The sequence below is a fragment of the Dactylosporangium sp. NPDC049742 genome, from assembly GCF_040674675.1.
Classification (GTDB): Bacteria; Actinomycetota; Actinomycetes; order Mycobacteriales; family Micromonosporaceae; genus Dactylosporangium; species Dactylosporangium maewongense.
The window spans coordinates 57,672-111,323 of record NZ_JBFANF010000031.1; the positions used below are offsets into that span (position 1 = coordinate 57,672).

Here is a 53,652-nt window from a genome sequence, read left to right on the forward strand (position 1 = left end):
AGCACCCCCGTCCACAGGCTGTGCATCCCGCCGTCGGGGTCGCAGACCGACATCGGGTGGAAGGTGTCGCCGTGGTACCCGCCGCGCCAGGTCAGCAGCCGGCGCTTCGCGGGGCGGCCCAGCGAGCGCTGGTACTGCAGGCACATCTTCACCGCGACCTCGACCGACACCGACCCCGAGTCGCTGAAGAACACGTGCCGCAGCGGCTCCGGCGTCAGCTCGACGAGGCGCGCCGCGAGCGAGACCGCCGGCTCGTGCGTGAACCCGCCGAACATCACGTGGCTCATCCGGCCGAGCTGCCCCAGCGCGGCCGCGTCGAGGACCGGGTGCCGGTACCCGTGGATCGCCGACCACCACGACGCCATCCCGTCGACCAGCTCGTCGTGGCCCTCGAACGGCTCCGCCAGGCGGATCCGCACCCCCTCCGCCGAGGCCGCGACGAGCGGGGCGCTCCGCCCGGGCATCGGCCCGTACGGGTGCCAGACGTGCGCCCGGTCCAACGCCAGCAGCTCCTCGACACGCATGCAGCGACCCTATCGACGCCGGCCGGAGGACTGGTGCCGGGTTGGTATCCTGCCGCTCCATCATGGACAGCGACAGCGCGGCGGTCCTGGCGACCGCATCGAAGGTCGAGAACGTGGACGACCTCGCCGAGCTCTTACGGCACCTGCGCCGGCGGCAGGCCCGGCGGCGGGGCGAGCCACCGCTGACCTACCGCGAGCTCGCGGGCCGCACCGGCTGGTCCCACGGCAGCATCGGCGGCTACCTGACCGGCAAGATCGTCCCGCCGGCGGACCGCTTCGACGAGCTCGTCCAGCTGCTCGACGCGGCGCCGGAGGAGCTCGGCGCGCTCGCCGACGCCCGCGACCGCGTCGAGGAGCACGCCCGATCCGACGCCCGCGACCGCGTGGAGGAGCACGCCCGGGCCGACGAGTCGGGCCCGGCGGAGCAGGCCGCCGACCCGTCCGTGCCGCACCAGCTGCCGGCCGCGCCGGACGCCTTCACCGGGCGGGCCGCGGCGATCGCGCGGCTCGACGCGGCCGTCAACGGCGCTACCGAGGGCGGCACCGTCGTCGTCATCGGCACCGCGGGGGTCGGCAAGACCGCGCTCGCGGTGCACTGGGCGCACCGGGTCATCGAACGGTTCCCGGACGGCCAGCTGTACGTGAACCTGCGGGGGTTCGGCGCTGCCCCGGAGGTGACCGCGGACGAGGCGCTCCGGGCGTTCCTCACCGCCCTCGGCGTGGCGCCCGACCAGGTCCCGGCGGAGCTGGACGCGAGGATCGGGCTCTTCCGCAGCCTCCTGACCGGCCGCCGGGTCCTCGTCGTGCTCGACAACGCCGCCCACGCGGAGCAGGTCCGGCCGCTGCTGCCCGGCGGCGGCTCCGGCAGCCTCGCCCTGGTCACCAGCCGCAACCAGCTCGCCGGGCTGGTCGCCACCGACAGCGCCGTGCCCGTCACCCTCGACCTGCTCACCGCCGGGGAGACCCGGCGGCTGTTCGCCACCCGGATCGGCGCCGCCCGCGTCGAGGCCGAGCCCGCCGCCGTCGACGCGATCGCCGGCACCTGCGCCCGGCTGCCCCTCGCGCTGGTGATCGTGGCCGCCCGCGCCGCCGCGCACCCGGACCTGCCGCTCGGCGTCCTCGCGCACGAGCTGCGGACCGAGCGGGTGCTGCACGACGCCGGCGTGCGGCCGGTGTTCGACTGGTCGTACCAGCGGCTGAGCGCCCCCGCCGCCACGCTCTTCCGGCGGCTGTCCCTCGCCCCCGGCCCCGACGTGGGCCGGGACGCCGCGGCCGCGCTGCTCGGCGAGGTCCACGGGGAGCCGGCCGGCGCGTGGCGGGCCCTCGCCGAGCTCACCCACGCGAGCCTGCTCACCGAGCACGCGCCCGGCCGGTTCGTCGCGCACGACCTGCTCCGCGCGTACGCCGCCGAACTGTCCGGCACCCTCGACGGCCCGGCCGACCGCGACGCCGCCACGGTGCGGCTCCTGGAGCACTCCCTGCACACCGCGCACACCGCGGCGCTGCTGCTCGACCCGCACCGCACGCCGCTGCCGGGCCTGCCCGCCGCCGCCACGCCCGGCACGGAGGCGCAGGCGCTCGCCTGGTTCGCCGTGGAGCACCACACGCTCCTCGCCGCCGTCCGGGAGGCCGCCGCCACCGGCCACGACGGCCACGCGTGGCGGCTCGCGTGGACGCTCGTGGACCACCTCGACCGGCGCGGCCACTGGCCGGACCTGCTCGCCGCGCAGCGGGTCGCCCTGGCGTCCGCGCGGCGGGCCGGCGACGTCGCGGGCGAGGCGGTCAGCGCCCACCAGCTCGGGCGGGCCTGCATCCGGATGGGCGACTACGACGCCGCCGCCACCCACCTGGAGCTGGCCCTCGACCGGTACGGGCACGTCGGCGACGACGCCGGAAGGGCCCGCGTCCACGGCAACCTCGGCTTCATCGCCGACCGGCAGGCCCGCCCCCGCGACGCGATCGGGCACCTGCTGCGCTCCCTCGACCTCCTGCGCGCCACCGGCGACCAGGCGGGGCAGGGCTCGGCGCTGGCGAACCTCGGCTGGTTGTACGCCGCGTCAGGCGAGCACCGGGAGGCCCTCGACCACTGCCACCAGGCCCTCGAGCTGCAGCAGCGGATCGGGGACCGGACCGGCGAGGCCTACAGCTGGGACAGCATCGGCTTCATCCACCACCAGCTCGGCGAGCACGAGCCGGCCGTCGAGTGCTACCGGCAGGCCCTGGAGCTGTGGCGGGAGATCGGCGACCGCTACGGCGAGTCGGAGACCCATACCCACCTGGGCGACCTGCACCGGGCGGCGGGCGCCGACGCGGAGGCCCGCGCCTGCTGGCTCGCCGCCCTCACCATCCTCGAGGACCTCGGCCACCCCGACGCCGACCAGCTCCGCGCCCGGGTGGCCTAGCGCCCGGCTCAGCGATGGGTCAGGTCGGCGCAGCTGGACTCGCCCGGCAGCAGCGGGCGGAACGTCACCTGCCAGTTCGAGCCGGCCGACGACCACGGCGTCCGGGAGTTGGCCTTCCCGGCGGCGGCCAGGATCTGGGCGCCCTGCCCGTCGGTGGCGCTCACACAGTGCACCCCCGGCCGGTCCGCGACCGGCTCGCCGGGCAGCGCCGGACCCGGCCACGCCACCGGCGCCTGCGGCTGCAGGCCCTCGTCACCGCCCGCCTCGGTCCACTGGACGGCGACGGCCGCGACGCCCGCCGCCGGATACGCCGCCGACTCCGACACCGCGCCCTTGCCCAGCGTCGACGGCAGGTCGGTGAGCGCCTCCACGAGGCGCTTGAGCCGGTCCCGGGCGGCGCGCTGCGAGCCGGACAGCTCGTCCTCGCCGATGCCGAGCGCCGGGACGTCACTGACCTGCTCGCCGGCGGCGGTGCGGACCATGATGTGCGTGGTGGGCGCGTCGGCGACGTTGGGCATGCCGAAGTCGGCCTGCTTGCCCACGCCCGCGTCGACCGCCCGGTCGACCAGCTTCGCCACGTCGGCGGTGCTGATCCGCTGCAGCTGCACATTCGGCAGGGCGGGGCCCGGATAGATCTCGATCACGGGCCCGTTGGTGACGACCCGGCCGTCGCCATACACGCTCAGCGTCGGCACCTCCGTGACGGTCATCGCGACCGGGACCATGCCGCCGGAGACGTCGACGCGCAGGACGAGGTCGTCTGCGCCGTACGAGCCCGCCGACGTGCCGCCGGCCGGTTCGGCGCCGCAGCCGGCGGCGGCCATGAACAGGGAAAGCACCAGGGTGGCGGCGAGCACGCGCAGCTGTCTCATACCGGCTCTGACGCACCGCCCCACCCTCCGGTTCCGCCCCCGGGTGAGGTTGCCGCCGTCGGAGGTGGGCAGAGCGCCACCATGCCACCAGCGAAAACCATCACGCCAGCCACGGCGAAAACCAGCACGCCGGCAGCGACGAAGAAGAAAGGCAGCCAGCCCTGGCTGCACCAACAGAGCACCGAGATCCAGCGGTTCGGCACCGTCCGGCAGTTCCCGGTCGCGCTGTCCGCGGAGACCCGGATGTACTCCTGCGAGCGGCTCAACCAGATCCTCGCCGACACCCAGATCCTGTTCGCGCTCTACAAGAAGCACCACTGGCTGATGCGCGGCCCGACCTTCTACCAGCTGCACCTGCTGCTCGACAAGCACGCCGGCGAGCAGCTGGAGCTCGTCGACGCGGTCGCCGAGCGGGTGCAGACCCTGGGCGGCATCGCGGTCGGCGACCCGCGGCACGTCGCGGAGCTCACCCGGGTGCCGCGGCCGCCGGACGGGGCCGAGGAGGTGCCGGCGATGCTGTCGCGCCTGCTCGAGGCGCACGAGATGATCCTGACCGAGGCGCACGACGCGGCGGCGAAGACGGGCGCGATGGGCGACGACGGCACCAACGACATGCTGGTCTCCGAGGTGATCCGCACCGGCGAGCTGCAGGCGTGGTTCCTGGCCGAGCACCTCGTCGACACCCCGCTCGTACGGACGGAGGAAGCCACCAGGACCAGGCGTTGATGGAAGGAGATACCGTGTCGGCGTGACGAGGCAATCCGACTCGCAGTTGGGCGTCGACCTGGGGACCACCCACACGGTTGCGGCGCTGACCTCTGCCGACGGTCGCAGCCAGCCCCTGCTCTTCGACGCGAGCTTCCTGCTGCCGTCGTCGGTGTTCGCGGAGGTCGACGGGCACCTGCTCACCGGCAAGGACGCCGAGCGCAGCGCCCGCCTGGACCCGAGCCGCTTCGAGCCCAACCCGAAGCGCCGCATCGACGACGGCAGCGTGCTGCTCGGCCCTCGCGACTATCCGGTGTCGGACCTGCTCGCGGCCGTCCTGCGGCGCACCGCCGACGAGGCGTCGCGGGTGCTCGGCATCATGCCGGTGCGCACCGTGCTCACCTATCCGGCCAACTGGGCGACCCACCGCCGGTCCGTCCTGGCCGACGCCGCCGCGCGCGCCGGCATGCCCGCCCCGATCCTCGTGCCCGAGCCGATCGCGGCCGCCGCCTACTTCACCACCGTCATGGGGCGGCAGATCGCTCCCGGCGGCGTCCTGGTGGTGTACGACTTCGGCGGCGGCACGTTCGACACCTCCGTCCTGCGCCGGCGGCCCGACGGCGGCTGGGACGTCCTCGCCAGCGACGGCCTGCCCGACGTCGGCGGCGTCGACCTCGACGCGGCCCTGCTCGCCGACGTCGGGCAGAGCCTCGCGATGGGCAACGCCGAGCAGTGGCGGCAGCTCACCGACCCCACCGACGACATCTCCCGCCGGCGCAGCTTCCTGCTCCGCGAGGACGTGCGCACCGCCAAGGAGCAGCTGTCGCGCACCTCGTCGGCGGGCGTGCACGTGCCGCTGTTCGAGGTCGACCTGCACGTCACGCGGGCCGAGTTCGAGCAGGTGTCGCGGCCCTACCTGCAGCGCACCGTCGACCTGACCGCCAACACGCTCCAGCGCGCCGGCGTGCGCACCGACCAGATCGCCGGGCTGTTCCTGGTCGGCGGGTCGAGCCGCATCCCGATGGTCAGCACGCTGCTGCACCAGCGGCTCGGCGTCGCCCCCACGATCATCGAGCAGCCGGAGCTGGTGGTGGCCCTGGGCAGCGCGATCGCCGCGATGCCGAGCCGCCCCGGGCCGGTCGCGGGGCCCGTCTCGGGCCCGCAGACCGGGCCGCGCCTGCCGGGCATGGGTGCGCCGATGGGCGCCGTGCCCGTCTCCGGACCCGCGGGTGGCGGACCCGCCACGCAGGTGTCCGCGCCCGTGACGGGCCCGATGTCGCCGGCCGCGTCGCCCTCGTCGCCGCCCACCTGGATCGGCGGCCTCCCGCCGGCGTCCGGCGCCCCGGTCTCCGCCCCGCCGAACGCCTTCCCGCAGAGCGGCCCGCCGTCCAGCGGCCCACCCGCGAGCGCCCCGCCCCTGAACGCCCCGGGCGGCCACCCGGGCTTCGCGCCGCCCGGCGGCCCGCAGGGCTTCGCCGCGCCCGGTGGTGCCATGGCCGGGGCCGCGTTCGGCAGCCAGGCGCCGGCGACCGCCCAGTTCGGTCACGGTGGCAGCCCGGCGACGCCCGGCGGCCCGCCCGGGGTGCCGCCCTTCGGCCCGCCCCCGCCGCGCCCGGCGAGCGGCGCCCGGCCCGGGCTCGTCATCGGCATCGCGGTCGCGCTCGTGCTGCTGCTCGGCATCGGCGGCGTCGTCACGTACCGGGCCGTGAGCAACGACAAGCCCGTCGACAACCCCACCGTCAGCACCGGCAACGGCAACCGCGGCACCGGCGGCGGCGCCACCGAGGCCGGCCCGGCCAGCACCAAGGACGCCAAGCCGGGCGCGAAGCAGCAGACCGTCGACATCAACAAGGCCGTCTGGTACGGCCAGGTCAAGCTCACCTTCGGCAAGATGACCTACGAGGCCGACGCCGACGAGGACCCGCTGGTCGCCGAGGTCCAGATGGAGAACCTCGGCGACGACACCGTGCAGTCCTACGGCGTGCGGATGGCGTTCCAGATCGACGGCCAGGAGTACTCGGGCCGGTTCAAGGAGACGTCGCAGGTCTCCGGCGGCCAGAAGAGCAACTTCCACGTGTCCTTCGCCGTGTACGACCCGCTGAAGGCCAGCATCGGCACCGGCACGCTGCTCATCGGCGACGGCAAGGAGGCCCAGGCCAAGATCCCGCTCGGCGGCGGCGAGGTCGTCGCCTACGAGCCGGTCAACGTGCTGCAGAACAAGTCCGTCACGATCCACGATCTGCAGGTCACGTTCACCACCTGCGATGTGCGCGGCGGCTTCCTGGACTACAACGGCCAGGCGCTGAAGGACAACCGGGTCTTCACCTGCAAGCTCGACATCCGCTACGACGGCAAGAGCAGCAAGTACGTGGGCGCGGAGCACTTCCGGCTCGGCCTGCCCGACGGCACCGAGGTCGCCCCGAAGAGCGCGCCGAACGAGGCGATGTCGTCCGGCTCGGAGAACCTGGCGCCCGCCCGCAACCTCGGCTTCCAGTTCAAGTACGTGCCCGGCACGTACAAGCTGCGCGTGGTCGACATCGCGGGTGACGCCCGGAAGCCGACCGACGTGGCCGAGCTGGACGTGACCGTCAAGTAGGCGGGTCCGCCCGCGGAGGTCAGGACCCGTCGCGCAGGTCGGCGAGGCGGGTCCGGGCGAACCTGACGGCGGAGAAGTCGGCCGTCGTGCCGGGCCCGCGGGGCGACTGGACCAGCAGCCCGGCCTCGACCGGCGCGCCGGGCGCGAGGGGCAGCGCGAACACGCGGGCCAGCTGCCAGGTGACGCCGTCGCCGGAGGTGTGCAGCGCGAAGACCGAACCCATCCGGCTGATCCGCAGGTGGATGCCGGACCCTTCATACGGCCAGCCGTTGGCGTCGTCGGAGGCGCCGGCGCGGGTCACGACGGTGACGACGCGCGGGATGCCTTCGGGGTCGAGCTCGGCGCAGATCTTGCACCAGTTCTCGTCGTCGATCCAGGCGAGCAGCACCGCGGAGTCGAACGTGTCCCGCAGGACCGGCTCGACGTGCGCGCTGAGCTGGAAGTCGCCGTCGACCCGGGCGGTGAACCGCTCGGCGTCGGGCCGGCTCGACCCGCCGGCCGGGTCCAGGAACAGGTCGGCGCCGGGCCCGCCCGAGACCCGCAGCCCACCGGCCACGGGCACCGGCGCCGGCGCGGTGCGGGGCCCGGAGGCACGGAAGCGCAGCGGCACACCGTCGAACACGAGGTCGTCCACCTCCACCACGCTACGCGAGACCCGGGACCTCGCGGACCTTAGTTCGGGCTCCGATCAAAGGGTTGGATCGAGTCTATTTCCTGAGCGGTTCTGTTGATTTCTGTGTGACATCGTTAACATGCGAAATCAGCATCCACCGATACCTGCCGCCAGCGGTGTCGGACTCCGTCCGCCAAGGAGAACGCTCATGTCCGCATCACGTCACCGGCGGAGGCTGCTCACCACAGTCCTCGCCGCGGTGCTCGGCCTCGGGACGGCGGTGTCCGCCGCGCCGCCCGCGGGGGCCGCGCCGGCCCAGCCGTCGCCCCTCACCACCCCGTGGACGAGCCAGGCGCTCGCCGGCCAGCCGCTGCCGGAGTACCCGCGGCCGCAGATGACCCGTCCGGACTGGCTCAACCTCAACGGTGAGTGGCAGCTGCGCCAGTCGACCACCAACGACAACCCCGTCTTCGGCCAGACGCTGCCGGAGCGGGTCAACGTCCCGTTCCCCGTGGAGTCGGCGCTCTCCGGGATCAAGCGGCCCGCGAACGACAACCGGCTGTACCTGTTCTACCGCCGCACGTTCACGGTGCCGGCCGGGTGGGCCGGGCGGCGCGTCCAGCTGCACTTCGGCGCGGTCGACTGGCAGACCACGGTGTGGGTCAACGGCGTGCAGGTCGGCGGGCACACCGGCGGCTACGACCGCTTCGAGTTCGACATCACGCCGCAGCTCAACGGGGGCACCAACGAGCTGATCGTGCGGGCCTACGACCCGTCGGACACGCCCGGGCTCAACATCGCCCGCGGCAAGCAGGTGCGCGACCCGGGCGGCATCATGTACACGCCGTCGTCGGGCATCTGGCAGACGGTGTGGATGGAGCCGACGCCGACCGCGTCGATCTTCAGCGCCGACCTGTACCCCAACATCTCCAACAACACGTTGCGGATCCGGGTCTTCACCAGGGGCGACGTCAGCGGGCACTCGGTGTTGGCCGAGGCGATGGACGGCACGACCGTGGTCGGCACGGCGACGGGCGGCTTCACGGACTTCACCGTCCCGGTCCCCAACGCGCGGCGGTGGTCGCCGGACGACCCCTTCCTGTACAACCTCCGGATCTCGCTGCGCAACGGCGCCGGCGCGACCGTGGACCAGACGATGCACTACTTCGGCATGCGTGAGGTCGGCAAGGCCGTGGTCAACGGCAAGCTCGTGCCCACGCTGAACGGGCAGTTCGTGCTCCAGAGCGGCGTGCTCGACCAGGGCTTCTGGCCCGACGGGCTCTACACGGCCCCGACCGACGCGGCGCTCGCCGGCGACCTGCAGAAGATCAAGGACCTCGGCTTCAACATGGTCCGCAAGCACATCAAGGTGGAGCCGCAGCGCTGGTTCTACCACGCGGACCGGCTCGGGCTGCTGGTGTGGCAGGACATGCCGAGCATGGGCGAGGCGCCCGGCACCGCGGCGCAGCACGCGCAGTGGGAGACCGAGGTCGGGCAGATCGTCGACGAGCACCGGTCGTCGCCGGCGGTGATCGTGTACGTGCCGTTCAACGAGGGCTGGGGCGAGTGGAACCTCGCCGACACGACCCGCGTGGTGAACAACGTCAAGAACCAGGACCCGACCCGGCTCGTCAACGCGCACAGCGGCTACAACTGCTGCAACTCGAAGGGCGACCCCGGCAACGGCGACATCCAGGACTGGCACTGGTACGTCGGGCCCAACTCCCCGACGCCGACCAGCACCCGCACGGCGGTCCTCGGCGAGTACGGCGGCCTCGGCGTGCGCTCCCCGGGGCACGAGTACAGCCCGAACGGCGGCTTCTTCGCCTACGAGACGCACCCGAACGGGACGTCGGCCACCGACCGGTACATCGCCGTCCAGGCCCAGGCGCTCAACCTGGTCTACTCGCGCGGGCTGGCCGGGATGGTCTACACCCAGCCGTTCGACGTCGAGGGCGAGTTCAACGGCTTCTGGACCTACGACCGGCAGGTGCTCAAGTACGACGGGGCCCGCATCCGCGCCGCGAACCAGCAGATGATCGCGGCCTCGAAGCGGCTCAACACCGCCGGCCCGCCGCCCGGGGCGCCGGTCACCGGCCCCGGCGGCAAGTGCGTCGACATCGCGGCCGACGACACCGGCGGCAACGGCTCCGCGGCGCAGCTGTGGGACTGCCAGCTCAGCGCCGTCGACCAGCACTGGTCCTGGAACGGGAGTGCGCTGCAGACACTCGGCCGCTGCCTGGATGCGACGGGCAACGGCACCGCCAACGGCACCCTGATCCAGCTGTGGGACTGCAACGGCGGCGGCGCGCAGCAGTGGGTGCCGCAGCCCAACGGCTCGCTGCGCAACCCGCAGTCCGGCCGGTGCCTGGACTCCCCCAGCGGCTCCACGGCCAACGGGGCCCGGCTCCAGCTCTGGGACTGCAACGGCAGCGGTGCGCAGGTGTTCCGCATGGGTGGCGGCTCCCCCGGCGCCACCTTCGTCAACGGCCCGGGCGGCCAGTGCGTCGACGTTGCCGCCGACGACACGGGCGGCAACAGCGCCGCCGTGCAGCTGTGGGGCTGCCAGCCCTACGCCGTGGACCAGCACTGGGCGTGGGACGGCACCGCGCTGCGCACGCTCAACCGGTGCATGGACGCGACCGGCAACGGCACCGCCAACGGCACCCTGATCCAGCTGTGGGACTGCAACGGCGGCGGGGCCCAGCAGTGGGTGCCGCAGCCCAACGGCTCGCTGCGCAACCCGCAGTCGGGCCGCTGCCTGGACTCCCCGAACGGCTCCACGAACAACGGGGCCCGGCTCCAGCTCTGGGACTGCAACGGCAGCGCCGCACAGGTGTTCCTGAAGCAGTAACGACCGTGGATTGGCGGGGGGTGGCGGTTCGCCGCCCCCCGCCATCGCGATTTGTCAAGAGTTGACAAAACTCGATATCGGCGCGAATCTCCGTAGTGAACGTCCCGCCCCCTTGAGAAGCGCCGCCCCGCCAGGTGTGCGCACGCCATCCCCAGCGTCGACGGCTGGTGCTGGCACGCGCGCTGACAACGATGTCGGAAGCGGCGAGACAACCCTCACCGAAACGGCAGGTTGCCGCATGACACTCCCCCGCCCCCGTTCCACCCGCAGACGCGCCTGGTTCGCGGCGGCCGCCCTCGCCGCGAGCCTGATCAGCGCCACCGTGTTCACCGAGCCGGCGGCCGCCGCCCCCGGCGACTGGTCGACCAGCTTCGAGGCCGGCGAACCGCAGCCGACCTGGACCAACAGCGTCGAGAACAGCAACGGCGTCGGCGGCTACTGCTGCGCGCTGACCGGCATGGAGAGCATCCCGGGCACCGGAACGGCGCACACCGGGACGACCGCGCTGCTGTACTCGGGCAACGACCTGAGCGCGACGACGTCCTTCTCGTACAACCGGGTCTTCGACGTCGACATCCCGGTCGGCGCCGCCAGCACGCTGTCCTACTGGGTGTACCCCCAGTCCGGCGGGCACCTCGACGTCGCGGTCGACCTGATGTTCACCGACGGCACCAACCTGCGCGACTCCGGCGCGGTGGACCAGCACGGCGTGCGGGTCCACCCGACGTTCCAGGGCAACGGCTCGGTCCTCAACTTCGACACGTGGAACTACGTCACGTCGAACATCGGCGCGGTCCGGGCCGGCAAGACGATCGACCGGATCATGGTCGCCTACGACCAGCCGCTCAACACGGGGCTGTTCCGCGGCTGGTTCGACGACATCCAGATCAGCGCCGACGGCGGCACCGCGGCCCGGCTGTCGGACTACGTCGACACCCGGCGCGGCTCCAACTCCAGCTTCAGCTACTCGCGCGGCAACACGTTCCCCGGCGCGACGGTCCCGAACGGCTTCAACTTCTGGACCCCGGTGACCAACGGCAACAACGACAGCTGGCTGTACGAGTACAAGGCCACGACCGTGCAGGGCTTCGCGATCAGCCACGAGCCGAGCCCGTGGATCGGTGACTACGCGCAGCTGCAGGTCATGCCGATGACCGGCGCGGTGAAGTCGACGCCGGACTCGCGCAAGTCGACCTTCACCCACGCCAACGAGGTGGCGAAGGCGCACTACTACAAGACGCGGCTCGACACGTACGGGATCACCGCGGAGATCGCGCCGACCGACCACGCCGGCGTCATGCGCTTCACGTTCCCGTCGGCGGCGGAGTCGGTGATCCTGTTCGACACCGTCGACAGCGCCAGCGGCTCGCTCACCGTCAACAACGCCAACCGGACGATCCAGGGCTCGATCAACCACCGCGGCCAGACGCTGTACATCTCGGCGACCACGGACAAGGCGATCGCCGCCTCGGGCACCATCACCGGCCAGGGCGCGACCAGCTGGGTCCGCTTCGCCACCGCCGCCAACGAGCAGGTGACCCTGAAGATCGGCACCTCGTTCATGAGCGTCGCGCAGGCCACCGCCAACCTCAACCAGGAGGTCGGCGCGAAGAGCTTCGACACCGTGCGCGAGGACGCCGCGACCCTGTGGGACTCGACCCTCGGCAAGGTCCGGATCGAGGGCGCGACCAGCGACAACCAGGTCACGTTCTACTCGAACATGTACCGCTCGTTCATGTACCCGAACAACCGCTCCGAGATGGTCGGCGGGGTCCGCAAGTACCACAGCCCCTACGACAACACGATCCACGACGGCCAGATGTACGTGAACAACGGCTTCTGGGACACGTCCCGCGCGGTCTGGCCGCTGTACACGCTGCTCACGCCGACACGGACCGGCGAGATGCTCGACGGCATCGTCAACGCGTACAAGAACTTCGGCTGGACGCCGCGCTGGACCGGGCCGGGCTCGATCGACATCATGGTCGGCACCAACCAGGACCTGGCGTTCGCCGACGCGTACATGAAGGGCGTCCGCAACTTCGACTACCAGGCGGCGTACGCGTCGATGGTGAAGAACGCGAGCACCTACTCCGGCGCCGGCAACAAGGGCCGCAAGGCCATCCAGACGTCGGTGTTCAAGGGGTACGTGGCGACCGACGTCCTCGGCGAGTCGGCGGCGTGGACCCTGGAGGACGCGACCAACAACTTCGGCATCGCACAGATGGGGCAGGCGCTCGGCTACACCGAGGACGCCGCCTACTTCCGCAACCAGGCCCTCGACTACACCAACCTGTTCTCGCAGTCCGTCGGGTTCTTCCGCGGCAAGCAGAGCAACGGCGCGTGGCGCACCACCGACGCGAACTTCAAGCCCAACGAGTGGGGCTGCGAGTTCACCGAGGGCGCGCCGTGGCACTACGCGACCGCGGCACCGCAGGACCCCAACGGCATGGCCAACCTCTACGGCGGCAAGGCCCAGCTGTCGGCGAAGATCGACGCCGTGCTCGCCGCGTCCCGGGACTTCCTGCCCGGCTGCTACGGCGGGACGATCCACGAGATGTCCGAGGCGTACGACACGAACATGGGCCAGTACGCGCACTCCAACGAGCCCATCCACCACATGCTCTACATGTACAACTACGCCGGCACCCCGGCGAAGACGCAGAACCAGGTCCGGCGGGTGCTCACCACCCTCTACAACTCCGGTGCGGGCACCGGCAACGGGTACCTCGGCGACGAGGACAACGGTGAGATGTCGGCGTGGTACGTGTTCTCCGCGATGGGCTTCTACCCGGCGCGGATGGGCTCGACCGACTACACGATCGGCGCGCCGCTGCACCCGAAGACGACGATGACGCTGGAGAACGGCCGGACGTTCACGGTCAACGCCCCCGGCGTCAGCGACACCAACCGCTACATCCAGAGCGCCACCCTCAACGGCGTCAACTACACGAAGAACTACCTGACGCACGCGGACCTCACCGCGGGCGGCACGCTGAACTTCGTGATGGGCCCGAACCCGTCGTCGTGGGGCACCGGCGCCTCGGACATCCCCGGTTCGCTCACCACCGGCACAGCCGCCCCCGTCCAGCTCAAGGACAAGGCGACCGGCAGCACCGTCACCGCCACCGCGGAGAACGGCACCGCCGAGGGCCGCGCGATGCTGGTCGACGACACGTCGATGACCAAGTGGCTGGCCTTCGCGACCACCGCCACGATCACCTGCCAGCTCACCGCGTCGGCGACGGTCAAGCAGTACACGCTGACCTCCGCCGACGACGTGCCCGGCCGCGACCCTCGCAGTTGGACGCTGCAGGGCTCGAACGACGGCGTCACCTGGACGACGGTCGACACCCGCACCAACATCGACTTCGTCGACCGCAGGCAGACCAGAGCGTTCGTGATCTCCAACGGCACGTCGTTCTCGCGCTACCGGCTGCAGATCACGGCCAACCACGGGGCCGCGGAGACCCAGCTGGCGGAGCTCGAACTGCTCGGCTGAGCGACGCCGGAACCACGGGCGGCCACCGGTGCTCCGGTGGCCGCCCTTTCGCGTGTACGCCTCTGCTACGCGCTCAGGACCGTGGCGCGAGCCTCGAGCGCTTCGAGCGCCTCGGCGTCGTGCCGCACCGCGAACCGCTCGTCACGGCCCCCGCCGGCGATCAGGACGTCGACGCCGACCGGGTTGGCGACGAACGTCAGCCGCAGCGGGCCGCCCGCGTCCGGGCCCTCGCACTCGAACCACTGCAGGAACGGGTCGGTCTGCCTGACCCCGGGCACCGTCCCCTGCCGCACCTCGCAGCGCGGAAACGTCCACCCCCGCCGCCGCAGCGTGTCGAGCACCAGCCACTGCCCGCCCGTCGGGTGCACCGTCACGGGCGTCACGCCGACGTCGACTGGCTTCCCCGCGACGGTCACCGTGGTCCGCAGCCGCACCGACACGGCCGGCAGGTGCTCGCCCGCGAAGTGCGTGAACGGCGTCTCCCACGGCAGCGGCTGCTCGAACGGGATCGCCCGGCTCCGCCCGGCGGCCAGCGTGAACCCCGCCGACACGTCGCACCGCAGGACGTCGACCTCGACGCCGCTGACCACCGTCATCAGCGTCACGGCCACCCCGTCCACGGCGAGGTCCTCCCGGGCGCCGCCGAGATGCACCTGCCCGGCGGCCATCGTCCCCGGCCGCACCCCGCGCTCGTCGAGCGTCGCCGATCCGAACATTCCGACGCTCCTCGCCCTCACACCAGGAACCGACACTAACACGTGGCGCTGTACGGTTTCCCGCTTTCGCAGCACACCTGACATTGCCGCCCGGATCAGGCGCAGATGTTCATCGACTCCCTCTCTCACCTACTTCTCGACCCTCAGCGCCACCGGAAGGTGATCACCCCTGGCAGTCCGTGACCAGCCAGGTCAGGCCGGCCGAGGTCCGCATCGCCACGGTGCCGCTGGAGTACGAGTACCACCGGATGGCGGTGAGCACGCCGGCCGCGCACTTCAGCTCCACGCCGAGCAGGAAAGGTCTTGCCGTTGACGTAACGGAAACTGAACCGCCGGCCGCCGACGTCGCAGATGTACCGGTCGACGCTCGCGCCCGGCCTCGGCCAGCAGGTAGGTTGCCGACCTTGCCGTAGGTGTAGTTGCGCACCAGGCCGACGAGGTGACGCCGTGGTGGCATGCAGGGGCGTAAGCAATCAGTCGGGAACCGACACTCCGCAAAGTTCGCAGAACAAGCAATCCCCCCAACGCAGCCCAAGACTGACAAAACCCGTCGGGGCGCGCCGGTCTTGAGGGGGCGAGGGTGGAGCGAAGCTCCCCCTGTGGGGAGCGAGCTCCGCTCGCGCGGGGATGCGGAGACCGCCAATGCGAAACGCCCCCGGCGTGAGCAGGGGGCGTCGCGGTTGTAGCGGGGACAGGATTTGAACCTGCGACCTCTGGGTTATGAGCCCAGCGAGCTACCGAGCTGCTCCACCCCGCGTCGGCTTGTCCAGGTTAGCGCACGGCTGTCGCGTCTTCCAAATCGCTTACGGGTGACCGTGTCCGGCGTCACGAGGGGCCGCCGCACCGGAGTGCGACGGCCCCTCGATGCTCGACGTCGCTCAGCCCGACGGGGCCGGCGAGACCGACGGGCTCGCGCCGGCCGAGACGCTCGGTGACGCCCCCACCGACGGGGTCGCCGCCGGGGTCGCGGCCTTCACCGCGGCCTCGTAGCGGCCGATCGCGTCCTGCAGCGCCTTGAGCGCCCGGCCGTACCCCTCGAAGTCGCCGGCGACCTGGGCCGCCTTGAGGTCGGCGATCGCCTTGTTCATGTCGTTGATCGCCGCCTGTACCTGCGGAGACCCGGACTGGTTGCCCGTCGCCGGCACGGTCGGCTCGCCGCCGTTCTCGCCGCTGCCGGGGACGGGCGCCTGACCGGTCGCCTGTTTCACCAGCTCGGCGAGGCCGTCGGCCAGGTTGTTGGCGTAGGCCTTGTAGTTCGGGCCGTACGCGACCAGGACCCGCTGGAGCGTCGGGTACGTCTTGTCGCTCTTCGTCCGCGTGTAGATCGGCTCGACGTACAGCATGCCGTCGGCGACCGGCAGGGTGAGCAGGTTGCCGTACATGACCTCGGAGTTCTGGGAGCTGAACTGGGTCAGCTCCCGCCGCGCGTCGCCGATGCCGGTCATCGTGCTGTGCATCTGCGCCGGACCCTGGATGTTCGTGTCCGGCGGCAGCTCCAGGATCTCGAACACCGGCTTGCCGTCGACGTACGACGCCGACATCAGCGCGGCCAGGTTGCCGCGGCTGCGCGGGGCGAGCGCCGTCGTGAGCTGGAACCGGGATTTGTCCTGGTTGGGCAGCTTGGCCACGATGTAGTACGGCGGCTGGTCCGCGGTCGGGTTCGCCGGGTTCTTCGGCACCTCCCAGAAGTCCTGGCCGGAGAAGAACCCGTTCGGCGTGGTGACGTGGAAGCGGCTGAGCAGGTCACGCTGGACCTTGAACTGGTCCTCCGGGTAGCGCAGGTGGTCCTGCAGCGACTGCGAGATCGCCGAACGCGGCTTGACCAGCTTGTTGCCGAAGGCCTTGTTCCACGCCTTCAGGATCGGGTCGCTCTCGTCGAACGCATACAGGGTGACCTCACCGCTGTACGCGTCGACGGTCGCCTTCACCGAGTTGCGCAGGTACGAGACGTCCTGGCGCGGCTCGGGGAACATCCGGCTGTTGGTCGACGAGTCCTGGATCGCGGTGTTCCAGTCGATGCGCTGCGAGTACGGGTACGTCGCCGAGGTGGTGTACCCGTCGACGATCCACTGGATCCTGCCGTCGACGACCGCCGGGTACGGGTCGCTGTCCAGCGTCAGGAACGGCGCGATCTTGCGGACCCGGTCCTCCGGGTTACGCACGTACAGCACCTTCGAGTTCGCGTTGAACACGCCCGAGAGCAGGAAGTTCGTCTCGCGGAACTCCGCCGCGTAGAGCAGCCGCCGCCAGTACGAGCCGACCGCGACGCCACCGGCGCCGTCGTAGGTGGAGTACTGGTCGCCGGCGTTGGCGGTCGGCCGGTCGAACTCGGCGCCGGCGGTGGTGCCGGGCGCCCGGCCGGTGATCGCGTAGACCTCACCCATCTGCTCGCCGTAGTAGATCCGCGGCTCCTTCACCGGGATCAGGTCCTGCTGCGACGCGCACTGCTGGCCCTGGTCGCCGACCGGCTTGGTCTGCTCGCCGAGGAAGCCCGACACGTAGAACGGCAGGCCGTTGCAGACGACCTGGTTGGCCGGCGCGGCGACGAACCCGTAACCGTGCGTGTACACCGAGTGCCGGTTCTGCCAGTTGTTCTGCTGCAGCTGGTTGTAGTTGATCTCACGGGCGCCGACCACGTAGTCCTGGGTCTTGCCGTTGATCGTGTACCGGTCGATGTCCAGCTTCGGGTTGAACTCGTAGAAGCCGCGGACCTGCTGCTGCTGCGTGTACGTCTCGCCGACGACCGTCGGGTCGAGCAGGCGGATGTTGGTGACGGTCTCGTCGTACGACGGCAGGTTCGTCGGCGGTTCCTGGTTCCGCGACGCGTACGGTTTGACGTCGACCGTGTTCAGCCCGTACGCCAGCCTCGTGGCGTCGATGCTGCGCTGGAAGTACTGCGCCTCCTTCTGCAGCTGGCTCGGCTTCACCGTGAACGACTGCACCGCGGCCGGGTAGATCCCGCCGACCGCGACCGCCGACAGCGCCAGCAGGCCCAGCGCCAGGCCGGGCCACACGAGGTTGCGCATGAACGCGTTGGAGAACACCAGGATCGCGATCGCCACGACGATCGAGATCCAGGCGAGGATCTCCTTCGCCGGCAGCAGCGCGTTGATGTTGGTGTAGCCGGCGCCGTACAGGTCCTGGGTCGGGAACTTGTCCAGCAGCAGGCCGCGCCGGTCCAGGTAGTACGCGGCGGCCTTGAGCAGCACGAACGCGGCGACCAGCGCGGTCAGGTGGGCGCGCGCCGCGGTCGTCATGCGCTCGCCGGCGCCCTGCAGCCGCACCCCGCCGAACAGGTAGTGCAGCGCCAGCGCGCCCAGCAGCGAGAAGACCACCGCGGTGAAGGCGACGCCCAGCACGTACCGCCAGAACGGGTATTCGAAGACGTAGAAGCTCAGATCCACGCCGAACTGCTTGTCGGTCTGCCCGAACGGCGTGCTGTTGCTGAACAGCAGCCAGTCCTGCCAGTGCCCCTGCGCCGACAGGCCCGAGAACAGGCCGATCAGCCCGGCGACCGCGACGACCCAGATCGTCATGTGCGGCAGCAGGAAGAGGCGGTAGCGGTCCAGCGCGTGCTGCTCGGCGGAGTGCGGCCGCAGCAGCGGGCGGGTCCGGTACGCCAGGTAGAGGTTGCCGGCGATGATCAGCCCGACCGAAACCCCGAAGATCAGGAACATCCACAGGCGGGTCGTCAGTACGGTCGAGAAGACGCCCGTGTATTTGACCTCGGAGAACCACAGATAGTCGGTCCAGGCACCGACGATCCGGTCGAAGAGGGTGAAGAGCAGGAAGACGACCGCCAGCACGACGATCGTGACCCGACCACGTCGGCTCACCCTGGTCATCGGATTACGCATTACCACGGTCGGCTCCGCCCGTTCGCGTATGGAAACTCGTTCAGCGTAGTCATGGACCACACAACGCTGGTGTACGACCGGCCCGCAACTGCTCGAGTGCGGCGAGCGCCTCGTCGGCGGTGCTGACCTTGATCAATGGCAGGCCCGGCTGGGCGTTGGCGACGGCCTCCTCGCAGTTGGCCGCCGGGGTGAGGAAGACCTTGGCCTTCGCCGCCTTCGCCGCGACCAGCTTCTGCGGGATGCCGCCGATCGGCCCGACGTTGCCCTCGTCGTCGATGGTGCCCGTGCCGGCGATGACGATCCCGCCGGTCAGGTCCTCTTCCTTGATCGTGTCGATGATGCCGAGCGTGAACATCAGCCCGGCCGACGGCCCGCCGATGCGGTCCAGCTGGATCGACAGCTCGAACGGGTGCGGCTGGGACGTCTTGGCCACGACCCCGAGTCGCGGGTTGCCGTCGTCGCCGGCCTTCGTCGCGATGCTCGCGGTCGCCTTGCTGCCGCCGCGGGTGTACTCCACCTGCCGCGACGTGCCGGCCGGCTTCGCCCGGATGAGCTCCGTGAGCTTCGCCAGGGACGTCACCGGGGTGCCGTCGATGGCGGTGATCACGTCGCCCTTCTGCAGCTGACCCACAGCCGGGTAGCCCTCCGACACCTCGTCGACGGCGACCAGGACCGGATAGCCGAGCTCGCGCAGCGCGACCGTCTCCGCCGAGGACTGCGACGCCTGGAAGTCCTTCTTGTTGTCCTCGTTGACCTGCTGCTCCGTGCGGTTCGGCGGGTAGATCAGCTCACGCGGCACCACCGCGCGGTCCTTCTGCCACCAGCCGATCATGGCCTCGAGCAACGTCATCTGCGGCTGCACCGACACCGTCGTCATCCGCAGCTGCCCGGCCGACTTCGTGACCGTCGCCCCACTGACATTGATGATCGGCTTGCCGTCGTCGCCGGCGCCGAGCGTGTTGTACGTCGGTCCGGGGCCCATCTCGACGTAAGGCACCTTCAACACGGTCGTCTGCCAGGACAGCAACAGCAGCAGCAACGCGCCGACCAACACGGTCACGCCACGACGTCTCATGGCGGCGAGCCTAGCGCTCTCCGATTTCTGACATCGGAAGCGAGTACCTTTGGAACATGCCCGCAGACATCCCGTTCGGCTTCGGTCCGCCCGGCGGCGAGGTGCCGGATCCCAACGATCCGCGCCAGATGCAGCAATTCCTCAGCCAGCTGCAGCAACTGTTCGCCACGCCCGGCGGCGGCCCGGTCAACTGGGATCTGGCACGCCAGCTGGCGCAGGCCCACCTCACCGGCGGCGGACCCGCCGGCGGCCTCGCCCAGTTCCCTGTCGGCTTCGCCATGCCCGGCACGGCGGTTACGCCACCAGCGAACACGGCCGATCCTGACGCCGCGAAACCGGTCGGTGACCCTTCCGTGACGCCGGCGGAGCGCGCCGCGGTCATCGAGGCGCTGCGCCTGGCCGACCTGTGGATCGACCCCGAGTCCGCCCTGCCGTCCGGCGTGCGCGCCACCGCCGCGTGGAGCCGGGGCGAGTGGCTCAACACGACCCTGCCCGTCTGGCGCAAGCTCTGCGACCCCGTCGCCGCCAGGATGGTGTCGGCGATGACGGAGCTGGTCCCCGAGGAGATGCGCGCCCAGATGGGCCCCATGACCTCGATGGTCGCGTCGCTCGGCAGCGCCCTGCTGGGCGGCCAGCTGGGCACCGCCCTGGGCTCCCTCGCCGCCGAGGTCCTCTCCGCCGGCGACATCGGCCTGCCCCTCGGCCCTGCCGGCTCGGCCGCGCTGGTCCCGGCCAACATCGCCGAATACGGGCGGGGCCTGGAGATCCCCGACGACCAGGTCCGCCTGTACGTCGCCCTCCGCGAGGCCGCCCACCAGCGACTCTTCGGCCACGTCCCGTGGCTGCGCGGCCACGTGTTCGCCGCCGTCGAGGCGTACGCGGCAGGCATCCACGTCGACCGCGAGGCGATCGAAGAGGCGATGAGCCGCATCGACCCCTCAACCCTCGGCAGCGACCCGCAGGAGCTCGTCCTGGAGGGCATCTTCACCCCCGAGGACACGCCGCAGCAGCGCGCCGCGCTCGCCCGGCTGGAGACCGCGCTCGCCCTCATCGAAGGCTGGGTCTGCCACGTCGTGGACCGCGCCGCCGGCGACCGTCTCCCCGACGTGGTCCGCCTCTCCGAGGCCTTCCGCCGCCGCCGCGCCGCCGGCGGCCCGGCCGAGCAGACGTTCGCCGCCCTGGTCGGCCTCGAGCTGCGCCCCCGCCGCCTCCGCGAGGCCACGGCCCTGTGGGCAGCCCTGGCCGAACACCGCGGCGTCGCGGGCCGCGACGCGCTCTGGGACCACCCCGACCTGCTGCCCGACGAGGAGGCGTTCGCGGATCCGGATCTGTTCGCCCGGACCCAGCTGGACCTGAGCGACCTCGGCTTCAGCGACGACCTCAGCGGCCTGGGCCTCACCGACGAGAAGCCGTCGAAGGACACTTCGGACCCCGCAGCCGGCAACACCCCACCGGACAACGACCCCGGCCCCAGCGAGCCGGGCAACGAGCCAAAACCCTGACCCCAGGCGAGGCAACCGCGGGAGATCCACCAAGACGGCCAACAGCCACTGGATCTCCCGCTCCCGCCCACAGCTCGACACACCTCTGGGCGCACCCAGACCCGCCGCAACTACCGGCCCCTCACAGCCCGGCGAGCCTTCATGACTGGCGGCCTCTCGCAGCCAGCGGACCTCCGCAGTTCGGCGGTCCTTCGCAGGTCAGCAGGCTTTTATGGCGGTCCTTCGTAGCGTGGCCGACGGCCCGTGAACCGATCCCGCGACTCGCGGCCTGGCCCGAGTGTCCCTTGTGGCCACCGGCCCTTCGCCGCTGCCAGGGCCGCGTGCCGATCTCCCACCCCGGCACGACCCGAGCGTCCTTCACGGTCCCTCACCACCGGCCCAACCTTCGCGCCTGACGGGCCGTGCGCCGCTCCGCGCGCTCTCTCGCGACCGCCCCCTTGCAGCCGCTGGGGCCGGCCGGGCCCCGGCTCAGTCACCCGACCCTCGCAGCCGCCCGGGGCGCAGCGCAGTCAGTCTGAGCGGGACGGCTGCTGCCTTGTGGTCACCGGGCACCCGCCAGGCCCGTGTCGTGACCGCAACGCCACCGCGGCAGCTCTGACTGCCAGCGGGCCCTGCTGCCGGCAAGCACGGCGAGCTGGCCTCCTGCTGCCGCGGCTGGCGCCGGCCAGAGCGGCAAGGGCGCCGAGGTGGCCTAGCCGCCGGCGGGCGACGACCTGGCAGCGAGGGGCGACGAGCCGACAAGCAGCAGTCCTCACTACCCGCCGATCCGGCGCGGCCGCGGATCATCGCCGACGATCCTCGCTGCCGCCGAACAGCTTCCGCACCATGCCGCCCGGTCCCTCGTGGCCGGCAGACCCGCAACCGACGTCATGCCCCCTGCGGCCGGCCAGCACGAGCCGAGCGACCGGAGCACAACTCGAACGCCGGCGACCGCAGCGACGCCACCGCAGCGACAGGCTGCCGGCGACCCCAACGGGCGGGCGACCGCAGTGACGGGCCGGAGGAAGGCGACGTCCCCGAGGGAGCGGCCAAAGCGTTGAATGCGGCCCGCGGCGCTCGTCAAAGAGTTACGCGACCAGGTTCGAACGGCGCTGACCGGTCAATCACACCGTACCTCAGGCCGCCTAATTGATCTGGGCGGTCTCACTCTCCGCTATCCATCCCTCACGCATCCGCCGCCAGCGGGTCGGCGGGGGGGTCAGGAGAGCAGGGAACGGGTGGCGTCCCAGCCGTCGAGAGCCAGGTCCAGGTGGCGGAGGTCGTCGGGGGTGCGGAGGCGGTGCCAGCCGGGGGCGGAGGCCACCATCGTCGGTTCGGGGGCGGGGCGGCGGGCGGTCGCGACGTCCGCGGTCTCGGGATCCAGGTCAGGCAGCCAGGAGGGGACCGGCAGGCGGCACGCCAGGCCCAGGAGGCCGCCGCCCGCGGCCGGGGCGACCGCGACCGTCCGGGTCGACAGAGGACGGATCATCTTGCCGATCAGCATCGCCGGCAGGTCGGGGGCGTCGGCCATGAGGACGACGGCGCGTTCGTGGCCGTCGGCTGCGGCGGCGGAGAGGGCGGCGCGGATCGAGAGGGTCGGCAGCTCGTACTGCGGCATGCTCGGCCACGCGATCTTCGAGGCCAACGGCAGGTCGTCGGGGAGCGCCGCGATCGCCGGTTGGACGAGCGGCAGCGGGGCGATCAGGTCGACGACGTCCTCGGCCAGGGCGGCGCGCCACGAGGACGGGTCAACGCCCGGTGGCGACCACGGAGTGGGCACGAGGAGCACGATGACGGCAGCCGAGACGCCCGGGACCGCCGGAGAGGAGAGCGGCCCGGTCATTCAGTGATCCCGAGACCCGCTGCCGCCGACACCCCCTCAAGATACCCCCGCGCCCGTTCGGACTTCGGGTAGCGGCCGACCAGCGCCCAGAAGGCGGCGCTGTGGTTGGCGATGACCAGGTGTGACAGCTCGTGCAGCAGAACGTAGTCGATCACCCAGTCGGGCATCTCCTGAACTCGGTGCGAGATCCGGATGGTACCGTCTGCCGGCGTGCACGAGCCCCAACGCCCGTTCTGGTTCTGCACCCAGCGCACGCTGGTCGGGCGGGCGGCGTTGGGATGGTCGGGCAGGTAGCGGGCGGCAAGCCGCTGCGCGCGTGCCGTCAGCTCGCTGTCGGTGCGCCGGGCCCGCTGCTCGCGGACGGCCAGGCGCTCCAGCATGCGATCGACCCACTCGCGCTCCTCCGCCCGGGAGAACTGCGCGGGGATCAGCACGACGACCCGCTCACCATCACGGTAGGCAGACACCGTACGTCGGCGGCGCTTGCTGCGCCGCACCTCGATGACCGGCTTACGTGTCATGCCGGCCCCCTCAGGGTACCGCTCACGGAGGAACGCTAGCCGGAAACGGCCATCCCTCCGCAAGGGCCAATCTTGTGGAGGGCGCCCGTATGTCACCCATTCGTGGCGGCTCGCCGGAAAGATTCCACCGGTCGTCGGCCTGGTGAGGCCGCTCGGCGGCAATTCATCCACAGCAACCCACACCGTTGCCCACACAGTTATCCCCAGCCTGTGCATAGTGTGTAGCGTGCGGTTAGAGGAAGATCTTCCGATTACGCTCGGCGTGTCCCGTCTTACCGCACTTTCCCCGAGTGTCCGACAAGGCACACTCACCACGTCGACCTAGCTGGTCAACACCGGTGCGTGCACCGGACCGAGATGAGGAGGGCATCGTGGCCGAGACGTACAACGGCTACTGCGTCAAGTGCAAGGAGAAGCGGGACTTCGAGGGCGAGATCGCGATCTCCAAGACGGGCATGAAAATGGCCAAGGGTGCCTGCCCCGTCTGCGGCACCACGGTCAACCGGATCCTCGGTAAGGCCTGAGACGCAAACAAACACGGCCGCCGTCGGCGGGCCGTACACATCGGCTCCTCGCCGCCCCCGCCCGGCGCGTGAGCCCCGAGATCGTCGCGCTAGAGCAGCAAGGTTGGCCCGCGCGCTTTACAGCGTTTGCGCCTTTCCCTGTGGACAACTCGGCGGCTGGCTGTGGACAAGTCCGGCCGGCGGTGGATATCCCTGTGGACAACCACCCCGGCCGGAGCCTGCGCCGGTGGCAGTCTCCCGGTCATGCGACCGACACTCCTGCCGAACCTCCGCCGCCTGTGGCGTGACAGGCAGACCGTCCAACTCGGCACCGACCCAGCCGGCGCCGTCGTGCTGCACCTGTGCCGGCCGGAGCTGGCCCGGATGCTGGACCTGCTCGACGGCGCGCACACCGAGGCCGCGGTCGTCGCGGCCGGGGAATCGCTCGGCCTGACCTCGGCGGAGGTGCTCAGCCTGGTACAGGCGCTGCGCGACGAAGGGCTGGTCGTCGCCGCGCACGCGCTCGTCCCGGCCGGTCTGCCGGCGCCGGTGCACCGCCGGCTGAGCGTCGAGGCCGCCGCGATCGCCCTGCGCCTGCGCCAGCAGCCCCCGCCGCCCCACGCGACGCCCGGCGACGCGACCGGGACACCGGGGCACAAAGAGGGCACGCGGCGAAAACCCGAACGGACCGCGCCCGCCGAGGTGCTTCGCCGCCGGTACGCCTCCCGCGTCGTCATCGCAGGGGACGGCCCGCTGCTGGCACCGCTCGCGGCGCTGCTCGCGGCCAGCGGCGTCGGGCACGTCGACCCGGTCGTCGACGGGGTCACCGGGATGGGGGACGTCCTGGTCGGCGGCCTGCTCGCCGACGAGGTGGGAGTTTCACGGGCGGTCGCGACCGGTGGCGCCGTCGCCAGGTACGCGCCGGGGGTGGACCTGTCCGCGGCCCGGACGGACCACGTCGACCTCGTGGTGCGGGTCGGCGACCGCCATCCTCCCGCGCTCGCCGGCCGGGGGCTGCGGCTGGCGAGCCTCGCGCGGCTGGAGCTGACCGTCCGGCTCGGCACCGTGCTCGTCGGTCCCCTGGTACGACCGGCCGCCTCCCCCTGCCGTGCCTGCCTGGACCTGCACCGGCGGGATCGCGACCCGATCTGGCCGGTCCTCGCCGCGCAGCTCGCCACGGCGCCGCCCGGCGACGGGGAGCCGTGCGCGTCGGCGACGGCGCTCGCGGGGGTGGCGTTCGCCGCCGACGAGGTGCTCGCGTTCCTCGACGGGGCGGCGGCGCGGACCGAGGCGGCGATCGTCGAGATTCCCCGCGCCGGTGAGCTGAGACGCCGGGAATGGGTGGCCCATCCGCGCTGTGACTGCCGTCGCCGTCGTCGTGCAGCGCAGAACGGGTAAGAATGACGTGTGACCGAGATCCCTAGGGGCGCAGTCGCCCGCACCGCACGACTGGCGTCGCTTCCTCTCGGGCTGGCCGGGCGGGCCGCGCTCGGCCTGGGCAAGCGAGTGACCGGTATGGCCGCCGACGTGGTGTCCGCCGACGTCCAGCGGCGCACCGCCGAGCACCTGTTCAGCGTCCTCGGGCAGCTCAAGGGCGGTGCGATGAAGATGGGGCAGGCGCTGTCCGTCTTCGAGGCGGCGCTGCCGGAGGACCTCGCCGGGCCGTACCGGGCGGCGTTGACGAAGCTGCAGGAGGCCGCTCCCCCGCTGCCGGCCGCCAGCGTCCACGCCGTGCTGCGCGATTCGCTGGGCGAGGACTGGCGGGAGCTGTTCAAGGACTTCGACGACAAGCCGGCCGCCGCGGCCAGCATCGGGCAGGTCCACAAGGCCGTGTGGGCCGACGGCCGCGACGTGGCCGTGAAGGTGCAGTACCCGGGCGCCGGCGAGGCGCTGCGGGCGGACCTGAACCAGTTGGCCAGGTTCGCCGGGCTGTTCAAGGCGATCCAGCCGGGTCTCGACGTGAAGCCGCTCGTGCAGGAGATCCGGGACCGGGTCACCGAGGAGCTGGACTACGAGCTGGAGGCGGCCTCGCAGCGCGCGTTCGTGGCGGCGTTCGACGGCGACCCCGACATCTGCGTGCCGCAGGTCCTCGCGTCGTCCTCCCGGGTCCTCGTCACCGAATGGATCGAGGGCGTGCCGCTGTCGACGATCATCGCTTCCGGCACCGTCGAGGAGCGCGACGCGGCGGGCACCCGGATGGCGCTGCTGCACTTCTCCGCCCCCGCCCGGGCTGAGCTGCTGCACGCCGACCCGCACCCCGGCAACTTCCGCATGCTGCCCGACGGCCGCCTCGGGGTCCTCGACTTCGGCGCGGTGGCCCGCCTCCCCGGCGGCCACCCCGAGGTGATCGGCCGCCTGACCCGCCTCGCCCTCGCCGGCGACGCCGAGGCGGTCCTGTCCGGCCTGCAGGACGAGGGCTTCGTGAAGCGCGACGCGAAGATCGACGCGGCGGCGGTGCTGAGCTACATCAGGCCCATGCTGGACCCGGTCGCGGAGCCGAGGTTCCGCTTCAGCCGCGCCTGGCTGCGCGCCGAGGCGGGCCGGCTCGCCAACCCGAAGAGCCCCGCGTACGCGATGAGCCGCCAGCTCAACCTCCCGCCCTCGTACATGCTCACGCACCGGGTGACACTCGGCTCGATCGGCGTGCTGTGCCAGCTGGAGGCCGAGGCCCCGTACCGCGAGATCATCGAACGCTGGCTACCCGGCTTCGCCGAACCGAAGAAGCCCACCCGCCGCCGCAAGTCCGAGTAGCCCCAGGCCGCGGAAACGACCAGAACCGTCACCTGACCACGGCGACGGGCGAAGATCAGCGCCCCGGAAGCAGTGCCGACATCGGTGCAGCCGAGGCAGTCGCGCTGATCGTGCATCAACGGCCGCGGGTGTACGAGGTCGCCCGCACGCGGACAGCAACCACCGGGATGGCGAACCCCTCAAGCCACCACCATGATCGAAGGACGGCCCTGGCCGTCCGGACAGCCACCACGCGACTTCGATCACGGCGACCACGGCCACGACCGCCCCGCGGGTGACCAAGACCGCCCGCGGGAGTTCGGCGTTCAGAGTGGGGCAGCGCTGGTTGTGAACCGCGGCGGTGTGATGTGGATGGGGTTGCCGTACGCGGACAAAGCAAGGCAGAGCGGGCCCCACGGTGGCACCGGGAGGCCCGCTCTGTGTGTTGCGGTCGGATCAGTGTCGGCTCAGCTGACGCTCCTGCTCACGGCGGGCGCGCATCGCGATCTGACGGGCGGACGAAGAAGCCTCAGAGTGACGGACAGCCTGAGGCTGACGCATTCGGGCTCGGGAGAGTGCTTCGTGGAGTAGTTGCAAAGACACGGTCATGCTCCTCAGGGAGATGGTGCGAACGTCGGTGAGTTGAAGCCGGGTCGGCTGCGCGGCGCGCAGGCCTCGGCTGGCTGGCAACGGATGTGCACTCATGTCAGGCCGCCACGCTCGCGGCCACGGCCGCGGTGCGAGCTGCGACCTCGACCCGCAGGACGGCGTCGCGAGCGACGTCCTCCTTACGCGGACGGCCACGCGGACGCTTCCGCGGGACGACCGCACCGCGCTCGAAGATCTCGCCACCCCAGACACCCCAGGGCTCGGCGCGCTCGATGGCGCCGGCCAGGCACTCGACGCGCAGAGGGCACTCCACGCAGAGCGACTTGGCCAGCTCGAGCTCCGCCGGCGAGTCGGCGAACCACAGGTCCGGGTCGAAGGTGCGGCACGGCAGGTCGGACTTCACGCCCCGAGCAGCGACAAGGAGACGCTCGTCGGCGCTCTCAACGCGCACATCGCGCGATGCCAAGGCCAGGCTCATCCCGGTCACCCCTTTCTGTTTCTCGATCGTTTGGTGGTGATCGTCGGTGCAAATGACTGAGGCCGCGGATCCCGGTGTCGGGTTCCGCGGCCTCGAGGTGAGCCGGTAAGTCGGTCTGTTAGACCGGCCTGCCTCGAGGTGGTGTGCCGCGGACTCCGCCGTTGGGCTTCGGAGCCGTCAGGTCGTGCTTGTCGTTCGCGGTGAGCCCACTGGTCCCCTGAACCTGGACTCCCCGCCGGTCGAGCAGCTGGACGCCAACGGCGGGCATCTGCTCAACGGTGCGGTCGCGCTCGATGGTGCTGGTGGTGCCTCGGCCGGCCTCGCGACCCAGAACCGAAACGGCCTGAACCGAAACGGCCTGAACCTTGACGCCGCCCAGACCGGTCGCGGAGACCCTGCTGCCCTGGACTTCGACGCCACCCGGAACCGAGACGCCGCCCAGGGCCGCGGCGCCACCCGTGACCGCAAAGGACGCGATCGGGGCAGCGGCCGGAGCGGAGGCAACGGTCGGGATCGGGAAGGCCAAAGCGGAGACGCCTCTGACGGCAGACTCCTGCCACAGAGCGGACGGGGCGCAGAGGGCATGCAACGCCGGCTGCAGCTCGGCTGAGATATAGAGCTTCACGGGTCGCACCTTCTCTCCACACTCGTCATGGGTCGGCCGCCGGGGCTCCGGCGTTCGTGTTCGCAGGCTATGTCGCGCCTTCAGGGTAGGGCAATCGAATTTCCGGGAAAACTTCTTGTCAGTTTTCCGCCCATCGACATCAGTCGCTCCCGACGAGGTCCTCGACGGTGCGGCCGGACACCAGCGCGAGCACGTCGTCGCCGTACAGACCGAGCTTCCGGGGGCCGATGCCGGCGATGACGGCGAGCTCCTCGCGGCGCCCCGGACGGCGCTCGGCGATCGCGGCGAGAGTGACATCCGTGAATACAACGAAGGCCGGGACCTTCTGCACGGCGGCGAGCCGGGCCCGCCAGTCGAGCAACCTGGCCAGCAGCTCCTCGTCGCGGTCGGACGGGCAGCCGGCGCAGCGGCCCAGCTTGCGCTCCGGCCCGCTGAGCAGCCCGGCACCGCAGACCCGGCACGAGACTGCGACGGCGCGCTTCACTCGGGCGGCCACCTCGCTCTTGCCGATCCCCGGCGCGCTCCTCGCGAACGAACCAGCGCCGGAACCGCCACCGGACGCGCGCCCCGGCTCCAGCGCCGGCAGGAAGCGGGTGGCGCGCCGGGGACGGCCGCCGGGCGTGCGGGCGCCGGCGTAGGACAGCCAGAGGGTGTGACGCGCACGGGTGACGCCGACATAGAGCAGTCGGCGCTCCTCCTCGACCGCGTCGGGGGTGCGGGCGTGGATGACGGGCATCGTGCCCTCGGCGAGGCCGACGAGGAACACGGCATCCCACTCCAGACCCTTCGCCGAGTGCAGCGACGACAGCGTCACCCCGGCGACCGTCGGCACGTGCTGCAGGGCGGCGCGGCGGGCGAGCTCCTCGTTGAACGCCTCGAGGCCGAGCGCCGGCATGCTCTCGGCGAGCGTGACGAGCGCCGACACCGCCTCCCACCGCTCGCGGGAGGCCCCGCCGGCGGGGATCTGGTCGGCGCGCCAGCCGACGCCCTCCAGGGCCTTGGTGACCGACTCGGTCAGGGGTGCGCCGGGGTCGAGCGACCGGGTCGCGGCCCGCAGCGCGATCATCGCCTGGCGGACCTCGGCGCGCTCGAAGAACCGCTCGGCGCCGTGCACCACATAGGGCACCCCGGCCTCGGCGAGGGCCTCCTGGTAGACCTCGGACTGCGCGTTGACCCGGAACAGCACGGCGACCTCCTCGGCCGGCGTGCCGGAGGCGATGATCTCGCCGCAGCGGGCGGCGACGGCGGCGGCCTCCTGCGGCTCGTCGGTGAACGAGCGCAGGACCGGCTCGGCGCCCGGCGGGCGCTGCCCGATCAGCTCCAGGCGCAGCCGGGCCAGCTCGCCGCGGGCCTGGCCGATGACCGAGTTGGCCAGGGCGACGACCTGCGGGGTGGACCGGTAGTCACGGACGAGCCGGATGACGGTGGCGTCGGGGTGGCGGCGCTTGAAGTCGACGAGATAGGACGCGCTGGCGCCGGTGAACGAGTAGATCGTCTGGCTGGCGTCGCCGACGACGGTGAGGTCCTCGCGGTCGCCGAGCCACGACTCCAGCAGCCGCTGCTGCATCGGGTTGACGTCCTGGTATTCGTCGACGACGAAGTGCCGGTATTGCGAGCGGATCTGCTCCGCGACGTCCTCGTGCTCCTCCATGGCCCAGATCGCGGCCCGGATCATGTCCTCGAAGTCGATCACGCCGTGGGCGCGCTTGACCCGCTCATAGGCGGCATAGACCTCGCCGACCTTGGCCGCGTCGAACGGCGGCTCGCGCAGCGCCTTGCCCGCGGCGACGGCATAGTCGGCGGGCTCGATCAGCGACGACTTGGCCCACTCGATCTCGCTGGCGAGGTCGCGGGCGCCGGTGCCGTCGATCTTGACGCCGGCGCGGGTGGCGGCGAGGCCGACCAGGCGGGCCTTGCTGTCCAGCAGCTCGGGCATCTCGCGGCCGGAGAAGAGCCGCGGGGCGAAATAGCGGACCTGGCGCAGCGCGGCGGCGTGGAACGTGCGGGCCTGGACGCCGCCGGCGCCGAGCTGGCCGAGGCGGGCGCGCATCTCGGCGGCGGCCCGGGCGGTGAACGTGACGGCGAGGACGTGCTGGGCACGGACGTGCCCGGAGCGGACCCGGTGGGCGATGCGGTGGGTGATCGCCCTGGTCTTGCCCGTGCCGGCGCCCGCGAGGACGCACAGCGGGCCGGCCGGGGCAGTGACCACGGCAGCCTGCTCCGGGTCAAGACCTGAGAGTGGGTTTGAGGAGTCCGCCACAGGTAGGCATCATTCCAGCCGGGTATGACGTTTCCGTCGAAGTACCTACCGGAATCGACAGCGATCCCAACGAGGAGACCACCGGATGCTGACCATGTACTCGACCACGTGGTGTGGCTACTGCCACCGCTTGAAGTCGCAGATGGATCGCGAGGGCATCCAGTACCAGGTCATCGACATCGAGCGGGACCCGGCGGCGGCGAAGTTCGTCGAGAGTGTCAACGGCGGCAACCAGACCGTGCCGACCCTGAAGTTCGACGACGGCACGGCGTTGACCAACCCGACCATCGTCCAGGTGAAGGCGCAGTTGGCCAACGCGGTCAGCGGCTGACGGACAAAACCGCACCAAGGCCTTCACAGCGCGCAGCCGGCTCACTACGGTGGCCGGATGCGGGTGGCTCGCGACTACGCACTGGGTGCCGTCATGGCGCCCGAGCGGCCGAGGGTGGCCGACCCGGGGCTCCGGCGGCGCATCGCCGGGTACCTGTCCGGCGGCGCCACGATCGGCCGCGGGCAGGGCGTGCTGCACACCGACGGCGTGTGGGTCTGGCCGGAGCGGTTCGTCGCCGAGGTTCTCGACGACGGGCTCGCGCCCGAGCCGGACCTGCTGCGGCACATGGTGCGGCAGGAGTACCGCGCGCCCGAGCCGGAGCCGGGCGCGCGGCTGACCGACGACGCGCTGCGGGCGTGGCGGGCCGGGCCGCCGGTGGCCGCGCGGCCGCTGATCACGTACTTCGTCCGGCTCGACGGCGAGACGACGCCCGAGGCGCCGCTGTCGCTGCTGCGCCGGGTCGTCGACCCCGCCGGGCAGGTGGCGGAGGAGGCGCTGTGGCGCGACCTGGCCTGGCACCCGACGCAGGCGTTCGGCTCACACAAGATCGACTATGACATCCGCGAGGTGACCCCGGCGCACGCCGCCGGGGTCCTCGACCGCTGGTGCGCGCAGTGGCACCGCGACGCGCTCAGGAGAAACCGAGCCACTCCGTGATCGCTCAGGAGAAACCGAGCCACTCCGTGATCAGGTAGTGCGCGATCGACGCGGGAAACGGCAGGCCGAACGCGCGCGAGCTGCCGTCCAGTACCGCGGCAATCTCGGAACGGGAGAACCATCGCCCCTCGAGGATCTCCTCCTCGTCGACGACGACGGGTGCCCCGACGGGCGCGGTGGCGTGGAAGCCCAGCATCAGCGACCCCGGGAACGGCCACGGCTGGCTCGCCACGTAGGTGACGCCGCCGACGACGACGCCGACCTCCTCGAGCACCTCGCGGGCGACCGCCATCTCGGCGGACTCCCCCGGCTCGACGAACCCGGCGAGCGTCGAGTAGCGCCGGACCCCGCCGGCCTGCGCCCACTGCGCGTTGCAGCCCAGCAGGCACCGCCCGTCAGGCCCGTCGACCCCGTCGTGGACCAGCATGATGACCGCCGGGTCGGTGCGCGGCCACAGCGTCTCTGCGCCGTCGTCGGTGGTGCGGACCCATCCACCCTGCGCCGGGACCGTCAGCTTGCCGCTGAGGGGGCTGTACGGGTGCCGTGAGTGCCAGTTGGCCAGCCCGACGGCGGTGATGAACAGCCCGGCCGGCAGGTCCGGCAGCGCGTGGCCCACCTGGCGCAGCGACACCCGCCGGGTGCCGGGCAGCGCCGTCACGTCGGCGGCGACCGCGAAGTACACGGTGCCGTCGGTGTCCTCGCCCAGGAAGAACCGCTCGCCCGGCGGCGCGTCGGCCGGCTCCACGAACACGAGCTCGGGCGGGTCGTCGCCGCGGACGAGCATGTGCCCGTCGTCGACGACCACCACACGGGCCCGCGACCAGGCCTCCTTCAGCCATTCCGCATCGGTACGGCGATGCGCCGCCCGGTCGAGCACGCCCCTCGCGAGCGGCGGCCCGGGCCGGGCGGCGACGGGCTCGGGCACGCCACCGCCGGCACCCAGCTCGGGTGCCGGCGCTGCCAGCTCGGTCATGCCCCCGCCCCCGTCGTGCCCGGGCCGGCGGCGCGTGACAGCGAACTCATGATGCGGCTCGGGTGACCGCCGTCAGCGCGGCCAGGGGCTGCTCGATCTTCTCCGCGTCGCCGAGGACGACCGCCGCGATCCGCGACGGCGCCAGGTACTGCGCGGCCGCGGCCGCCACGTCCTCGCGGCTGACGCGGGCGAGCCGGGCGGCGTGCTCGGCCAGGTAGTCCAGCCGCAGCCCGAAGCCGGCGTACGTGGAGACCAGCCCGGCCAGCCCGGCCTGCGTCGACATGCCCAGCTGGAGGGTGCCGAGCGCGTACTGGCGGGCCTGCTCCAGCTCGTCCTCCTTCGGCGGGATGCTGGCCAGGCGGCCCAGCTCGTACAGCGTCTCCAGCAGGGCGGGGCCGGTCACCTCGGTCGCGACCTCGGCGGCGACGACCAGCGCCGATCCGGCGACGGCGTGCTCGACGAGGGAGTGCGGGCCGTACGTGTACCCCTTGTCCTCGCGGATGTTCTCCACCCAGCGGGAGGAGAAGTAGCCGCCGAAGACGAGGTTCGCCAGCTGGAGCGCCGCGTGGTCGGGGTGCCGGCGGGTCACCGCGGGCAGCGCCAGGCGCAGCGACGACTGCACGGACCCGGGCCGGTCGACGATCGTCAGCGGCCCCGGCTTCAGCTCCGGGGTCGGCGGCAGCTCCACGGTCGCGCCCGCGCCGTCCCACTTCGCCAGCATCCGCTCGGCGGCGGCGATCGCCTTGTCGGGCGCGATGTCGCCGACGATGACGAGGGTCGCGCCGGCCGGGTGCAGCCGCTCGGCGTGCAGCGTGCGCAGCGTGCCGGGGGTGACCGCCTCGACGTGCTCCGGCGCCGGGGTCTGCACCGCATACGGGTGCTTGCCGTACATCCGCTTCAGCAGCGCGGCCCGCGCGAGGTGGCTCGGCTGGCTCTGCGCGACCCGGATCCGGTCGACCAGGCGGGCCCGCTCGGTGCTGACCTCCTCCGCCGGGTAGTTGGCGTCGGTGAGCACCTCGGCGAGCAGGTCGAGCAGCCGGTCCAGCCCGCTGACGAGGGCGTTGCCGGAGATCAGCAGCCGGTCGGGGTCGGCGCCGGCGGACAGCCCGCCGCCGACCTTCTGCAGCTCCGCGGCGATGTCGACGGTCGACATCGCGGTCGTGCCCGACAGCACCGTCTGCGTCAGCAGCGCGGCGCGGGCCAGGTGCGCCTTCGCGAACGGCACCCGCAGCCGCACCTCGACCAGCGGCACCGACGGGCGGCGCAGCGCGATCACGGTCAGCCCGTTGTCGAGGGTCCGCTCGACGGTCTTCGGCAGCTTCAGCGGGCGGTTGGGCCCGAGCACCGGCACGGTGCGGAGCAGGGTTTCGGCAGTCACTTGGCTCCTCCGGCAATGACCTCGACCGCGGCGCGGCGCGACGGGACCAGCTCGGCCGCCGCGGCGATGATCTGCTCCTCGGTGACCCCACCGATCAGCGTGTGGAGCTGGTTGAGCAGCTCGGGCTCGCCGCGCTGCTGCTCCAGCACCGCCATCTGCAGCGCCCGGCCGAGCACCGCGTCGGTGTCGCGCAGCAGGTGCGTGGCCATGCGGGCCTGGGTGCGGCTCAGCTCGTCGGGCCCGAGGCCGTCGGTGGCGATGCGCTGGCACTCCTCCTCGACCGTGCGCAGCACCTTGTCGACGTCGCCGCCCGGGGGCAGGTGCGCCTGCAGGACGAGCGCGGTGGGGTCGCGCACCGCGAACGGCTCACCCATGAAGCCGACATACCCGCCGACGCTGGTCACCGTCCGGTCGCGCAGCACGAGGCGCTCCACCAGCCGGGACGCGTCACCGTCGGTGAGCACCTCGGCGAGGACCACGTACGGCAGGTACGCCTCGATGTCGTTGATCGGGTCCGGCACGCGCCACGCCGCGGCGACCGCCGGCAGCGGGGCCAGCCGGTCCTCGTACGAGTCGCGGCGCTCGCTCGTCAGGTCGGGCTCGGCGAAGTCGGGCCGGGCCGGGGCCGGGCGCGCCGGCACGTCACCGAAGTGCCGCTCGACCAGCGCGGTCGCGGTCTCCACGTCGAAGTCGCCGGACACCGCGAGCACCGCGTTGCCGCACGCGTAGTAGCGGTCGAAGAAGTCGGCGGCGTCGGCGACGGTCGCGGACTCCAGGTCGTCGAACGACCCGTAGCCGTCGTGCGCGTTGGCGAACGTGTCGAACATGACCGGAGGCAGCCGCAGCCACGGGAAGCCGCCATACGGCCGGTTGAGCACGTTGACCCGGATCTCCTCCTTGACCACGTCGACCTGGTTGCGCAGGTTCTCCTCGGTCAGGCGGGGCGAGCGCATCCGGTCCGCCTCGAGGAACAGCGCCCGCTCCAACGCGTTGGACGGCAGCGTCTCGAAGTAGTCGGTGTAGTCGAAGTGGGTCGACCCGTTGAAGGTGCCGCCGGAGCCCTGCACGTAGCGGAAGTGGGCCAGCTTCTCCAGGCTCTCGGAGCCCTGGAACATCAGGTGCTCGAACAGGTGCGCGAAGCCGGTGCGGCCCTGCGGCTCCGACCGGATGCCGACGTCGTAGACGACCGCTACGCCGACGACGGGAGCGGCCCGGTCGGGCGTGAGCACCACCCGCAGGCCGTTGGGGAGGGTGAGGCGCTCGACCGGATACTTGGACGCGGGAATCCGCACAGCGGGACTACGACGAGGCACCCGTCGAATCTATCCCCTCCCGCGCGATCCGCCGTCGCCGACCGCCGACTCGTCCCGTTCCGTCGTGTTCACACCATCGCCTCGTCGTCGCGGGCGGGTGCCGGATCACCCGTGGCGGCGGCGCGCCGGAGGCGGAGCTCGGCCCGCAGCGCGTACCAGAGCAGCGCCCCGATGAAGACGACCAGCGGCAGGCTGAGCAGCCATCCCAGCGGCCCCCGGGACCGGGCGGGGAGCGGCTCCGCGACCGGCTGCCCGGCGGCGGGCGCCGACGCGGTGGCCGACGGGGACGGCGCGACCGATGGCGCCGGCGGCTTCGCGAGCGGGATCGTCCTGGTCAGCGCGGGCACCAGGTCGACCCGGCCGACGCCGAACTGCGGGTCGACGCCCTTGTCACCGGCGTCGACGGCGGTGACCGTCAGGCGGTGCACGATCTCGTCGGCGGGCAGTTTCGGGTACGCCGCCCGGACCAGCGCCACCACCGCGGCCAGCTCGCCGGCCGCCATGTTCCCGGCGTCGACGCGGTAGCCGCCGCCGGTGTTCGTGGTCATGATCTCTTCGCCGGGCACGCCGAACCCGAGCTTCCGGCCGCTGTCCGACGCGACGAGCACGTCGCCGGCGCGCGACAGCGGCACCGCGGCGAGGACCCCGTCGTACGCGGCCGGGTAGGGCTCGAACGCCTCGCCGGCCCGGTTGCCGTCGGCGGCGACGACGATCGCGTCGGCGGCCTGCGCCTCGCGGACCGCCTGCTGCAGGCGCTCGCTCCCGCCGACGGAGTAGCCGACGACGATGACCTTCGCGCCGCGGACGGTGGCCAGCTCGATCCCCTCGGCCAGCTGGTCCGGGGTGACGGTGCGGGCGCCGGTCGGGTCGGGGGTGGCCGGGCTGCCGAGGACGACCGGCAGGATGTCGGCGCCGGGCGCGATGCCGAGCACCCCGTTCTGCCGGTTGGCGCCGTGCCCCTGCCCCGCGATCAGCCCGGCGAGCGCCGTGCCGTGCCCGTCGGGGTCGCCGGGCGGGGTGGGCGAGCCGTTGGTGTAGATCGCCGGCAGCACGCTGGCGGTCAGGTCGATGTGGTTGCGGTCGACGCCGTTGTCCACGATCGCGACCGTGACGCCCTCGCCGCGGGTCTTCTCGTTGGCTTCGCTCACCCGCAGCCACTGCAGGTGCCACTGATCGTCACGGATGCCGTCCGCGTGCGCCGGGCTCACCGGAACGAGCGCGAGCACGACCCCTGCAACCACTGCGGCCTTTTTCACCGCGCCAGCGTGACGGATCGGCGCAAGTCTGTCACTAGGCAGGCTTCAGCGAGACGCCCAGCGTGACGGATCGACGCAACCCGCGCCAGTCGGCCGTCCGGCGCTATGTGGGCCGTACCGATTCGGGTGCTTCGTCGGCGATGTAGTCGAACTGGCGGTGGGTGTCGGGGATCGAGACGTACAGGATCGCGGCCTCGGGCTTGCCCAGGTCGACGAGGGCGATCGACACCAGCTCACTCTTCGCGCGCAGGCCCGGCTGGGAGAAGTGCAGGCGGAACTTGATCAGCCGGCCGGGACGCCCACCGAGGGTGAGGTCCTTGGCGGAGATCTGCTCCAGCTGGTTGCCCTTGGGGTAGAAGCTGATCCGCACGTCGGCGGCGATCTGGTCGCCCACGCACCTGAGGTCCAGGACCATGCCGTCGTTGACGGCGGCCGGGACGTGGCCGGAGAGGATCGTGGCGTGGTAGTCGCTGCCGCCGTTGTAGTCGGGCTCGGTGACGAAGTGCTGGCCGGTCCGGTAGGTGACCTTCAGCTCGCCCTGGTCGGCCCAGACGTTGTCCCACGGCTCCCACGGGGCGCCGTACTCCTTGTAGGAGATCCCCGACTCCTCGTCGACGGTCCGCGGCCCGGCGGGCGCCGGGTCACCACCGGGTGGGAGCTCGGGTGGGATGGTCGGCGGCGGGCAGCGGCGGGCCAGCTCGGGGCGGGTGTCGCTGGGCCCCTCGGCGCGGCGGTCGAAGAGGCCGCCGGGGGTCGTCGCGTTGCCGGTCATCAGCGAGACCAGGACGACGACCAGGCCGATCGCGACGACCGCGATCGCGCCGCCGGTGAGCAGCTTCAGGATGCGCTTGTTGCGCTTGACCGGGTCGTCATCGTCGTCGCCGCCGCCACCGCCGGTGCCCCACGACGGGGGTGGGACGATCGGCGGCACGCCGAGACCCGAGACCCGGCCGGATTGATAACCCGGCGCCGCGCGCGGCGGCTCGGCCGCGCGCTGAATCGTCGGCGCCGGCCCGACGGGCGCCAGCACGACCTGCGTGTCCGGCTGAGCCCACGGTGAATGCTGCTCGGTCATCTCACCAGCAAGTGTCGCAGCCCGGTGCCAGTCTGCCAAAAGCGGCTACGGCTGCGGCTGCGCCGGCGTGCGCACGTCGATGACCTGCGGGTATCTCGGCGTGTCGGCGGCGGCGACCGGGCCGAGGACGATCAGGGCGGCGGTCAGCACCCCAGCGGTCGCCACCCCGACCACCAGTGCCACCTCGCGCGTGTGCGATGCCTGCATCGTGCGCACTTCCCCTCGCATGCCCGTCCGCATGCCCCTTGGACAGCTTCGAGGACGTCGAGGTTCCGTGGACAGCGAGGTGTCGGAAGCTTGACGGCAGTTCGTTAGAGACCGGACGCGGGCAGGGCCGCGATCAAGGCCAGCAGGCCGTCGGTGTCGAGCAGGTCGGCCGGGCGGACCGTCACCCCGTCACGGACGTAGAAGAACGCGGCACCGACCTGCTCCAGCGGCACGCCGCGCAGCTCCGACCAGGCCAGCCGGTACGCGGCGAGCTGCACCGCCGCGGCGGTCGCGTCGGCGCCGGTGGGCTGGGCGCCCGTCTTCCAGTCCACGACGTCGAAGCGGCCGTCGGGATACGCGTAGACCGCGTCCATCCGCCCGCGGACCACCACCCCGGCGACGACGGAGGCGAACGGCACCTCCACGTCCAGCGGCACCCGGTCGGCCCACTCCCCCGCCAGGAACCTGGCCTGCAGCTCGGCGAGGGCCTCGTCGGGCGCGGCGCCCTCGTCGGCGGCGCCGGGCAGCTCGTCGAGGTCGAGCAGCCGCTCCGCCTTGAACCGCTGCTCCAGCCAGTGGTGGAACGCGGTGCCCCGGCGCGCGTACGGATCCGGGCGCGACGGCAGCGGCCTGCGCAGCGTCCGGGCCAGCCGCTGCGGATCGCGGCGCAGCGCCACCAGCTGCGACACCGACAGGTGCCCGGGCAGCACGACCTCGACCGGCGCGTTGAGCTGGGGCGTGATCCGGGCCCGCTCCGCCAGCAACAGGTCCGCCTCCGCCGCCCAGCGCTGCCCCGACCCGTCCGCCAGGACCTCATCCGGCCAGTCCACTCTTGGCGTTTGCGGCGTATGTACGACTGGCGCCTCCCCGACGCCCGCACCGGCCACGACCGGGCGCAAACCGTCCGCATCCGACCCGACCCCCCGCGCGGCCGACACGCCCGGCGCGGAAACACCCCCTCCATCCGCAACGGCCGACCCGACCGGCACGGAAGCAACTGCCGTCCCGACCGGCGCGGCAGCGTCTCCTCCGTCCGCAGCGGCCGTCCCGACCGGGCGCGGGTCGTCCACATCCGGCGCGAAGGACGGTGCCGCCGACACCGGCGCGGCAGCCAACTCGTCCTCCGCGGCGACCGACCCGACCGGCTCGGCAGCCACCTCCCCCTCCGCGGCGAGCGTCCCGACCGGCGCGGGAGCCAACTCCCCCTCCGGGGCGGACGCCACTTCCTCCGCGACGGCCGGCGCGGTGGCCGTCTCCGCTGGTGGCGGCGCAGGTGGCGCGGTGAGAGCGGCGGTCGCTGCCCGTACCATCGCCGCCGCCGCTTCGAGAAGAGGCCGGCGGGCGCCGAGAGGGTCCGCGGGCCAACTGGCGCTCGGCACCTGCTCGGCCGTCGGGTTCTGCGCGTCGGGGGCCGGGGCGTCGGCCCAGACGTCGACCATGCCGGCGCCGGACGCGCACCGCTCCCGGATCTCGTCGAGGAAGACCGACGGACCGCGGGCCCGCTTGACGCCGTCGCCCCACCAGTAGCCGCTGGCCAGCAGCAGCCGGCGGGGGCGGGTGACCGCCACATAGGCCAGGCGCCGCTCCTCGCGCACGTCGTGGTGGCGCCAGTCCTCGGTGAACGCCTCCAGCCGGCGCACGACCCCCTTGATGTCGGCGGCCACCGACAGGTCCAGGACCGGCAGCCCCCCGCTGTCGCCGCGCAGCGGGAAGGGCAGCACGCCGAGGCCGCGCAGCCAGTGGTCGCCGGCGTTGCTCGGGCCGGGGAACACGTCGGCGCAGAGGCCGGCGACCGACACCACGTCCCACTCGAGGCCCTTGGCGGCGTGCGCGGTCAGGATCTGCACCGCGCCGGAGACGACCTCGACCTCGCCGGGCGCGAGGCCGCGCTCCTCGTTCTCCGCGGCGGCGAGGAATGCCAGGAACGCGCCGAGCGTCGCGCCCTCCGACTCGCCGGCGAAGCGGGCCGCGATGTTGCTGAACGCGTCGAGGTGCCCGCGGGCCAGGCCGGCGTCGCCGGGCCGGGCGGCGACCTCGACGTCGAGGCCGGTGGCGCGCTCGATGTCGGCGACGAGGTCCGGCAGCGGCTGGTCGAGCCGCCGGCGCAGGCGGCGCAGCTCCGCGCCGAGCGCCGCGAAGCGGGCGAACCCGGGCTCCGAATACGCCGCCGCGTCGCCGAGGTCGTCGAGGGCCTCCACCAGGACCGCCTCGTCGAGCCGGTCGGCGAGGGCCGGCTCCTCGTCCTCCGGGCCGGCCCGGCGGGCGGCGGCGATGGCGCGGGCACGGCGGTACAGGGCGACGAGGTCACGCGGCCCGATCCGCCACCGCGGGCCGGTCAGGATGCGCAGCAGCGCCGCGCCCTCGGCCGGGTCGGCGAGGACCCGCAGCACGCTGACGACGTCACGGACCTCGGGCGTGTCGAGCAGCCCGCCGAGCCCGACGACCTCGACCGGCAGGCCGCGGGAGCGCAGCGCGTTTTCCAGCGCGGGGATCTGCGCGCGGGTGCGGACCAGCACCGCCGTCGTCGGCCGGTCGTCGACGGGGATGTCGAGCGGGAACGTGTCGGGCGCGACCCTCGCCGCGAGCCGCCACGACGCGACGATCCGGTCGGCGATCCAGGCGGCCTCGCCGGCATACGTGTCGAGCAGCGCGCAGTGGACGGTCGCGGTCGACGCCGGCTCGGCGAGCACGTCGGCCGGGGCGAGCTCGGCGACGCGGGCCCCGTGCGCCCGCAGCGGCGCGGAGATCGTGTTGGCGAGGTCGAGGATCTCGGGCCGGTTGCGCCAGCTGGTGGTCAGCGTCAGCTCGCCGGCGGGGTCGCCGGCCACGGTCGGGAACTCGGCCGGGAACCGCTCCAGGGTGCCCGCGGACGCGCCGCGCCAGCCGTAGATCGACTGGCAGGGGTCACCGACGGCGGTCACCGGGTGGCCGCCGCCGAACAGCGACCGCAGCAGCACCACCTGCGCGTGGCTGGTGTCCTGGTATTCGTCGAGCAGCACCACCCGGAAACGGTCCCGCTCGACGGCGCCGACCTCGGGGTGCGCGAGCGCGACGCGGGCCGCCCTGGACAGCTGGTCGCCGAAGTCCATCGCCTCCAGCAGGGCCTTCTTCTCCTGGTACTGCCGGATCAGCGGCAGCAGCTGCAGCCGGGCCTGCTGCCGGGACAGCACGTCACGGACCGGCTTGGCCATCTTGCCGGTCTTGCCGCTCACCTCGGCGAAGAACCGCCCGGTCCACGCGGCGACGTCCTCCGGCTCCCGCAGGTGCTCGGCGAGGTCGCCGGCCAGGTGCAGCACCGCGTCCACCACGGTCGACGGCGCCGACGCGACCGCCGTCATGTCGCCGTCATACCCGCGGACGACCGCGTCGGCGAGCTGCCAGCACGCGGCCTCGGTGAGCAGCCGCGTGCTCGGCTCGAAACCGGCCCGGACACCGTGCTCGCGGACCACCCTCGCCGCATACGAGTGGTAGGTGGCGACGGTCGGCTCCCCCGCGATCAGGTCGTCGCGCCCGAGCCGCCGCACCAGCTGGCCGAGCCGCTGCCGGATCCGGTGCGACAGCTCGCCGGCCGCCTTCCTGGTGAACGTGAGCCCCAGGATCTGCTCGGGGCGCACGTGCCCGTTGGCGACGAGCCACACCACCCGCGCCGCCATCGTCTCCGTCTTGCCCGACCCGGCGCCCGCCACGACGAGCAGCGGCTCCACCGGCGCCGCGATCACCGCCGCCTGCTGGGCGGTCGGCGCCGGCTGCCGGAGCAGCTTCGCCAGCTCGACCGGCGGGAAGCTCACCCGCGCGGCGCCGGTGCTCTGGTGCTCGGTCTGGGTCATGTGACGTGCCGGCCTTTGCCCGAGACGGGGCAGGAGGTCTTGACCGGGCAGACGCGGCACTTGTTGTTGACGACCGCGTTGAAGGTCGAGGCCGCCATGGTCTGGGCGGTCTTGCGGACCAGCGCCTGCGCCCAGTTGGGGTCGCCGGACTCGCCGAGCGGGGCCTGGACCTGCTCGCGGGCGGCATTGGTCTCGCCGCCGAGCTGGACCAGGGAGGCGCCGCCGGGGACGGTGGACTCCTCGAAGGCGCCCAGCTCGATCGCCGCCTGGTAGGCCGCGAGCTGCGGGTGCTCGGCGAGGTTGGCGTTGGCGGGGATGGACTTGCCGGTCTTGAGGTCGACGACGACGAGGCGGCCCTGCTCGTCGAGCTCGAGCCGGTCGACGCGGCCCTTGATCTCGACCGGGCCGTCGGGGTCGGCGAGCTCGACGAGGAAGTCCTGCTCGATCGCGACGAGGCGGCGCGGGTTGCCGGCGAGCCAGCCGATGAGCTTGTCGAGCATGGTCTCGGCGCGGTCCCGCTCGCGGCCGGCGAGCCAGCGCGCGGAGAGCTCGATCGCGTCGAACCGGTCGGCGACATAGGCGACGAGCTGGGCCCGGTCGGCGGTGGCGTCGGAGGCGAGCATCGCGGCGGCGTGCACGAGGTTGCCGATCGACTGCTCCGGCGACGGGGCCAGCTTCCCGCCGTGCCGCTCCAGGAGCCAGCGCAGGCTGCACCGGTCGACGCTCTCCACGGTCGACGGGGTGACGGTCACCGGCTCGCCGGGGTCGACGAGGGGACGGTCGTCGGACAGCGGCGGCAGGCCCCACCAGCTGTCGGGGTCGGCGCCGGGCACCCCTTCGGCGGCGAGCCGGGCGAGGATCGCGGCGGCCGCGGCGCGGCGGGCGGCGGAGGCGTCGGGGTCGATCAGGGCCACCCGCAGCTCGGCGACGAGCGTCGGCAGGGTCAGCGCGCGGGGCGGCTCGAACACGGCGCCGCCGCCGGCGTCGGCGTCCGGGTCGAGACCGGCCAGCTCCAGCAGGAAGCGGCTCGGCTGCTCCTCGCCGTCGCCGGAGGCGACCGCGGTGACGAGGACCTGCTCGCGGGCTCTGCTGACGGCGACGTAGAAGAGCCGGCGCTCCTCGTCGAGCAGCGCCGACAGCCTGCCGATCGTCTCCATGGTGCGGCCGGCGAGGACCTCGACGAGCAGCTCCGAGCCGAGCACGCTGCCGCGCAGCCGCAGGTCGGGCCAGACGCCCTCCTGCACGCCGGCGACGGCGACGACGTCCCACTCGAGGCCCTTCGCGGCGTGCGCGGTCAGGATGCGGACGGCGTCGCCGCGGTCGGCGGACGGGGCGAGCGAGTCGGCGGGCAGGTCCTGCCCCTCGACGTGGTCGAGGAAGACGGCGATGCCGGCGCCGGGGAGCCGGTCGGTGAAGCGGGCCGCGGCGTCGAAGAGCGACACGACGGCGTCGAGGTCACGGTCGGCGGCGGCGCCGCGATGGCCGCCGCGGGAGCTCAGCGCCGTCCACCGGTCGGCGAGGCCGCTGCCCTGCCAGGCGGTCCACAGCACCTCCTCGGCGGTGGCGCCGGGCCGGGCCGCGGCGTCGCGGACGGCCCGCAGCAGCTGCCCGACGGCGCGGGCCGGAGCCGCCCACCGCCGCTCGACCGCGGCGAGCTCGCCCGGGTCGCGCAGCGCCCGCAGGAGCAGGACCCCGGACGGGCGGCGGTCGCCTGCGGCGAGCGCGAGGGCGCGCAGGCCCTGCCGGAGGCGCCGCTCGGCGAGCGGGTCGGCGCCGCCGAGCGGCGAGTGCAGCAGCGCGACCGCGGCGTCCTCGTCGAGCCGGTCGGCGTCCAGGGCGCAGCGCAGGAGCAGCAGCAGCGGCGCGATCGCCGGCTGCAGGTGCAGCGGCAGGTCCTCGGCCTCGGTGACGGTCGGCACGCCCGCCGAGTGCAGGGCCCGCTGCAGCGGCGCGAGCTGCCGGGCGGTGGAGCGCACCACGACCGCCATCCGCGACCACGGCACGCCGCGCAGCAGGTGCGCCTCGCGGAGCCGGTGCGCCAGGAACGCCGCCTCCGTCGTCTCCGAGCCGAACGTCGCGGTCTCCACCGTGCCGCCGGGGCGGGACGCCTCCAGCAGCCGGTGCCGGGACGGGCCGCGCAGCCGCGACGCGACCCGCCGGGTCGGCGCGAGCAGCCCGTCGCCGAGCCGGCGCGAGCCGGGCAGGATCACCTGCGGCGCGGGCCGCCCGCCGGCGGTGCGGAACCGGTCGGGGAACTCGCCGACGATCCCCGGGTCGGCGCCGCGGAACGCGAACGTCGAGGAGTCGGGGTCGGCGAACGCGACGAGGTGCGCGCCCGAGCCGGCGATCAGGTCGAGCAGCTCGATCTGGGCCGGGTCGGTGTCGGGCAGCTCGTCGAGGTAGACGCACTCGATCCTGCGCCGCTCGGCGGCGAGGAGGTCGGGCTGGTCGGCCAGCAGCCCCGCCGCGGCCCGCACCAGCTCCGCGTAGTCATAGGCGACGGCGCCCCGGCTGGCCGCGTCACGCAGGGCGAGGACCTGCAGATACTCCTCGAAGAACGCCGCCGCGGCGGCCCAGTCGGGACGCTGGTGCACGACCGCGAGCCGGGCCAGCCCCTGCGGGCCGACGCCGCGCTCCACCGCGCGCAGCAGCAGGTCGCGCAGCTCGGTCGCGAACGCGCGGGTGCCGAGCGCGCCGCGCAGCGCCTCGGGCCACGGCGCCCGCGAGTCCTGCAGCAGCTCGCGGATGACGAGGTCCTGCTCGGGGCCGGTGAGCAGCCGCGGCGACGGCTCGCCGCGCTCGACGGCGGCGCGGCGCAGCAGCCCGAACGCATAGCCGTGGAACGTGCGGACCATCGGCTCGGCGGTGGTCCGCAGCCCCGCCGCGCGGCCCAGCCGCGCCTCGATCGTGTCCCGCAGCCGCACGGCGCCGCGCCGGCCGAACGTCAGCACCAGGATCCTGTCGGGCTCGACCCCTTCGGCGACCCGCGCGGCGACGGCCTCGACGAGCGTGGTCGTCTTGCCGGTGCCGGGGCCGCCGACGACGAGCAGCGGCCCGGCCGTGTGCTCCACGACGAGCCGCTGCCACGGGTCGGCCTCGATCGCGACCGCCGCCGGGGCGGGGCGCCGCACCAGACGGAAGGCACGGCGGGGGGCAGCGGTCGCGGTCACGCCGCTATGCAATCACGACCGTCCGACATTTCCTCCGAGGAGGCTCGCCTCCAGCAGGTCGAGTGACTCCGGCACGTCCCGGGAGATCAGCAGCATCGTCATCGCCGACGGGCGGACGAACTCCTGGGCGGTGAGGCCGCGCAGCCAGTCGAGCAGCCCGGCGTAGAAGCCGTCGGCGTCGAACAGCAGCACCGGCTTGCGGTGCAGGTCGAGCATGGCGGTCGTCCACACCTCGAACAGCTCGTCGAGGGTGCCGAGCCCACCGGGCAGGACCACGAACGCGTCCGCCTTCTCGATCATCATCGTCTTGCGCGACGCCATGCCGTCGGTGACGACGAGCTCGTCGGACTTCGTGTCGGCGACCTCCAGGTCCACGAGGGACTGGGGGATGACACCGTAGGTGCGGCCGCCGCCGTCGCGGGTGCCGTCGGCGACGGCGCCCATCATGCCGACGCAGCCACCGCCGGAGACCAGCTCGTGACCGCGCCGGCCGATCTCGACGCCGAGCTGGTGGGCGAGGTCGAGCCAGCGCTGGTCGAGCCGCTGCGACGAGGCGCAGAACACACCGATCGCCGCCATCAGCCGCTCGCCTCCCGCGCGGTCCAGCGGGCGGACGCCGCCTCGATCTCCTCGGATCCGGCGTCCATGATGTACTGGACGGCCTTGTCGACGTCGTCGGTCAGGTACAGCAGGCCCAGGTCCTCGGGGCCGATCTTGCCGTCGGCCTGCATGGTGTCGCGGAGCCAGTCGACCAGGCCCTGCCAGTAGCTGGTGCCCATCAGCACCACCGGGAAGCGGGTGACCTTCTTCGTCTGCACGAGCGTCACCGCCTCGAACAGCTCGTCGAGGGTGCCGAAGCCGCCGGGCAGCACGACGAACGCCTGCGCGTACTTGACGAACATGGTCTTGCGGGCGAAGAAGTAGCGGAAGTCGATGCCGAGGTCGACCCACTCGTTGAGGCCCTGCTCGAACGGCAGCTCGATGCCCAGGCCCACCGACAGCCCGCCGGCGTCCGCGGCGCCCTTGTTGGCCGCCTCCATGACGCCGGGACCGCCGCCGGTGATGACCGCGTAGTTCGCCCGGGCGAGCGCCGCGCCGAGCTCCTCGCCGAGCCGGTATTCGGGGCTGTCGGGCTTGCTGCGGGCCGAGCCGAAGACGCTCACGGACGGCGGCAGGTCGGCGAGGGTGTCGAAGCCCTCGACGAACTCGCTGAGGATCCGCAGCGCCCGCCACGCGTCCTTCGTCTTCCACTCGGCGCGCAGGTGCGAGTCGAGCAGCCGCTGGTCGGCGGTGCTCGGCGGAATCGAGTCGCGGCGCAGCGTCACCGGTCCGCGGTGCCGCTCGCGCGGCTGACTGGTCCTACCCTCGGTCATGGCCCCCACCGTACGTGGATGTCGTGATGCAATGCAGCCATGGGGCGTCGACGGGGGCTGGTCGTCGCACTGGCGGTGGCGATCACCGCCGGTGTCGGCGCGGTCTGGTACGGGTTGGGCACGGCCGCGGTGCCGGGCGGCACGATCACGGCCCAGTCGCCTCCCTCGGACTCGCCGTCCAGTTCGCCGTCCAGTTCGCCGTCCAGTTCGCCGTCACCGGAGCCGACGCCGTCGCCGACGCCCTCGCCTGTGGTCACCGCGGTCCCGGCGAACGGCACCGGGAAGTTCGACTACAGCACCGTCGCGGGCGAGCGGACCGGCGGTGCCGGACGGCTGGTGCTGTACACGGTCGCCACCGAACAGGGGTCAGGGGTCGATCCGGAGGAGTTCGCGGTGGCGGTACACGCGACGCTGGGAGATCCGAGAAGCTGGATCGCCGGTGGCCGGGTCTCCTTCCAGCGGGTGCCCGGCGGGCAGCCGAGCGAGCTGACCGTGCACCTGGCGACCCCCGCCACGACCGACTCGATGTGCGCGAGGCGGGGCGTGCGCACCCGCGGCGAGGTCTCCTGCCGCGGCGGGCGCGACGTGATCATCAACCTGAAGCGGTGGCAGCTCGGCGTCCCCTGGTACCCGGTGCTCGGCGACTACCGGGACATGGTGGTCAACCACGAGGTCGGCCACTTCCTCGGCAACGGCCACGTGGTCTGCCCGCGCAAGGGCGCGCCGGCGCCGGTGATGGCGCGGCAGACGTTCGGTCTCGAGGGATGCGAGCGGAACCCGTGGCCGTACCCGGACGGCAGGACGTTCGTGACGGGACCGCCCGCACCGCGTTGATCAGGCCGATCGTCGGCCATCGGTGAGAAATCGGGTGCAGAGGGCAACGTTCGCCGGTTTCATGGCGTCATACCCGATATACCGGACGGCAAGGTGTAGGGGGTGACCGGCATGACCCGTGCGGAGCACGACCGTCGCAGGCGGCAGATGAACCGGCGGATCCGCGAGGTGCTCGCGGTGCGCCGGCTGCTGGCCGCCCTGGGCCCTCAGGTCGAACCCCCGGATCCCTCAACGCACGAGCGCTGAGGCCGGTTACGGCCTTCCGCGGACCCGCGCGGCCTTACGCGCCTGCCGTCAGCCAGCGCCGCACCACGTCGGCGCCCTCGACGATCTTGTCGAGCTCGACGTGCTCGTCCTGCTTGTGGGCGAGGTTCGGGTCGCCGGGGCCGTAGTTGAGCGCCGGGACGCCGAGGGTCGCGAACCTGGCCACGTCGGTCCAGCCGAGCTTCGCCCGCCGCGGCTGCCCGATCGCGGCCAGGAACTCCCGGGCGGCCGGCGCGTCCAGGCCCGGCAGCGCGCCCGGCGCCGAGTCGACGATCTCCAGCTCGAAGCCGGCGAGCACCTCCCGTACATGGGCGGCGGCCTGCTCCTCGGAGCGGTCGGGCGCGAACCGGAAGTTGACCTCGACCACGCACTCGTCGGGGATCACGTTGCCCGCGACGCCGCCGCCGATCCGGACCGCGTTCAGCCCCTCGCGGAACTCGCAGCCGTCGATGACGACCGTGCGCGGCTCGTACACCTGAAGGCTCCGCAGGATCGGCGCGGCCTTGTGGATCGCGTTGTCGCCGAGCCAGGAACGGGCCGAGTGCGCGCGCCGGCCGGCGGTGCGGGCGAGGACCCGCAGCGTGCCCTGGCAGCCCGCCTCGACGAGGCCGTGCGTCGGCTCCAGCAGCAGCGCGAACGACGCGTCGGTCAGCAGCTCCGGCCGCTTGTCGGCGAGGATCTTCAGCCCGTTGCGCGCCGAGTCGACCTCCTCGCACTCGTAGAAGACGTAGGTGACGTCGTGGCGGGGCGCCTGCTCGGTGACCGCGAGGTGCAGCGCGATCGCCGTGCCCGCCTTCATGTCCGACGTGCCGCAGCCGTGCATGAGGCCGCCCTCGGTGCGCGACGGCCAGTTGTCGTTGAGCGGGACCGTGTCGAGGTGCCCGGCGAGCACGACGCGCTCCGGCCGGCCCAGCTCGGTGCGCGCGACGATCGTGTGACCGAAGCGCTCCACCTTCAGGCCCGTGCCGCCGAGTGCGTGCTGGACCTGGTCGGCGATCTCCGCCTCGTCGCCGGACACCGACTCGATGTCGACGAGGGCTCGGGTCAGGGCCACCGGGTCTTCGAGCACGTCACGCGTCAGCATGCCCATACCCTAGATGCGGTAGCGTTCGGTCACGTGACGACCGCCTACATCGACTCCCCCGCCTGGGGACTTGGCCTGGCCACCGTGGCCTCCTCGGGTCAGGTCCTGGACGCCTGGTTCCCCACCGGTCACCTCGGCCTCGGCGCGCTTCCGGCCGAGGTGCCGGCGCTCGCCCCGACCGGCGCGGCGCCGCTGCCGTCGCTGTCCGTCGAGGTGGTCCGGGTCGAGATCGGCTCCCTGGGCGACGCACCGGCCTCCACCGCCGACGCCTACCTGCGGCTGCACCTGCTCTCGCACCGGCTCGTCCAGCCGCACCAGGCCAACCTCGACGGGCAGTTCGGGCTGCTCGCCAACGTCGCGTGGACCTCCGCCGGCCCGTGCCTGCCCGACCAGGTCGACGAGCTGCGGCTGGCCGAGCGTCTCGCGGGGCGCCGGCTCAACGTCTTCGGCATCGACAAGTTCCCGCGCATGGTCGACTACGTCACGCCGTCCGGCGTCCGCATCGCCGACGCGGACCGGGTGCGCCTGGGCGCCCACCTGGCCCCCGGCACGACCGTCATGCACGAGGGCTTCGTCAACTTCAACGCGGGCACCCTGGGCACCTCGATGGTGGAGGGCCGCATCTCCGCGGGTGTCGTGGTCGGCGACGGCACCGACGTCGGCGGCGGCTCCTCGATCATGGGCACGCTCTCCGGCGGCGGCAAAGAGGTGATCCGGCTGGGCGAGCGCTGCCTGCTGGGCGCCAACGCGGGCATCGGCATCTCGCTCGGCGACGACTGCGTCGTCGAGGCGGGCTGCTACATCACCGCCGGCTCGAAGCTCACCCTGCCCGACGACCGGGTCGTGAAGGCGCGCGAGCTGTCCGGCATGTCCAACCTGCTGTTCATCCGCAACTCGGTCTCGGGCCGTCTCGAGGTCCGCGAGCGGGCGGGCCGCGGCATCGAGCTGAACGCCGCGCTGCACGCCAACTGACGCCGGCTTCCCCATGATCCGGTAGAGATTCTCTACCGGATCATGGGATTCGGCCTTACCGCAGGCGCTTCGCCGCTTCGGTGATGCGCTCGTCGGTCGCGGTCAGGGCGGCCCGGACGTGCCGGCTGCCCTCCGGGCCGTAGAACGCGCCGGGCGCGGTCAGGATGCCGCGCTCCGCCAGCCAGGCCACCGTGTCCCAGGAGTCCTCGTCGCGGGTCAGCCACAGGTACAGGCCGGCCTCGGAGTGCTCGACGGTGAACCCCGCCGCGGTGAACGCCTCGCGCAGGGCCGCACGGCGGGCGGCATAGCGGTCGCGCTGCTCCTGGACGTGCGCCTCGTCGCCGAGGGCCGCCACCATCGCCGCCTGGACCGGGGCGGGGACGATCATGCCGGCGTGCTTGCGGACCGCGAGCAGCTCGTCGACCAGGGCGGGGTCGCCGGCGACGAAGCCCGCGCGATACCCGGCCAGGTTGGAGCGCTTCGACAGCGAGTGCACCGCGAGGACGTTGTCGAAGCGGTCGTCGCAGACCGACAGGATCGAGACCGGCTCGGCCTCCCACGGCAGCGGCAGGTAGCACTCGTCGCTGGCCACGACGGCGCCGCGCTCGCGGGCCCAGTCGACGACCTTGCGCAGATGGGCGGCGGGCAGAACGCGACCGGTCGGGTTGGACGGCGAGTTGACCCACACGAGGCGGACCCGCGCCGGGCCGAGGGCCGTCAGCGAGTCGGACCGCACCACGGTCGCGCCGCTGAGCTGCACGCCGGCCTCATACGTCGGGTAGCAGACCGGCGGGATCACCACGGTGTCGCCGGGGCCGAGCCCGAGCAGCGTCGGCAGCCACGCGACCAGCTCCTTCGAGCCGATCGTCGGCAGCACGCCGAAGCCGTCGCCGGCCGGCGCGCACCACTGCGTCACCCAGGCGCGGATCGCGGCCCGCAGCTGCGGGGTGCCGGCGGTCAGCGGATAGCCGGGCGAGTCCGACGCCGCCGCCAGGGCAGCACGGATCGCCGCGGGCACCGGATCGACGGGCGTGCCGATCGACAGGTCGATCAGCCCGTCGGGGTGCTCGGCGGCCTTGGCCTTCGCCGGCTCCAGGCGGTCCCACGGGAAGTCCGGAAGCCCGGCGGCGAGCGAGCGCCGGGCGGCGGGACTTCCCGTGTGCGAGACGATGCCGGTCAGTGGTCGTGCTCCTGCGGCGGCAGGCCGGCGACGAACGTCGCGTCCTTCTCGACCTTCCCGACCTTCGACGCGCCGCCGGGCGAGCCCAGCTCGTCGAAGAACGAGTAGTTCGCGCCGACGAAGTCCTTCCACTTCTCCGGGACGTCGTCCTCGTAGAAGATCGCCTCGACCGGGCACACCGGCTCGCAGGCACCACAGTCGACGCACTCATCCGGGTGGATGTAGAGCATGCGGTTGCCCTCGTAGATGCAGTCGACAGGGCACTCCTCGATGCACGCCTTGTCGAGCAGGTCCACGCAAGGTTCGGCGATGATGTATGTCACGGTTCGCCCTCTTTCGCACCTGAGGCTGCCAACGTGGTTGGCGAACCCCGCCGCATCCCTACCGCGGCGGTACGAGCCTAGTATCCCGCCGTTCTGGAGGTGCAGCGTGCTCGGTCCACAGCATGTGGGAAGTCGGGTCGTCGTGCGCCGCATCGTGGGACAGCGAGGCGATCGACCCCTCTACTCGGACATTCTGGGCCGACTCGTCGAGATCACCGAGACGCATCTCACAGTGCGTGGGCGGACCGGCGCCGTCCGCGTTCCAATCGCTGAGATCCACAGGGCCAAGCTCGTGCCCGACCGGCGCCGCCTCACGCCCACCGAGTCCCTGGAGGTCGCCGCCGCGGCCGGCTGGCCCGCGGGCGAGCGCGACCAGCTCGGCGACTGGCTCCTGCGCGCCACCGACGGCTGGACCATGCGCGGCAACTCGGCCCTCCCGGTCGGCGACCCCGACCTGCCGCTGCCCGACGCCGTCGACGCGGTTTCGCGCTGGTACGAGCGGCGCGCCCTCCGGCCGGCGATGAGCGTCCCGCTGCCGCTCTTCCAGCGCATCGACGACGAGCTCGACCGCCGGGGCTGGACCCCGATGCCGCTGACGCTGCTCATGACCGCCCGGCTCGCGGACCTGCCGGCCGCCGCCGATCCGCAGGTGACGCTCGACGCCTCGCCGTCGGACGAGTGGCTGACCGCCGTCGCCGGCCGGAAGGGCCCGCTGCCCCCCTCCGCCCGCGGCGTCCTCACCGGCGTGCCGTCCGTCCGGTTCGCCTCGCTGCGCGACCCCGCCGGCGTCCTGCTCGCCACCGGCCGGGGCTGCGTCGCCGACCCCGAGGGCCGCTGGCTGGGCCTGTCCCTGATCGGCACCGACGAACGCGCCCGGCGCCAGGGCCTCGCCCGCCGCATCCTCGGCGCCCTGACCACGTGGGCCGTGGAAGCCGGCGCCACCGACGCCTACCTGCAGGTGGAGCAGCGCAACACGGGGGCGGTCGCCCTGTACGAGAAGCTCGGCTTCACCACGCACCACGTCTATCAGACACGGGTCCTGCCCACCGGCTGACCGGTCACGGCGTCCCTGATCGAAGCCGTCGTCCTTCGACCTTGATCCAGGCCGCGGAGCCGGACGGCGTGCGGGCGAAGCTGCGCGCGTTACCGGGCCCGCCGCCGCGCCGTCCCCACGACAGCCTCGAGGCTGGCCGGCGACGCCGGCTTTTTGCGGGCCGCGACCCGCCGGCTTTCGCGGCGCGACCCGCCGGCCACATCGCCGGGCGGGGCGAGGGCGGGGCGGCTAGCGACGGACGATGCGGCGGGGCTTGGTGCCGGCGCGGTCGATGTACCGCTTCCACGACTGCGACCGGTAGTCCCAGCCGAGCGTCATCAGCGCGAGCACGCCCAGGACCGCGCCGATGGCGGAGAGGCCGACGAAGTAGAAGAACTGGCGGAAGACGAGCCCGACGCCGTCGCCGAACGGAGTGGCGCCCGACACGAACGGCCCCACCAGCACCGCGAGCACGCAGGCGGCCACCACGGCGATGCCCAGGTCGGCCACGAGGCGGAGCATGGGGTGGCGGCGCCCGTACCAGAACGCGACGGGGATCATCACGGCACCGACCGCGAACAGCGCCCACAGGCCGATCGTGACCTGCTTGTCGTCGTCGTTGCCGGCGGCGAACCGCACGACCAGCCGCGCGACGACGTTGACGAGGAAGAGTGCCCCGGCGATGAGGCCGACAGGCAGCCACCGCTCCTTCATCACAAGCCTCCGCTGTTGCTCGCTCCCCGTGCGCCGCCGAGGGTCACGGACGGTGCGGGAACGTGTCTACCTTTCCCACGCTCTGTGGCGCAAGAGGCGTTGCCTTCGAGTTCGCTGAGCCCGCGACCCGCTGCCGGAGCGCCGTGACGTAGATGCCGATCGCGAACGCCAGCGGTCCCGCGAACAGTGTCAGCAGCCCCACCCAGTTGTCGTTGGTGATGAGCAGGTCGCCCTCGGTGGTGCGGCCCGCCGCCAAGATCCACACGACGCACCAGGCACCCGCCGGCAGCAGCGCCGCGAACCGCCGGCCCGTCGTCGTGAACGCGAACCACCCGAGCATCGGATTCGTCACCAGCGCCAGCACCAGCGCGAGCGGGATCCGCATGTTGCTCGTCCCGGTGCCGGACAGCCCGAGGTCGGACGCCCGCAGCGGCGCCAGGAACGCCTCGAACACCGCCAGCGCCACCGCCAGCAGCACCGCGACGACCAGCCCGCCGATCGTGATCACGATGTCGAGCGGCTCGCCGGTCGCCTCGGGCTTCGGCGCGTCCTCGCCAACGGGCACGGCGAACCCGCTGCCGGGCGCATAGGGCTCCACCCCGCCGCCCGGACCGTCCCCACCGACCTCGGGAGCACTGACATCGCCCGCCGCCGGACCCTTGTGGAGCACGGGTCCACCAACCGCCGTGCCGCCGTCGCCTGCGGTGGCGCCGGCCGGACCGCCCTCGGCAGCACCGACATCACCCGCCGCCGGGCTCTTGCCGAGCACGGGTCCACCACCGACCGCCGGACCATCCCCGACCACCGGACCGTCCCCCGCCGGGCCATCCCCCGCCGGGCCATCCCCCGCCGGGCCATCCCCCGCCGGGCCATCCCCCGCCGGGCCATCCCCCGCCGGGCCATCCCCCGCCGGGCCATCCCC

Annotated in this window: 43 protein-coding genes and 1 tRNA gene (1 of these 44 cut by a window edge); 16 read left to right on the plus strand and 28 right to left on the minus strand. The window is 72.7% G+C overall.

Going from position 1 to position 53,652, the window contains the following annotated elements; all coding sequences use genetic code 11:
• Positions 1 to 524, minus strand: partial view of an adenosylmethionine--8-amino-7-oxononanoate transaminase gene (locus AB0J72_RS32235; RefSeq protein WP_363405130.1) — the beginning only. Its footprint begins 757 nt before the window's first position; 524 of the gene's 1,281 nt are visible here — the first part of the coding sequence; its start codon is at positions 522 to 524; the stop codon falls past the left edge of the window.
• Between the two features lie 62 nt (positions 525 to 586).
• On the opposite strand from AB0J72_RS32235, the gene AB0J72_RS32240 reads away from it, so the two are divergent.
• The gene (locus AB0J72_RS32240) at positions 587 to 2,926 is read left to right on the plus strand and encodes a tetratricopeptide repeat protein (protein ID WP_363405132.1); all 2,340 of its coding nucleotides are present in this window, start codon (positions 587 to 589) and stop codon (positions 2,924 to 2,926) included.
• Positions 2,927 to 2,934: 8 nt separating this feature from the next.
• Here AB0J72_RS32240 and AB0J72_RS32245 read toward each other — a convergent pair whose 3' ends face one another.
• On the minus strand, positions 2,935 to 3,798 hold the full coding sequence (locus tag AB0J72_RS32245; protein WP_363405134.1) for a hypothetical protein: 864 nt from the start codon (positions 3,796 to 3,798) through the stop codon (positions 2,935 to 2,937).
• Positions 3,799 to 3,879: 81 nt separating this feature from the next.
• On the opposite strand from AB0J72_RS32245, the gene AB0J72_RS32250 reads away from it, so the two are divergent.
• Together AB0J72_RS32250 and AB0J72_RS32255 are read left to right on the plus strand one after the other, a co-directional pair.
• Positions 3,880 to 4,524, plus strand: coding sequence for a DNA starvation/stationary phase protection protein (locus tag AB0J72_RS32250; RefSeq protein WP_363405136.1), 645 nt, complete (start codon positions 3,880 to 3,882; stop codon positions 4,522 to 4,524).
• Between the two features lie 22 nt (positions 4,525 to 4,546).
• Entirely contained in the window at positions 4,547 to 7,099 is a 2,553-nt protein-coding gene (locus AB0J72_RS32255) for an Hsp70 family protein (RefSeq protein ID WP_363405138.1), read from the plus strand.
• Between the two features lie 19 nt (positions 7,100 to 7,118).
• Here the strand turns inward: AB0J72_RS32255 and AB0J72_RS32260 are convergent, their stop codons facing one another.
• Positions 7,119 to 7,733, minus strand: a complete 615-nt coding sequence (locus AB0J72_RS32260) for a DUF1349 domain-containing protein (protein WP_363405140.1) — start codon at positions 7,731 to 7,733, stop codon at positions 7,119 to 7,121.
• 187 nt (positions 7,734 to 7,920) lie between these two features.
• Here AB0J72_RS32260 and AB0J72_RS32265 point away from each other — a divergent pair, with 187 nt between their 5' ends.
• Both AB0J72_RS32265 and AB0J72_RS32270 read left to right on the plus strand, forming a co-directional pair.
• The gene (locus AB0J72_RS32265; RefSeq protein ID WP_363405142.1) at positions 7,921 to 10,566 is read left to right on the plus strand and encodes a ricin-type beta-trefoil lectin domain protein; all 2,646 of its coding nucleotides are present in this window, start codon (positions 7,921 to 7,923) and stop codon (positions 10,564 to 10,566) included.
• A 238-nt stretch (positions 10,567 to 10,804) separates the two neighbouring features.
• Positions 10,805 to 14,068, plus strand: a complete 3,264-nt coding sequence (locus AB0J72_RS32270) for a GH92 family glycosyl hydrolase (RefSeq protein ID WP_363405144.1) — start codon at positions 10,805 to 10,807, stop codon at positions 14,066 to 14,068.
• A 65-nt stretch (positions 14,069 to 14,133) separates the two neighbouring features.
• On the opposite strand, the gene AB0J72_RS32275 is transcribed toward AB0J72_RS32270, so the two are convergent.
• From AB0J72_RS32275 to AB0J72_RS32295, 5 genes are all read right to left on the minus strand, one after another.
• Positions 14,134 to 14,784, minus strand: coding sequence for a sporulation protein (locus AB0J72_RS32275; protein ID WP_363405146.1), 651 nt, complete (start codon positions 14,782 to 14,784; stop codon positions 14,134 to 14,136).
• Between the two features lie 163 nt (positions 14,785 to 14,947).
• On the minus strand, positions 14,948 to 15,070 hold the full coding sequence (locus AB0J72_RS32280) for a hypothetical protein (RefSeq protein ID WP_363405148.1): 123 nt from the start codon (positions 15,068 to 15,070) through the stop codon (positions 14,948 to 14,950).
• A 397-nt stretch (positions 15,071 to 15,467) separates the two neighbouring features.
• Positions 15,468 to 15,541, minus strand: a tRNA-Met gene (locus tag AB0J72_RS32285).
• A gap of 121 nt (positions 15,542 to 15,662) precedes the next feature.
• A complete protein-coding gene (locus AB0J72_RS32290) occupies positions 15,663 to 18,629 on the minus strand; it encodes a UPF0182 family protein (RefSeq protein WP_363405150.1) in 2,967 nt (988 codons plus the stop codon).
• Between the two features lie 61 nt (positions 18,630 to 18,690).
• Entirely contained in the window at positions 18,691 to 19,716 is a 1,026-nt protein-coding gene (locus tag AB0J72_RS32295) for a PDZ domain-containing protein (RefSeq protein WP_363405152.1), read from the minus strand.
• Positions 19,717 to 19,772: 56 nt separating this feature from the next.
• Between AB0J72_RS32295 and AB0J72_RS32300 the strand changes: the two genes are divergently transcribed.
• Positions 19,773 to 21,218, plus strand: coding sequence for a zinc-dependent metalloprotease (locus AB0J72_RS32300; protein ID WP_363405154.1), 1,446 nt, complete (start codon positions 19,773 to 19,775; stop codon positions 21,216 to 21,218).
• 1,198 nt (positions 21,219 to 22,416) lie between these two features.
• On the opposite strand, the gene AB0J72_RS32305 is transcribed toward AB0J72_RS32300, so the two are convergent.
• The gene (locus tag AB0J72_RS32305; RefSeq protein WP_363405156.1) at positions 22,417 to 23,040 is read right to left on the minus strand and encodes a hypothetical protein; all 624 of its coding nucleotides are present in this window, start codon (positions 23,038 to 23,040) and stop codon (positions 22,417 to 22,419) included.
• The gene (locus tag AB0J72_RS32310) at positions 23,037 to 23,561 is read right to left on the minus strand and encodes a M48 family metallopeptidase (protein WP_363405158.1); all 525 of its coding nucleotides are present in this window, start codon (positions 23,559 to 23,561) and stop codon (positions 23,037 to 23,039) included. The genes AB0J72_RS32305 and AB0J72_RS32310 overlap by 4 nt, the downstream gene beginning before the upstream one ends.
• 371 nt (positions 23,562 to 23,932) lie before the next feature.
• Between AB0J72_RS32310 and AB0J72_RS32315 the strand changes: the two genes are divergently transcribed.
• The 3 genes from AB0J72_RS32315 (at position 23,933) to AB0J72_RS32325 (ending at position 26,815) form a co-directional block, all read left to right on the plus strand.
• Positions 23,933 to 24,085 carry a DUF5679 domain-containing protein gene (locus AB0J72_RS32315; protein ID WP_190251171.1) on the plus strand — a complete coding sequence of 51 codons (153 nt, stop codon included), beginning with the start codon at positions 23,933 to 23,935 and terminating at the stop codon, positions 24,083 to 24,085.
• A 243-nt stretch (positions 24,086 to 24,328) separates the two neighbouring features.
• A complete protein-coding gene (locus AB0J72_RS32320) occupies positions 24,329 to 25,462 on the plus strand; it encodes a TOMM precursor leader peptide-binding protein (protein ID WP_363405160.1) in 1,134 nt (377 codons plus the stop codon).
• Positions 25,463 to 25,471: 9 nt separating this feature from the next.
• Positions 25,472 to 26,815: an AarF/ABC1/UbiB kinase family protein gene (locus tag AB0J72_RS32325; protein ID WP_363405162.1), complete on the plus strand. Its 1,344-nt coding sequence runs from the start codon at positions 25,472 to 25,474 to the stop codon at positions 26,813 to 26,815.
• 685 nt (positions 26,816 to 27,500) lie between these two features.
• Here the strand turns inward: AB0J72_RS32325 and AB0J72_RS32330 are convergent.
• The 3 genes from AB0J72_RS32330 to AB0J72_RS32340 all read right to left on the minus strand — a co-directional run bounded on the left by AB0J72_RS32330 (position 27,501) and on the right by AB0J72_RS32340 (position 30,766).
• A complete protein-coding gene (locus AB0J72_RS32330) occupies positions 27,501 to 27,881 on the minus strand; it encodes a WhiB family transcriptional regulator (protein ID WP_344504016.1) in 381 nt (126 codons plus the stop codon).
• A gap of 118 nt (positions 27,882 to 27,999) precedes the next feature.
• Entirely contained in the window at positions 28,000 to 28,506 is a 507-nt protein-coding gene (locus AB0J72_RS32335) for a hypothetical protein (RefSeq protein ID WP_363405165.1), read from the minus strand.
• Between the two features lie 139 nt (positions 28,507 to 28,645).
• Entirely contained in the window at positions 28,646 to 30,766 is a 2,121-nt protein-coding gene (locus AB0J72_RS32340) for an ATP-dependent DNA helicase UvrD2 (RefSeq protein ID WP_363405167.1), read from the minus strand.
• Between the two features lie 85 nt (positions 30,767 to 30,851).
• Between AB0J72_RS32340 and AB0J72_RS32345 the strand changes: the two genes are divergently transcribed.
• Both AB0J72_RS32345 and AB0J72_RS32350 read left to right on the plus strand, forming a co-directional pair.
• On the plus strand, positions 30,852 to 31,097 hold the full coding sequence (locus AB0J72_RS32345; protein ID WP_363405169.1) for a mycoredoxin: 246 nt from the start codon (positions 30,852 to 30,854) through the stop codon (positions 31,095 to 31,097).
• Positions 31,098 to 31,154: 57 nt separating this feature from the next.
• Positions 31,155 to 31,754, plus strand: a complete 600-nt coding sequence (locus AB0J72_RS32350; RefSeq protein ID WP_363405171.1) for a hypothetical protein — start codon at positions 31,155 to 31,157, stop codon at positions 31,752 to 31,754.
• A 4-nt stretch (positions 31,755 to 31,758) separates the two neighbouring features.
• Here AB0J72_RS32350 and nudC read toward each other — a convergent pair whose 3' ends face one another.
• The 10 genes from nudC to AB0J72_RS32400 all read right to left on the minus strand — a co-directional run bounded on the left by nudC (position 31,759) and on the right by AB0J72_RS32400 (position 46,326).
• Positions 31,759 to 32,727, minus strand: coding sequence for an NAD(+) diphosphatase (gene nudC, locus AB0J72_RS32355; protein ID WP_363405173.1), 969 nt, complete (start codon positions 32,725 to 32,727; stop codon positions 31,759 to 31,761).
• Positions 32,728 to 32,773: 46 nt separating this feature from the next.
• Entirely contained in the window at positions 32,774 to 34,105 is a 1,332-nt protein-coding gene (locus tag AB0J72_RS32360; RefSeq protein ID WP_363405175.1) for a pitrilysin family protein, read from the minus strand.
• The gene (locus tag AB0J72_RS32365) at positions 34,102 to 35,397 is read right to left on the minus strand and encodes a pitrilysin family protein (RefSeq protein ID WP_363405177.1); all 1,296 of its coding nucleotides are present in this window, start codon (positions 35,395 to 35,397) and stop codon (positions 34,102 to 34,104) included. The genes AB0J72_RS32360 and AB0J72_RS32365 overlap by 4 nt, the downstream gene beginning before the upstream one ends.
• 89 nt (positions 35,398 to 35,486) lie before the next feature.
• Complete coding sequence (locus AB0J72_RS32370; RefSeq protein WP_363405179.1) at positions 35,487 to 36,674, minus strand: S8 family serine peptidase; 1,188 nt, start codon at positions 36,672 to 36,674, stop codon at positions 35,487 to 35,489.
• A 103-nt stretch (positions 36,675 to 36,777) separates the two neighbouring features.
• Complete coding sequence (locus tag AB0J72_RS32375; protein ID WP_363405181.1) at positions 36,778 to 37,749, minus strand: hypothetical protein; 972 nt, start codon at positions 37,747 to 37,749, stop codon at positions 36,778 to 36,780.
• Positions 37,750 to 37,794: 45 nt separating this feature from the next.
• Positions 37,795 to 37,956, minus strand: a complete 162-nt coding sequence (locus AB0J72_RS32380) for a hypothetical protein (protein ID WP_363405183.1) — start codon at positions 37,954 to 37,956, stop codon at positions 37,795 to 37,797.
• A 104-nt stretch (positions 37,957 to 38,060) separates the two neighbouring features.
• Positions 38,061 to 41,783 carry a UvrD-helicase domain-containing protein gene (locus AB0J72_RS32385; RefSeq protein ID WP_363405185.1) on the minus strand — a complete coding sequence of 1,241 codons (3,723 nt, stop codon included), beginning with the start codon at positions 41,781 to 41,783 and terminating at the stop codon, positions 38,061 to 38,063.
• Positions 41,780 to 44,914 carry an ATP-dependent DNA helicase gene (locus tag AB0J72_RS32390; RefSeq protein WP_363405271.1) on the minus strand — a complete coding sequence of 1,045 codons (3,135 nt, stop codon included), beginning with the start codon at positions 44,912 to 44,914 and terminating at the stop codon, positions 41,780 to 41,782. Before AB0J72_RS32390 ends, AB0J72_RS32385 begins: the two co-directional genes overlap by 4 nt.
• 51 nt (positions 44,915 to 44,965) lie before the next feature.
• Positions 44,966 to 45,532 carry a TIGR00730 family Rossman fold protein gene (locus tag AB0J72_RS32395; RefSeq protein ID WP_363405187.1) on the minus strand — a complete coding sequence of 189 codons (567 nt, stop codon included), beginning with the start codon at positions 45,530 to 45,532 and terminating at the stop codon, positions 44,966 to 44,968.
• Entirely contained in the window at positions 45,532 to 46,326 is a 795-nt protein-coding gene (locus AB0J72_RS32400) for a TIGR00730 family Rossman fold protein (RefSeq protein WP_363405189.1), read from the minus strand. The genes AB0J72_RS32395 and AB0J72_RS32400 overlap by 1 nt, the downstream gene beginning before the upstream one ends.
• Positions 46,327 to 46,365: 39 nt before the next feature.
• Between AB0J72_RS32400 and AB0J72_RS32405 the strand changes: the two genes are divergently transcribed.
• Both AB0J72_RS32405 and AB0J72_RS32410 read left to right on the plus strand, forming a co-directional pair.
• Positions 46,366 to 47,160: a DUF3152 domain-containing protein gene (locus AB0J72_RS32405; protein WP_363405191.1), complete on the plus strand. Its 795-nt coding sequence runs from the start codon at positions 46,366 to 46,368 to the stop codon at positions 47,158 to 47,160.
• Between the two features lie 102 nt (positions 47,161 to 47,262).
• Entirely contained in the window at positions 47,263 to 47,406 is a 144-nt protein-coding gene (locus tag AB0J72_RS32410; protein ID WP_363405193.1) for a hypothetical protein, read from the plus strand.
• A gap of 34 nt (positions 47,407 to 47,440) precedes the next feature.
• Here AB0J72_RS32410 and dapE read toward each other — a convergent pair whose 3' ends face one another.
• The gene (gene dapE / locus AB0J72_RS32415; RefSeq protein WP_363405195.1) at positions 47,441 to 48,508 is read right to left on the minus strand and encodes a succinyl-diaminopimelate desuccinylase; all 1,068 of its coding nucleotides are present in this window, start codon (positions 48,506 to 48,508) and stop codon (positions 47,441 to 47,443) included.
• Positions 48,509 to 48,541: 33 nt separating this feature from the next.
• Here dapE and dapD point away from each other — a divergent pair, with 33 nt between their 5' ends.
• Complete coding sequence (dapD, locus tag AB0J72_RS32420; protein WP_363405197.1) at positions 48,542 to 49,480, plus strand: 2,3,4,5-tetrahydropyridine-2,6-dicarboxylate N-succinyltransferase; 939 nt, start codon at positions 48,542 to 48,544, stop codon at positions 49,478 to 49,480.
• 55 nt (positions 49,481 to 49,535) lie between these two features.
• Here dapD and dapC read toward each other — a convergent pair whose 3' ends face one another.
• On the minus strand, positions 49,536 to 50,651 hold the full coding sequence (dapC, locus tag AB0J72_RS32425) for a succinyldiaminopimelate transaminase (protein WP_363405273.1): 1,116 nt from the start codon (positions 50,649 to 50,651) through the stop codon (positions 49,536 to 49,538).
• Between the two features lie 5 nt (positions 50,652 to 50,656).
• Positions 50,657 to 50,983, minus strand: a complete 327-nt coding sequence (fdxA, locus tag AB0J72_RS32430; protein WP_344503740.1) for a ferredoxin — start codon at positions 50,981 to 50,983, stop codon at positions 50,657 to 50,659.
• Between the two features lie 106 nt (positions 50,984 to 51,089).
• On the opposite strand from fdxA, the gene AB0J72_RS32435 reads away from it, so the two are divergent.
• Entirely contained in the window at positions 51,090 to 52,037 is a 948-nt protein-coding gene (locus AB0J72_RS32435; RefSeq protein ID WP_363405199.1) for a GNAT family N-acetyltransferase, read from the plus strand.
• Between the two features lie 228 nt (positions 52,038 to 52,265).
• Here AB0J72_RS32435 and AB0J72_RS32440 read toward each other — a convergent pair whose 3' ends face one another.
• Positions 52,266 to 52,730 (minus strand): hypothetical protein, encoded by a 465-nt coding sequence (locus AB0J72_RS32440; protein WP_363405201.1) that lies wholly within the window; start codon positions 52,728 to 52,730, stop codon positions 52,266 to 52,268.
• Positions 52,731 to 52,773: 43 nt separating this feature from the next.
• Complete coding sequence (locus AB0J72_RS32445) at positions 52,774 to 53,400, minus strand: hypothetical protein (protein WP_363405203.1); 627 nt, start codon at positions 53,398 to 53,400, stop codon at positions 52,774 to 52,776.
• Between AB0J72_RS32445 and AB0J72_RS32450 the strand changes: the two genes are divergently transcribed.
• The coding region (locus tag AB0J72_RS32450) for a hypothetical protein (RefSeq protein ID WP_363405205.1) at positions 53,392 to 53,652 on the plus strand (261 nt) is incomplete at its 3' end. The two genes, AB0J72_RS32445 and AB0J72_RS32450, sit on opposite strands and share 9 nt — an antisense overlap.

What these genes read in the sequence shown, in the direction of transcription:
- AB0J72_RS32265 (WP_363405142.1), top strand. Translation starts at nt 7,921, where the DNA reads ATGTCCGCATCACGTCACCGGCGGAGGCTGCTCACCACAGTCCTCGCC.
- AB0J72_RS32305 (WP_363405156.1), bottom strand. Translation starts at nt 23,040, where the DNA reads ATGACCGGGCCGCTCTCCTCTCCGGCGGTCCCGGGCGTCTCGGCTGCC.
- AB0J72_RS32320 (WP_363405160.1), top strand. Translation starts at nt 24,329, where the DNA reads ATGCGACCGACACTCCTGCCGAACCTCCGCCGCCTGTGGCGTGACAGG.
- AB0J72_RS32270 (WP_363405144.1), top strand. Translation starts at nt 10,805, where the DNA reads ATGACACTCCCCCGCCCCCGTTCCACCCGCAGACGCGCCTGGTTCGCG.
- AB0J72_RS32440 (WP_363405201.1), bottom strand. Translation starts at nt 52,730, where the DNA reads ATGAAGGAGCGGTGGCTGCCTGTCGGCCTCATCGCCGGGGCACTCTTC.
- AB0J72_RS32375 (WP_363405181.1), bottom strand. Translation starts at nt 37,749, where the DNA reads ATGACCGAGCAGCATTCACCGTGGGCTCAGCCGGACACGCAGGTCGTG.
- AB0J72_RS32300 (WP_363405154.1), top strand. Translation starts at nt 19,773, where the DNA reads ATGCCCGCAGACATCCCGTTCGGCTTCGGTCCGCCCGGCGGCGAGGTG.
- dapE (WP_363405195.1), bottom strand. Translation starts at nt 48,508, where the DNA reads ATGCTGACGCGTGACGTGCTCGAAGACCCGGTGGCCCTGACCCGAGCC.
- AB0J72_RS32275 (WP_363405146.1), bottom strand. Translation starts at nt 14,784, where the DNA reads ATGTTCGGATCGGCGACGCTCGACGAGCGCGGGGTGCGGCCGGGGACG.
- AB0J72_RS32250 (WP_363405136.1), top strand. Translation starts at nt 3,880, where the DNA reads ATGCCACCAGCGAAAACCATCACGCCAGCCACGGCGAAAACCAGCACG.
- AB0J72_RS32350 (WP_363405171.1), top strand. Translation starts at nt 31,155, where the DNA reads ATGCGGGTGGCTCGCGACTACGCACTGGGTGCCGTCATGGCGCCCGAG.
- AB0J72_RS32395 (WP_363405187.1), bottom strand. Translation starts at nt 45,532, where the DNA reads ATGGCGGCGATCGGTGTGTTCTGCGCCTCGTCGCAGCGGCTCGACCAG.
- AB0J72_RS32345 (WP_363405169.1), top strand. Translation starts at nt 30,852, where the DNA reads ATGCTGACCATGTACTCGACCACGTGGTGTGGCTACTGCCACCGCTTG.
- AB0J72_RS32290 (WP_363405150.1), bottom strand. Translation starts at nt 18,629, where the DNA reads ATGACCAGGGTGAGCCGACGTGGTCGGGTCACGATCGTCGTGCTGGCG.
- AB0J72_RS32400 (WP_363405189.1), bottom strand. Translation starts at nt 46,326, where the DNA reads ATGACCGAGGGTAGGACCAGTCAGCCGCGCGAGCGGCACCGCGGACCG.
- AB0J72_RS32310 (WP_363405158.1), bottom strand. Translation starts at nt 23,561, where the DNA reads ATGACACGTAAGCCGGTCATCGAGGTGCGGCGCAGCAAGCGCCGCCGA.
- nudC (WP_363405173.1), bottom strand. Translation starts at nt 32,727, where the DNA reads ATGACCGAGCTGGCAGCGCCGGCACCCGAGCTGGGTGCCGGCGGTGGC.
- AB0J72_RS32330 (WP_344504016.1), bottom strand. Translation starts at nt 27,881, where the DNA reads ATGAGCCTGGCCTTGGCATCGCGCGATGTGCGCGTTGAGAGCGCCGAC.
- AB0J72_RS32385 (WP_363405185.1), bottom strand. Translation starts at nt 41,783, where the DNA reads ATGACCCAGACCGAGCACCAGAGCACCGGCGCCGCGCGGGTGAGCTTC.
- AB0J72_RS32240 (WP_363405132.1), top strand. Translation starts at nt 587, where the DNA reads ATGGACAGCGACAGCGCGGCGGTCCTGGCGACCGCATCGAAGGTCGAG.
- AB0J72_RS32405 (WP_363405191.1), top strand. Translation starts at nt 46,366, where the DNA reads ATGGGGCGTCGACGGGGGCTGGTCGTCGCACTGGCGGTGGCGATCACC.
- AB0J72_RS32380 (WP_363405183.1), bottom strand. Translation starts at nt 37,956, where the DNA reads ATGCAGGCATCGCACACGCGCGAGGTGGCACTGGTGGTCGGGGTGGCG.
- AB0J72_RS32295 (WP_363405152.1), bottom strand. Translation starts at nt 19,716, where the DNA reads ATGAGACGTCGTGGCGTGACCGTGTTGGTCGGCGCGTTGCTGCTGCTG.
- AB0J72_RS32245 (WP_363405134.1), bottom strand. Translation starts at nt 3,798, where the DNA reads ATGAGACAGCTGCGCGTGCTCGCCGCCACCCTGGTGCTTTCCCTGTTC.